Origin of the sequence: Vibrio nomapromontoriensis, from assembly GCF_050337205.1 — a bacterium.
In the GTDB taxonomy this organism is placed as follows: domain Bacteria; phylum Pseudomonadota; class Gammaproteobacteria; order Enterobacterales; family Vibrionaceae; genus Vibrio; species Vibrio nomapromontoriensis.
Genome location: NZ_JAKJSS010000017.1, coordinates 57,672 through 115,342, shown reverse-complemented (window position 1 = coordinate 115,342; position 57,671 = coordinate 57,672). Strand labels below are relative to the sequence as shown.

Below are 57,671 nucleotides of genomic sequence, written 5' to 3'. Positions count from 1 at the left end.
GAATATGCGCATTGCCCAAAGGGTTCGTCAGCCACTGTCGATACTGATCGGCATGCTGATAGCGCTCGATATCATCGACTCGCCGCGACCAATACAACACCAAAGGCTCTACCCAGTGCATTTTGCAAAGCGCCGCCGATAACTCAAAAGGTTGCAAAATTTGCTCAAGAGGATACTTGTTATACCCCGTTTGACTGAAAGCCTCTTCCTTGCCTCCTGCAGTGATCACACTGCGCCAATATTTACCTTCTAACGCACACTCATCGCCAAACGCAAAGCCTTTACCCAAGACACGATCTATCCACTCTTTGAGTAATGAGGGGCATGAATACATATAAAGCGGATGCTGGAAGACAATGACATCGTGCTCAAGCAACAGCTGATGTTCGACATTCACATCAATAAAAAAATCAGGATAAAGCGCATAGAGATCACGCAGCGTCACATTATCAAGCGATTGGATTTTGTTAAGCATGACTTGATTGGCAATCGAATTTTGCGGCTCTGGGTGGGCATAAATGACCAGAACTTTCGGAGAGGGAACTGAGCTTATTTGTGAAGACGTCATTCCGTGAATTCGTTCCTTGTACTACCTAGCAGTAAGATAATTGTTATAAGTTTGATCCATCATAACGCAAAACGGATAATGATCGACATTTATCCACTTTGCCCCTAGTATTCCAAAGTTCAAACTCACCGTTAGTTATAGCCTTATGATCACCTTTTCCGACATTCAATTGCTTCGAGGTGGAAAGCCTCTCCTCGATCAAGCCTCTGCCACCATTCATCCAGGAGACAAAGTCGGTCTCGTTGGGAAAAATGGCTGTGGCAAATCTACTCTATTTGCATTACTAAAAGATGAATTGTCTATTGATGCGGGCACGTTCCATCAGCCTTCCCATTGGGAATTGGCTTGGGTCGCACAAGAAACACCTGCCCTAGACCGTAGCGCAATTGAATATGTGATTGATGGCGATAGAGAGTTCCGAGGATTAGAACAAGATCTGCTAAAAGCCGAGCAAGCCGACAACGGTAACCTTGTCGCTGAATTACACGGAAAAATTGAAGTCATTGGTGGTTACAGCATTCGTGCCCGAGCGGCAGAGTTGCTGGACGGCTTAGGCTTTACTCAAGAGCAAATGAGCTGGAATCTGACGCAGTTTTCCGGTGGTTGGCGCATGCGTCTTAACCTGGCACAAGCGCTACTATGCCGCTCAGATCTATTGCTACTTGATGAGCCCACCAACCACTTGGATCTCGATGCCGTCATGTGGCTAGAGCGCTGGCTGCAAAACTATCCGGGCACCTTGATCCTGATCTCGCACGATCGCGACTTTCTTGATCCGATCGTCAGCCGAATTATTCATGTCGAAAATCAAGCGCTGAATGAATACACCGGCAACTACTCTTCGTTTGAAGAGCAACGTGCGCAAAAGCTCATCTTGCAACAAGCGATGTTTGAAAAGCAGAAAAAGCAGATGTCGCACATGCAAAGCTACATCGATCGCTTCCGCTACAAAGCCTCTAAAGCTCGTCAGGCGCAAAGCCGCATTAAAGCGCTTGAGCGAATGGAAAAAGTCCTACCCGCTCAGCTGGATAACCCATTTAGCTTTGAGTTTAGAGAGCCAGCCGCACTACCGAATCCTATTATGATGATGGACGACGTCTCTGCTGGCTATGACAACAACCTAATTTTGGAAAAGATTAGACTTAATTTAGTACCGGGTAGCCGTATTGGTTTGCTTGGTCGCAATGGCGCAGGTAAGTCCACACTGATCAAGCTGCTATCTGGAGAGCTCGCCGCGAAAGGCGGTGATTTTACTTACTCTCAAGGTGTAAAAATTGGCTACTTCGCCCAACACCAGCTTGAAACGCTTCATCCAGAAGAAACCCCATTGCAGCATATGATGCAAATTGCGCCCAACCAAACCGAGCAACAGCTTCGCGACTATCTAGGCAGCTTTGGCTTCCAAGGTGAAAAAGCGCTCGATAAAGTGGCGCCGTTCTCTGGCGGAGAAAAAGCTCGCTTAGTGTTAGCCTTAGTCGTCTGGCAAAAACCGAATTTATTGCTGCTTGATGAACCGACTAACCACCTAGATTTAGACATGCGTCAAGCCTTGACGTTTGCACTGCAAACCTTTGAAGGGGCCATGGTTATTGTCAGTCACGATCGCTATTTATTGCGTGCGACCACCGATGATCTTTATTTAGTCCATGATCGCCAAGTCGCACCATTTAATGGCGACTTAACGGACTACTATAAATGGCTAACCGAGCAACAAAAGCTTGAGCGCAAAGAAACCCAAGACAACGAGCCAAACAAAACCTCCGTACACAGTGCAGCATCAAAAAAAGAGCAAAAACGCAAAGAGGCCGAGTTTCGTAAACAAACCGCGCCGGTTCGTAAACAGCTTGAAAAGCTTGAAAAGAAAATGGACCAACTGAGCGCGCTGCTAAGTGAGGCGGAAACGCAATTATCCGAATCATCACTGTATGATGCCGAAAACAAAGCTAAACTAACTAAAGTACTCGCACAACAGTCAACAAGTAAATCCGAACTTGAAGATGTTGAAATGGAGTGGATGGGGCTTCAAGAAGAACTAGAAGCAATGGAACAGGAGTTCTGTGGATAATGGATAAAGCACACCTCGAACATCTATCTCTCGAACACTTATGGCAGTTTAGTCTGCAATACTATGGTGTGAGGGAGATAAAAGAGGCGTGTCTGACTATCCAAAATCACTACCATGGCAACGTGAACCTGCTGTTGATGCTCAAATGGCTTGATGAACAACAGCGCCACTTTGCTGCCGAAGATTGGCATCTCATTCAAAGCTGTTTGGGTCGCACTGAACAGCTTCTTCATCATTTCCGTCGCTTGCGTCGACAACTTAAAAATAATGTTAGTGACAATCTCTATCGCGAAGCACTCGCCTTTGAGCTGAGTGTAGAGAAACAGCAACAATCTGACCTTGTCGATTGTATCAACTCACTCACCCTCACCATCAATCAACACCAACCCTTGGTCAGTAAATATTGCCAACAGCTCGGTGCTGAACATCTCAGCTCTATATTTGCGACGCCATGCTCGGTGTACTTTTCTAGCAAATAATTTTGCCTACCCTACAAGCCTGTTAGCACGTACGCCCTCGTAACGAATCGCATCCTTACCAAATAACGCCTTACCAAATAACGCCTTACCAAATAAATAGTACACATGATGCCGTCAGCATGGCCATACTCGAGTTAAAACGCTTCCACGCGATTGGTGTCGACAACCAGCGACGAATCACAGTGCCAAATCCAATCCACACCGATGACGTCTGAAGTTGAATCAATAAAAAAATCACTGAAATAGCCAGCAATGAAAACCAATAGTGCTCACCCGCTAACGAAAATGAGCTCACCGCTGTGACCGACATTAACCACGCTTTGGGGTTTAAATACTGAAATAGCACGGCTTCAAGGCATGTCATCGGTTTCGCTTGATCATCTTGACCAGTTTTATTGATCCCCGCGGATAAAATCCGCCACGCCAAATACAACAAATAACCACTCCCTAACCACTTCAATAACGTTTGGACCACAGGGTAGTTCGTAAATACCACTCCTAACCCCGCGCCATTGAGCAATATCAAGCTAATGAGTCCTAGGCCAATCCCCAAGCAGTGCGGCAAGGTTTTTACATAACCAAAATTCGCCCCAGAAGCGGTCAACATCACGTTGTTTGGCCCCGGAGTTCCTGTCATGACTGCTGCAAATAAAGCAACAGAAACAATAAATGACCACTCCATCACACTCTCCTTAATCCAAAATTAAATTGTACCGATACAATCTTACAAATAAGTGTTGATAAAATGTAAAATAGCCGACAAAATAACCATAACAATGGATTAAACTCGACGCAAAAGGTTTATTGTCACCATGACAATCGAAAATATTACCGTACTCAAGCAAGATCCTGTGCCGATCTATAAACAGATCGCCGATCAAATCAGTGAAAAGATTGAAAGTGGCAGCCTAGAAAGTAATGAAAAGCTCCCGACCCATCGTTGGTTAGCTGATCAACTAGCGGTTACAGTAGGGACCATCACCCGAGCCTATGCTGAAGTCGAGCGCCGAGGTTTAGTCGAAGCAAGAGTCGGGGCGGGTACCTATGTCACGGATAACAACAAACCAACTTGGTTATTTGAAGAGATCGCCGACGATGCAAGCGAATGTAACTTCAGTTACAACATCCCACCACGCCTCGATCGCAGTGATATGTTGAAACAGGCCATGCAGCGTATTAGTCAATCCCCCCAGCACCTGAATCAACTCATGCTCTATCAACCACCAGCTGGGTTTGATAGCCATCGCACCATCGTAAGCCAGTGGCTCAAAGAAAAAGGCATCCACTTAGATGTTAATAGGCTGCTGTTTAGCTCTGGTGCCCAACACGCCATCCAAATGGTGCTAGACACCTTTACACGCCCCGGCGATACCGTGCTGGTCGAGCAATACACCTACCCCGGTGTGATCAGCCTTGCTCGGCAGAATCAACTGACACTCAAGGGCGTGGAGATGGATGATGAGGGAATCACTCCCGAATCATTAGAAGTATGCTGCAATCGCTACTCACCGCGTTTTCTCTATCTAACACCGACATTACAAAATCCGACGACTGCCATTATGTCACCGCAGAGACGACAAGCTATCGTCACCATTTGCCAAGCGTATAACGTTTATATTATTGAAGATGACATCAATGGATTATTGCTAGATTCTGCGCCAGAACCTCTGGTGAACTTGGCACCCGACCATGTCATTTATATTGGTGCGTTCTCAAAATACTTGGCACCAGGTCTTCGCGTTGGTTACCTTTGCGCCCCAGAAAAGCTGTACCCACCACTGGTTATGACATTGCAAAACCACAGTTGGATGATCAGTCCTTTGCTGATTGCTTTGACATGCGAAATGTTGATATCCGGGGACGCAGAGCGCAACATTGCCATGATTCGCAACGAAATGCGCCAACGAATGACAGCGGCAACGCAAGTACTTGGTGCCTTTAACATGCGCTATGAACAAGGTGGTTTTCACGTTTGGTTGACTCTGCCTGAACAGTGGCGACTGAGTGAGTTTGTACAAAAAGCGGCGGAATCAGGCGTGATTGTTAAATCAGGGGAATTATTCGCACCACCCGGTGGCACAGTCGCACCAGCAATACGCCTTTCGTTAAGCTCCCCACAAACGATCGAACAACTCAAAGTCGGCGTAGAAAAACTTAACACGCTATTATTATCCAATCCAATCAATGAATTTACGCTATGAACACACCAAGACTGCTGCCGTTTATCGCTGCCAAAGGGCTTGGCAACGCACATATTCAGACCTTAATTCCGCGCTTTATTCGTCGAGGTACACTATTCACCCCAACTTGGGAAACACTCGATACGCCAGATGGTGACTTTGTCGAGTTAGCTTGGAGTGAAGACCCACACCACGAAAGCGCCAAAAACAAACCTATTTTCATCCTGTTTCATGGCTTAGAAGGCAGCTTTGATAGCCCTTATGCGAATGGCTTAATGCATGCATTTGCCAATCAAGGCTGGTTAGCGGTCATGATGCACTTCCGCGGCTGTGGTCCAACACCAAACCGACTGGCTCGTGCATATCACTCGGGAGAAATTGGCGATGCTCGACACTTCATTAAGCTTTTGGATCATCGTTACCCAAATGCCAATAAGGTTGCCGTAGGCATTTCACTCGGCGGCAATATGCTCAGCAATTACCTTGCCTATTATAAGCATGACACCAAACTGACCAGTGCAACTATCGTTTCTGCTCCCCTTGACCTTGCGGCCTGCTCTAAACGTATCGAGCAAGGATTTTCAAAGGTTTACCGTAAGTATCTCGTGTCCTCATTAAAAAGGAACGCATTAAAGAAAATACACCTTTTGAGCGAGGCTCTTGATCTCACCGCTGAGCATGTCCAAGGGATGACGAAGCTTTATGAGTTCGATAATTTAATCACCGCCCCATTGCATGGATTTAAAAACGCCGACGATTACTACCAGCAATGCTCAGCATTACCACGGCTAAATGATATCGTGATTCCGACTCAATTCATCCACGCGAAAGACGACCCTTTCATGAACGATGACGTCATTCCTAGCTATGAACTACCAACACACCTCAGCTACCACTTACTCGAACGAGGCGGTCATGTTGGTTTCTTGTCTGGCAGTTGGTCAAAGCCTACTTTTTGGCTTGAAGACGTGCTGCCTAAGTACTATCAACACCTGCGAGTCGCGCCGACATCTTGATTTAACTTAAGAACTCACGAACTCTGATATACTCTCGCCATCATGAAAGAGAGAGGTATTTATGATCATTCCATGGCAACAAATCGCGCCTGAAACATTGGATAATCTGATCCAAGAATTTGTGTTGCGAGAGGGAACAGATTACGGTGAAAGCGAATTCAGTCTAGCCGACAAACTTGCACACGTCAGAGGCCAACTCGAGTCAGGCGAAGCCGTCATTGTTTTCTCTGAACTGCATGAAACGGTCGACATCAAATTGCGTCACTCGCTGTAAATGTCCCGCCTTTGGACACGCGTCGCGTAATGAAGTGCTATAGTAAGCCTCTCATTATTTGAAAATGCCACGTCGACGATAGCGATGTCCATTGGCGCTAACATCGCGGCACCATGGTTTAAGCTCGAAAGTTTAAGATCTAAGATTTAAGCTTTAAGACTCGGCATCAGTTTCACGATAACTCTCTCCCACACACAGGAAGAGACAATAACTAGAAAATTACACAGGAAGTGTTATGTCAGCCAAACACCCGATTATCGCGGTGACAGGCTCCTCAGGAGCCGGTACCACAACAACGTCAGAAGCGTTCCGCAAGATGTTCAATATGATGAGCATCAAACCTGCTTTCATTGAAGGTGATAGCTTTCACCGCTTTACGCGTCCAGAAATGGACGTAGAGATCCGTAAAGCGAAAGAACAAGGAAAGCACATCAGTTATTTTGGCCCCCAAGCGAATGACTTTCCTGCACTCGAAACCTTCTTTAAAAACTACGGGCAAAACGGAGTGGGTCAATTTAGACGTTACCTGCATACGTTTGATGAAGCGGTCCCTTACAATCAAATGCCCGGGACTTTTACGCCTTGGCAGGATTTACCAGAAAACTCCGATGTTTTATTTTATGAAGGTTTGCATGGCGGCGTCGTTGATGGTGCAATCAATGCCGCTCAGCATGTTGATCTACTGATTGGCATGGTACCTATCGTCAACCTTGAGTGGATTCAAAAGTTCGTACGCGATACGCGTGACAGAGGTCACTCTCGCGAAGCGGTGACCGACTCAATCGTACGTTCAATGGATGACTACCTAAGCTACATTACCCCGCAGTTTTCGCGCACTCATATCAACTTTCAGCGCGTACCGACTGTCGACACCTCAAACCCACTCAATGCCAAAGGAATCCCAAGCCTTGATGAAAGTTTTGTGGTCATTCGCTTACGAGGGATAAAAAATGTCGACTATCCTTACCTGCTTGCCATGATAGATGGATCGTTTATGTCACGTCACAACACCATTGTCGTGCCTGGTGGAAAAATGAGCTTTGCGATGGAATTAATCGTCCGACCTATACTACAGCAGTTAATAGAAACAGGGAAAATAGGTTAGTTTTTTGCGCCTAAACTTAGATGATTTTTTATACCGTGATCATGTGCACAGTTTTGTATAGAAAAATGGTCTGATGACACGATTAAAATCAAGAAAGTCCGCGCAAAAAAGGATACTATTTCTTTGAAACAGAAGATCGCTTGCGCCATCTTCAAAGTGCTTTTATGCTAGTAAGTCCTAACACAATGGACTTGCTATTATATATGGAAAGCAGCAAGCATACCCTGCAGAGGAAGTAAGAAATATGGTTCTAGGTAAACCTCAAACCGACCCAACGCTAGAGTGGTTCCTTTCACATTGTCATATTCACAAGTACCCTTCAAAAAGCACGTTGATTCATGCGGGCGAGAAGGCAGAAACACTTTACTACATCGTAAAAGGTTCTGTTGCTGTACTTATTAAAGATGAAGAAGGCAAAGAGATGATCTTGTCTTACCTTAACCAAGGTGACTTCATCGGTGAACTAGGCCTATTTGAAGAAGACCAAGAACGTACAGCGTGGGTGCGAGCTAAATCACCTTGTGAAGTGGCTGAGATTTCATTTAAGAAATTCCGTCAACTTATCCAAGTTAACCCTGATATTCTCATGCGCTTATCTTCTCAGATGGCAAGTCGCCTACAAGTGACAAGCCAGAAAGTGGGTGACCTTGCGTTCCTTGACGTAACGGGTCGTATTGCTCAGACGCTACTTAACCTAGCGAAACAACCTGATGCAATGACTCACCCTGACGGCATGCAAATCAAGATTACTCGTCAAGAAATCGGCCAAATCGTTGGTTGTTCTCGTGAGACAGTAGGACGTATTCTTAAGATGCTGGAAGAGCAGAACCTTATTTCTGCTCACGGTAAGACTATTGTGGTCTACGGCACTCGTTAATCGACGCCTTTAGATACTCAAAAAGCCACCGCAAGGTGGCTTTTTTATTAGACGTTAACTCTGATAACCTATTGATGCGTGCTCTCAAAAATCTTATCGGCTGACGCTGCGACAAAGCCTTGATAATACTTGTTGTCGTTCATTTTGTAGCGCTTAGCAAATTCATAAAAACCACCAGGTATCTGCTGTTCCCCATCTGAAAATGATACGCCCACTTTGTCTGCCATCGTCGAAGATTGCTCAAGAAGGACCTCTGGCGATCCTTTCACTTCACCACCAGACTCATTGATATCAAAACCTGCTTGGCGCAAATAGTTATTGACCTCACTCACTTCTCCAAAACGATTAAGCTGATTCACACTAACAGTAAAGTGGTTGGCACCAAAACCATGTGCAGCAAGCCAAGAAGCATACTCACTCTCTTTGGCTAACGTTTGATAATCGTCATAACTGAGCGCCCACATACGTCCACCAAACAGAAAGTCTTCAGCGGCCAACTGCAAGTTATCTACTTGGCTAACGAGTTTTGCCACAATGGCTTGCAGCTCTGCTGAGCACTGTTCAACGCGAAGCTCACTAATAAACACTTTCGGCAATGACTCATCACTATGTTGTAGGTGAATCGCAGACAGTTTTTTCGCTGCAAAGTCATACTCACCCGCTTGTTGATAACCAAGCTTAAGAAACGGTTTTGCCAATATTTCAATGCCCACGGGCGAGAGATTAAAGGTACGCAACGCGATATGATCATTGATCAGTGCCTCCCCCTCTTTCAACAACGCCTGTACTTTTGCTGCTGAAGGACATAATCGCTGAGTGTAGTCTTGCCACAACTGCTCAAATAATTGTTCTGCCGTCATCTTTTGCTCCTTAAAGATCGAGACCTGGGCTTAATGTCGCAGGCAGCACTGTTTGCTCCCCTTCCATCGACGCCATCGGGTAAGCGCAGTAATCTGCCGCATAATAAGCGCTTGGTCGCAAGTTACCTGACGCACCCGGACCACCAAATGGTGCATCACCACTTGCTCCGGTTAGCTGACGGTTGCGATTCACAATACCTGCGCGAATATGGTCAACAAAATACAGCCACTCATCATCATTGGTTGAAATCAGGCCCGCCGATAAACCAAATCGAGTGTCATTAGCAAGCTCAACAGCTTGTGGTAGCGTTTCGTAACGCACAAGCTGCAATAATGGGCCGAAGTATTCTTCATCCGGTAACGTCGCTATTGCCGTGGCATCGATCAAACCTGGCGTCACAAACGCGGCCTGTAATTGTTTCGATTCCACTAAGCTCTTGCCACCTAGCGATTGCAGCGCCGCTTGTGCCTGAATAATATGCTGAGCAGCCTGCATGGAAATCTGCGGCCCCATGAAAGGCGCAGGCGTGGCGAATGGCTCATCAATCCGAATCTTGGCTATCGCGGCCACTAATGCGTCAACAAGTTGGTCACCTTTATCGCCAAACGGCACATACAAACGACGTGCACAGGTACAACGCTGTCCGGCACTAATATAAGCAGATTGGATAATAGTGTAGACCGTCGCATCAAGCTCACCATAAGCGTCACTCACAACCAACGGGTTGTTGCCGCCCATTTCCAAGGCCAACATTTTGTCAGGCTGACCGGCAAATTGACGATGTAATACGTGCCCAGTATTCGCGCTACCAGTAAACAACACCCCATCAATGCCTTTAGCGTCAGCCAAAGCAATGCCGGTTTCTTTACCGCCTTGCACAAGGTTAATCACACCATCTGGTAACCCAGCTTCTTGCCAGAGTTGCATGGCAAGTTCACCCACTAACGGGGTTTGTTCTGAAGGCTTAAACACCACGGTATTGCCAGCCAATAATGCCGGAACAATATGTCCATTAGGCAAATGACCCGGAAAGTTATAAGGGCCAAAGACCGCCATTACTCCTAAAGGACGATGGCGCAGTACAATTTGATTACCCGCAGCCTCGCGCTGCGAACCACCCGTTCTGTCATGGTACGCTCGGATTGAGATGGCAATTTTACCTGCCATTGCCCCAGCTTCCGTTCGGGTTTCCCATAATGGTTTGCCCGTCTCCTTGGCAATCGCAATTGCAATATCTTCACTACGAGCCTTGAGTTTTTCCGCAAACGCCAGCACCACCGCTTCACGCTCTTCAAACGAGCGTTTTTTCCAGCTCACAAAAGCGAGTCTCGCTGCGTCGACAGCAGATTCAACTTGCTCTGGTGTGGCAGACTGCCCCTGCCAAATCACCTCATTGTTGTACGGCGACAGCGAGTGAAATTGCTCACCCAGTCCTGCGATCCATTGTCCTGCGATCCATTGCGTCATCGAAAATTCCTTAACCTAGTAAATAGTGAAGAGCCTGCATCTCCATATTGTGTCGTGATAAGTACGACAGAGATGCAGCAACGCGCGTTATTGCGCCAACATACGAACCATATCGCCTTCAGAAAGGTTCAAGGCGTCAGCGACATCAGGTGCCAGCAATACATGCTGACTTTCAGCGTCATAGGCCGCTTTTGCCGCTGTCGCTCTAAAGTGTTCAAATGACGTATTGGCAATAAGGTAATCTTGCGAACTAGCATGCTCGGCAATAGTGACCTTGGCGCGGAATGAGTTACGAATCGCCTGAATGTTCTGTAGGTCACACTCCACCGTCGGACCTGCATCAAAAATATCGACATAGTTACGACACGTGAAGCCTTCTCTTTCCAATAACTTTAAAGCGGGTCTGGTATTGTCATGCACTTGACCAATCACCGCTTGCGCCTCTTTGCTTAACAAGTTGACGTAAATCGGTAGTTTTGGCATTAAGTCCGCAATAAAGCCTTTCTTACCGATACCCGTTAAATAATCCGCCATAGTAAAATCAATGGAGAAAAAGTGCTCTTGCAGCCATTGCCAAAATGGCGAGTTACCTTCGGCATCAGACACGCCGCGCATCTCGGCAAAAATGGTTTTTGAGAAACGATGCGGGTGTTCAGCCATCATTAAAAAACGAGATTTCGACATCAAGCGGCCGTTAAGCCCCGCTCGATAATCAGGTCGTAAGAATAATGTGCAGATCTCACTACAACCGGTGTAGTTATTGCCAAACGTCAGCAATTTCACCACGTTATTCACGCCTAGCTTCGGAGAGGAGTGCACCACTGTGCTGATATGATAGGAGTAAAATGGCACATCCCAACCTATCGCCCCTTCGATACCCGTAGTACCAGCCACCTCGCCAGTGTCACGGTCATAGCCCACCATCAGGTAGCCTTCGTCCGTCGGCCCTGAGACGTCCGGCTTACTAAAGCTGTATTCTGAGTGAGTAATGCGATTGGTAAGAAGCTCTTCATTAACAGGAAGAGAGGTAAAGCCGTGACCAGACTCAACTGCACAAGTGTGCAGGGCATCATAATCCGACATCGTAATAGGACGAACAACAAGCATCAATAATCCCTCCGACGCAAACTCTCTTGGTACATCCACACCCAAGAGAGCCATTTAAATACGAGTTAAATTAGAGTACCCGTTAAACGAGAGTACTGATTGCCTTATCTAACTTCGCTAAACCTGCTTCAACTTCTTGCTTGGTGATGACAAGTGATGGGGTAAAACGAACCACGTTCATTCCCGCAACGAGTACCATTAGGCCCTGCGCACCTGCGGCCACTAATACATCACGTGCGCGCCCTTGCCACTGTTCATTCAGTGCTGCGCCGAGCAATAGCCCCTTGCCACGAATTTCGCTAAAGATATCGTATTTCGCATTAATGGCTTCTAATCCTTCACGGAACCATGCCTCACGCTCAGCGACACCCGCTAGAACGTCAGGAGAAGACACCACATCCACTACGGCTTCAGCAACAGCGCACGCTAGTGGGTTACCGCCATAGGTTGAACCGTGCGTACCCACTTTCATATGCGCTGCTAACGCTTTTGTCGTTAACATCGCACCAATAGGGAAACCGCCGCCTAGCGACTTCGCCGTGCTAAGAATATCTGGCGTAATACCTAGACCTTGATACGCGTAAAATTGTCCAGTACGACCGTTGCCAGTTTGTACTTCATCAAAAATCAGCAGCGCGTTGTATTTATCACAGAGCTCACGAACCGCCTGTACGAATTCAGGTTGTGGCGAAATAATCCCCCCCTCACCTTGCAGTGGCTCCATCATAATGGCGCAGGTCTTATCCGACATTTGTGCTTCTAGAGCGGCAATATCATTATAAGGAACATGCTTTACATCGCCGGGCTTAGGACCAAACCCATCGGAATACGCCGCTTGTCCACCTACGGTAACGGTAAAGAACGTTCGACCGTGAAACCCTTGATTAAACGCAATGATCTCTGATTTTTCCGGACCATGTACATCCACAGCCCAGCGACGAGCCAGTTTTAATGCTGCTTCATTGGCTTCCGCGCCAGAGTTAGCGAAAAACACGCGTTCAGCAAAACTGACGTCGGTTAATTTTTTTGCTAGGCGCAGTGCCGGTTCATTCGTCATCACATTACTTAGATGCCAAATTTTATTCGCCTGCTCAGTCACAGCATTGACCATCGCAGGGTGACAATGCCCCAAACAACTCACCGCGATACCACCAGCAAAATCAATATACTCATTACCTTGCTGATCCCATACGCGTGCACCCTCACCCTTAACCGGGATCATTTCCATTGGGTTATAACAAGGCACCATTACCTCATCAAACCATTCACGGGATACTGTTTTTTCCATTGTCATAACACGTTCCTTTTAATTACTGCGCATGAGAAAAGGGGGCATCATATTCACGTTAGGTCTATTACAAATATAGAACGAACCTTCACGCTTTCTAGTGAAGATAAAACTTCTCACCACTCCTCATAGATGCAGCATTGTATTTACAATTATTTAACTAACACAATAGCAGAAAATGCTTTTCCACCATCAATCTACTTAATCAAGGTATAAGCCAATGAGTATTTATGCGTTATTTTTGAATTTAAATGAAGTGTTTTTTCATGATTTATCAAATAAATGAACAGGGAGGGCACTGTCAGCCATCCACATCAGAATTAGCGAATAGTTTTGCATCTTCATAAGTAAAACTAATGACGGATAAGAAAAGATGAAAGGGTGATCTTGATCAGAAACTAAGCGTGTAAGAAATTACTCAATAGCTCATGACCTTGTTCCGTTTTGATGGATTCAGGGTGAAATTGTACGGCATGAATGTTCAGCGTTCGATGTTGGTAGCCCATAATTTCATCAAATTCACCATTAGGTAGCTCAGTCCACGCGGTAACATCGAAGCAATCTGGGAGCGTATCTCGCTTCACGATCAGTGAATGGTAGCGGGTGACAGTCAGCGGATTATTGAGTCCGGCAAACACACTGCGGTTGTTGTGCTTAATTGGCGAGGTTTTACCGTGCATCACCTGACGAGCACGAATAACGTCGCCGCCAAAGACTTGAGCAATCGCTTGGTGCCCCAAACATACCCCAAGAAGTGGTAATTTTCCGGCAAAATATCGGATAGCATCCAGTGAAATTCCGGCTTCATTCGGCGTACAAGGGCCCGGAGAAATAACAAGGTGAGACGGGTTAAGTGCTTCAATACCGGCAATATCAATATCGTCATTGCGCACGACCTTAACGTCTACGCCCAACTCACAGAAGTACTGAAAGAGGTTATAGGTAAAGGAGTCGTAGTTATCAATGATGAGTAGCATAGCGCTCGCTGTAAAATTGAATTTGCCAAAAATAAGGCGGTATTTTGCAACAAGATGACAGAAAGGCAAGTAAAAAGAGGAAGAAAGGCAGCAGCAAAGCCTATAACGACTTTACTGCTGGTCGGTGTTGATGTTATTTACGTCGGTGTTGATATTGTTTATGTCGATATTAATGCTGTTTGCGTCGGCGCCATCCCATCACACCCATGATAGAAAGCCCTATCAAGCCTATGGAGCCGCCATTCATATTCAAGTCAATCACCGCCGGATCATGATCAGATGAACGATAATGATCGAGATACTTAGGTAAGTCCCCTTTGTACTCGTCGTTGTAATCAAATAGTGTCGATTCTGCTGCATTTATGTGCCATTCCGTCGCATCAACCACGCGCTTGCTAAGACTTGGGCTAATTAAGATATGATCCAGAGCACCGACCTCGTCATTGTATGAATAACTCCAACCTTGAGGGTGCATCTCTGAAAGCACATTAATGTAACCATAGTTGTGAGTGATCACCGCCCCTTCATCGCCAAACTGCTGCGCTTCACCAATAAAGGTATTGCGCGCCGCACGAATCGATTTGCCGTACGTCTCTTGGCTATAATCAGTCAAAATTAACAGTGGGTCTTCTTTGCCGTAAGCATTAAAGTCCCCCAACACAATTTTATGCCCTTCAATAGCCATTAACGCCTCACCGAGCGCCACAGAGGCTGCCACTCTAAACTGCTCACAAGCGCCTTGCTGATCCAAGTCCTGTCCCCCTTGACCACCAGCAGATTCAGGCGCTGCATCTTCCCAGCATTTTGACCCTTTCGATTTAAAGTGATTCACCGCGACCGTCAGAGTTTCCTTGCCACCTTTAACTTTAAACGTCGGTGCTAGTGTGTCGCGTTGATAGTTCTTGCCGTCTTCAATAACCTTACCGTTATCATCAAGCACTTCAGGTGCAACCTGACGAGGCATTTCAAACACATTTACCTGCTTAAGCTTCACCGCCTTCGGACGATAAATCACCCCTGTGGTAATCGCATCCGTCCCGACAGCATCAAGGGCATCAATCTGGCCATCTTGATTGCTATCCACCGACACATAAGCATAGTGCTGCTTTTTATACTCAAGCTGCGCGTTTAACTCCTTCACTAATTGCGCGATAGCCCCGTTGTCGCCAAAGCCATTATTTTCGATTTCCATCAAACCAATCACGTCAGCATCAAGTTGAATTAACGCGTTAATGATCTTTTGCTGCTGCGCAGTAAACTCTTCGACTGTGTTAGCACCACGATTGCCGCCAAATCGGTTTTCATCGCCACCAAAAGGAGAAGTGAAATAGTTAAGGACATTAAAGGTTGCCACGCGTAAATCGGCTTTATTCCATGGCGATTCATACAGTTCTGGCGTCATCGTTCTTGGGGTATTACGCACAAAGTTATCACTAGCGATGGTATTGGTCACAAATAGGCGATAGTCACCGTAGCTATAACCAATCACACCTTCGATGCCAAACAAGGTGTCATTAATACGCACGTAGTCTTCTGTACTACCATCTTGATCAATATCACTGCGACCAAATTCTGGGTAGTAAGGGATTTCACCATTCGCAGCTGGACTCACCGACTCAACATAAAGACGGCGCGTTGCATTGTCTTCACTTTGTGCCTTCGCTTCACTAGAGCCCGCCGCATATTGCTGGTTGGGGTGTAAATTCACTCGCTCATGAGCCAAAACCATATTATTGCGACGCGCGGAATAATCATAACCAAACGTGCGGCTTACGCGCATATCCAATGCTTGAGGTAAACTCACCAACATCCCTTCATAACGCTCAAGCGTTTGCTCAAAGTTTTCGTCGGAATCTATCACTTCAACTGCCGTTGCCGTTGGTGCCGCTTGTTGCCCCAGCTTATGCCAATCTCGCTCATTTAATTTCAACTGTGTTTGGCTATAGTATTCTTGGATATTGCCTCTCACGCATACCACATCGCCCGCGGAGAGCTCCGGATTCGCCTGAGTATAAACAAACAGACCATTAGAGGTCAGGGGATTGTGGTCATCCTCAAGGGCTTGCAGATAGAAGCCCTGATTCACGCCAGTAGTAACGGCAGACACAACACCTTGTACAAAATATTGCTCAGTCGTTATGTACGGGTAACCGCTAATGTAAGGCGAATGACTGCCTTCTCCTTGAATGCTTTGTATTGGAGTAAACGTCGGCTCGATACCATTGTCGAGACATTGAAATGCTTGCGGTGGCAATAGCGTATCTAACTGTCCCAAGCCACTAAAATCGTCACTGGCAAGTGTTGCCCATTGCTTAGGTTGATAAGATACTGAAGGTTGCTGATAAGGCTGATAACGAACCAAAGTTTTATTTTGACCAAACAGCTCTCCCATCACGCCAATCATATCAACTACTTGCTCTTGATTATCGAGCAGTGCGATAGGATCATCACCGTTAAAATTTAACACTTGGTTCGCCGTTGTCACGGTAGCGATATCCGTTACAGCCGCGCTAGCCTTGGCATTAGCAAACACCAGTACAGATTGAGCGGGAATCGTATAGCCCGACAAATCCAACGTATTCCACGTCCCGTTACCATTGGGAGATTTGGCGAGCTGATACCCAGAAAGTGACACCTCTTGGTCACTGCTATTAGCTATTTCGATTGCTTTGTTATATCCACTTCCTTCCACATATTGCGAAAGAAAAATATCCGCGCTCGCGCCTCCACTCAAAATGGAAGAAATCACTAACGCTAACCACTGCTTTTTATTTGTGCTTGTCATTATTCACCTCGAATTAACTGGCAATGCTGTCCTTGCCTTTTTGCACATTGTTGAATATGAGAATGTGTATTTTCGAGACGAGTGTTGTCATTTTTATTGCAAATGGGTAATTAACATACAGATAACTGAGATGGGCATCTCATTCGAAATCGAAAGTATTGAGGGTGTGCCAAACTATAAACAGAAATAGTTACCAAGAAATAAAAAAACGCCTGTGCACAAAGCACAGGCGTTTTTATTCATTTATCCGGTTGCTGTTGTCGGCTATGGACGAGTCACGAAGCCAACCGCTTTGTAAGCTTTCGCCAACGTCACCGCCGCGCGCTCTGAAGCTTTCTCCGCACCTTGACGCATTACGTCATCCATATAAGCGCGATCCGCACGAACACGCTTATATTCGTTCTGGATTGGCTCTAGCATCGCTACCAAAGCTTCACCTACGTCTTTCTTAAATGGACCATACATTTCTACGCCAGCATATTGCGCTTCGATGTCGGCAAAAGACTTACCCGTCGCGGCTGAATACAAGCCCATTAGGTTAGAGATACCGGCTTTACTTTCCCAGTCATGAGCAATGCGAGGTGGTGTTTCTGCATCGGTTTGTGCCTTGTTGATTTTCTTCAAAATCGACTTAGGCTCTTCGAGCAAGGTAATCACGTTCTTGCGGTTATCATCCGACTTAGACATTTTCTTCGTCGCATCTTGCAAGCTCATCACACGTGCATTCACCGTTGGGATGTACGGTTCTGGAACCGTAAACAGTGGGGCTTCTGGTGTGTAAATATTATTGAAGCGTGTTGCGATATCTCTCGCTAACTCAAGGTGTTGCTTCTGGTCACTTCCTACTGGCACTTGGTGCGCGCCGTAAAGAAGAATATCAGCTGCCATCAATACAGGATAATCATAAAGGCCAACGTTAACATCATTAGCGTAGCGTTGTGACTTGTCCTTAAACTGAGTCATACGATTCAGTTCACCCATTTGGGTATAACAGTTAAGAAGCCAACCAAGCTGAGCATGTTCCGGTACGTGAGACTGGACAAATAGCGTGCTCTTCTTAGGGTCAACACCAACCGCAAGACAAATTGCCAATGCATCTAACGTCGCTTCATGCAGCGCTTTAGGGTCCTGACGAACCGTAATCGCATGAAGGTCTACCACGCAGTACTGACAATCATAATCGTCTTGCATCTGTTGCCATTGACGTAGAGCACCCAAGTAGTTACCGATACTTAGTTCACCAGATGGTTGAACACCACTCAATACAATGGGTTTGCTCATAACTATGATTCCTTCGACTTCTTAATGAGATAATTAGGATAATGAAAAACCGCGCAATTTCTTACGCGGTTTTAGCAGTGTACCCATTAGCCAATTTTTTGCTATAGCCATGAAGACTTTTTTATTGTTCGGGAAGAGAATTAGCCCCAAGCACCGCCTTCGACGCTAATTTACCGCACTTGGCACGCCATTCTTGACCGCATTTAGGACATCTGCGACATCATCAGCAACAAAGTCTGGTTTAGCATTGGCAATGGGCTCACCGTGGTTATAGCCATAGGTCAAACCAAATGCCAAGCAACCTGCATTGCGCGCAGCCAAAATGTCATTTTGTGAATCGCCAACCATCAACACTTCACTTGGTGACACTTGCTCTTGCTCCATTAACCAATTCAGTGCCACTGGATCCGGTTTTTTGTTAGGAAACGCATCGCCACCTAATACATGCTTGAAGTACTTTTCAAGCTGATGCTGCTCTAGCAACTCAGGAACAAATTTAGACGGTTTATTGGTCAGCAAAGCCACGGTATACCCGCTCGCTACCAGAGTATCCAATGTACTATGAACATTGGCATATAAATGACTCAGCTTATGGCCACTTGCTTGATAGAAATCATCAAACAATACGCGTGCTTTCTCGCGCACCTCAGCCGATAATTCTGGGTTAACGTTAACACTCTGACTCAATGAGCGAGCAATAAGCACATCCGCGCCGTTGCCAACATAATCACGAACTTGCTCTTCGGTGACGCTTGGATAGCCCAACGCCTGCACTGCTTGATCAGCGGCAAGGGCAAGATCAGGCACACTATCGAGTAGCGTACCATCGAGATCAAAAACGACTAATTTGATAGACTGCATTCATTAATTCTCTTACTTCTTTACTTTCGCAAGTTCTGCGCGCATTTCATCAATGACCTCTTTGTAATCAGGGCGATTGAAAATCGCGGAACCTGCCACAAACATATCCGCACCCGCTTCTGCGATTTCACGAATGTTATCTACTTTAACACCACCATCAATTTCAAGACGGATATCACGACCAGACGCATCAATTAGGCGACGAACCGCGCGCAGTTTATCAAGTGTTGAAGGAATAAAAGATTGACCACCGAAGCCAGGGTTCACTGACATCAACAAAATCATATCGACTTTATCAAGAATGTAATCAAGACAAGTTAATGGAGTGGCAGGGTTAAGGACTACGCCCGCTTTACAGCCATGTTCTTTGATAAGCTGCAGCGTACGATCAACATGCTCTGTCGCTTCAACGTGGAACGTAATCATCGACGCGCCCGCTTTAGCGAACTCTGGCACTAGACTATCAACAGGTTTCACCATCAAATGCACATCGATAGGCGCGGTAATACCGTAGTCGCGCAGCGCTTTACAGATAGGCGCACCAAAACTGAGGTTAGGTACGTAGTGGTTATCCATCACATCAAAGTGGACAACATCAGCGCCAGCGGCAAGGACTTTCTCTACGTCTTCACCAAGACGAGCAAAATCAGCGGATAAAATAGATGGCGCAATTAGAAAATCTGTCATACCTGACCTCAATAGAATGGATTAGCGAGCAATAATTGCGCGCAATTCTACCGAAGCCAGTGGCTAAATCCTAGCGCTTATCCAAATCAGACATCACTTTTGCTGCATTGTCGGCTTTAGACTCAACTGTACTTTTCGCTTCTGGTTGGACTTTGGCTTCAAATAACGCCAGCAGTTCATCCACTTTGTTACGTCCAGAGCCATTGCGACTGATGGTGCGTTTCACTTTCACCACATTCAACTGTGCACCATGATAAAGGCGGCGCGTGAGCGTAGTATCGTGATTAGAAATCAACACCGGGATGTGTCGGTCAAATGCCGTATGTTCAGCAATATCCGCGAGAGCCGCTTGGTCATCCAATGAAAAACCGTTCCCCGCATACGAGGTAAAGTTGGCGGTATTCGACAGCGGTGCATAAGGTGGATCGCAATACACCACGCTGCCTTTACGGGCACGGCGAAAGGTTTCAGGATAGCCTTCACAGACAAACGTAGCCTTCTTGGCTTTTTCCGCAAAGAAAATCAGTTCCTTTTCAGGGAAGTAAGGCTTTTTATAAGAACCAAACGGGACATTGAATCCCCCCTTTTTGTTATAACGACATAAGCCATTAAAACCGAAGCGGTTCATGTACAAAAAGGCAACCGAACGAAACAGCACATCATCACTTTGATTGAAATCAGCGCGAACCCCAAGATACACCTCTTTTTGGTTGTGCTCAGGCGTGAAGAAGCGTTTCGCCTCTTCAATGTACTTTTCTGGCTCTGTTTTAAGCAAATTGTAGAGATTAATTAAATCTGGATTAATGTCGGCAAGTAGATATTGATCGTAGTCCGTATTCAAAAAAACCGAACCGGCGCCAACAAAAGGCTCCACCAACTTTCTTGCGTCTGGCAAATGCTTTTGAATATCTTCGACTAAGCCATATTTTCCACCAGCCCACTTTAGAAAGGCGCGTTGCTTTTTCATTGCTTGCTCTATTTACTGCCACCCAAAATTTAAGGGAGGGGAATATATCATAATTCAATCTGTTATGTTGACCTTTCTCGCATCAACACTCGCTTTGGTTCACTACGGTTTTTAGTCTTGCCAGCGATCAATTTCACGATGAACTTGGCTTAACGATTTCGCCCAGGCGCCTAATGAACGCAACTCTTTAGGTAACGCTTCCGCCGCATCACGAGCCGCCTGAATACTGGCGTATTGATCGTAAGTCACGATATACCACTTTTCATCATTACGGATCGTCGGGTAAACACGTACTGGTTTATCAAAAGTATGCTTATTCAGGAACTGTTGTACATCATCAAGATGCGTCATCGCAGAAATCTGTAGCGTATACGTATTGGCCGCCATCGCTTTGAGCTCATCGCGGGCAAACGAAAAAGTAATGGGTGTTTGCAATACTGGAGAACTCTCTACATCCACCACGGTATTTTGTGGTAACACCACCGCTTGAATTTCTGCGGCATTTGCCACGGCTACTGCGGTATTATCCTCCAACAAAGCATCAACGACGTCAGAAGTAATCACCACTCGCTCTCCCGTTTCAGACACACCAACACTGGCTGTCTCGGAAGTCACTTGTGGAGGTAACGCCATAGAGTCATCCGTTGTCGCTTCTACGGCTGGCATTTCTTGATTGGCATTGGCAATTTGCTCTGCTGATGACGCATCTACTTTGGGCTCAGTCGCGGAGTTCTCTGTCTCTTCCACGGTAACCGTCGGTTGTGCATCATCCGCCGTATCTGGCGACGTCAATAAGCTGCGATAGCCCATAAAAATTATAATCATCAATACCACAACCAACGCGGCAATCTTAGTCGGCGAGCCAACCAGCGAACGAATTATCACTTTCTTTTCCATTGTTTGCTCCCCGAGCGCCAATATATTCCCTGGAATGGGCTTCGTCTTAGTAAACGCAGTTTTGATTCTTTTTTCAACACTTTCATCAAGGTAGCGTAGTACTAATGTCTCAAAAAACTGTGTCGCTTCCGAATTAGAGAGTTCATCCACTTCGAGTTCAATAGGTTTAATATCCAAACCATGGCTAAGACGGGCCACGCGGTTATGTGTGGCATGGCTGGTACTAAAAACCACAACACTCACATTTTGCTGAGTCACACTATGGGTGGCGAGCACCAATAACCAAAGTTCAGCCAATAAAGCCTGAGACAAATGCTGCGCTTCGTCGACAACGATGACAATATCGCACGCCTCACCGTCTAAAATACGCTCAATGCTGTCCTGCAGTGTATCTGTTTCGCTGTAAAGCGTATGAGGAAAAAGTTGGCGGAGAATATTACCGCGAATCACCTGATCATCTTGATGAGGAAAGCAGGTCACCAATGACTGATTCTTACCGTGCGCCCATGATTCCAAGTAACGATGAGCCAACCAAGTTTTTCCTATGCCGACTTCACCAATAATCGAGACAAAATTAGACGAAAACTGAGTTAACAGCTGCAGTCTTTCCAGTAAATGGGTTTGAGAGTCCAACTCCATCACCCGCATTTCATAAGATAAACTCATTGGCGATCACTCTTAGCCTACAAAGCCAATAGCGGCAGACACCGCTGGCCTTAAAACAAATAACCTAAAAAACAGATGGCTTTAAACCGCTTTAAAATTCACGGCTCTCAATATCAAAGTTACTCACCTTTGTATCAGAGGCGAAAAACTTGATGAGTTTAAGATCTAAAAAAGGCCCCAAATAGGAGCCTTTTGTCGACAAATACCGCGCGCTAATCTAATGAATAAGATTAGATGCGACAGAGATCAATCGCTTTTTCAATCAACTCATTGGGTACATCAGAGACCACTTGCGCATCACCTATCGTCGTTGGTAACACCAAACGCAATTGACCGGACAATACTTTTTTATCTCGCATCATATGACTCATGAAATCATCAAATGTCATAGAATCTGGCGTATGAACGGGCAAGTTCGCTCGCTTGAGTATGGCAATAATACGCGCAACTTGCTCTGCAGAAATATCTCCCAGCAAATGAGCGGTATGAGCAGCCATTACTGTGCCCGATGATACTGCTTCTCCGTGTAGCCATTTACCATACCCCAGTTCAGTTTCAATGGCATGACCAAATGTATGACCTAGGTTCAATAACGCTCGAATACCCGACTCTTTTTCGTCTTGCGCCACGACTTCCGCCTTAATGGCGCAACAACGTGCAATCGCGTAGGTCAACGCTGTTTGATCCAGTTGGTACAGACTATCTAAATTCGCTTCAAGCCAATCAAAAAAGTCCGCATCATAGATAATCCCATACTTAATCACTTCCGCCATTCCCGCCGCAAACTCTCTCTCGGGTAGCGTTTTTAAGCAATCAATATCAATAATCACCGACTGAGGCTGATAAAAAGCCCCAATCATGTTTTTACCTAAACTATGATTAACAGCGGTTTTCCCACCCACAGATGAGTCTACTTGAGAAAGCAATGTGGTAGGAATTTGAATAAAATCAACACCGCGCTGATAGCACGCCGCAGAAAATCCAACAAGATCGCCAATCACACCACCGCCTAACGCGACAACCACAACATCTCGGCCATAATTGCCAGACAGTAGGTGCGTCATGATGGTATTAAAGGTATCGAGGGTTTTATACTGTTCACCATCTGGAAGCTCTAACAAAGAGGTTTTACAACCTTTGTTATCCAGTTGAGACAGAATGGATTGGCTATAAAGAGGGGAAACCGTGGTATTGGTAATCAGTACCACCGATTTTCCATCTGGAATTTGAGAAAATTGCGCCGAGTCATTAAATAACCCGGCACCAATTGAAATAGGGTAGCTACGCTCACCAAGATTAACCGTAATCCGTTCCATGGTTTGCTCTCCGTTGAAAGAAGGTTGTAATTAACCTTCTTCTAGCATTTTTACGATTTGGTTGGCTACCACTTTTGCACTTTGATCATCAGTGCGAACAGTGTAGTCGGCCACATCTTTATACAAGTTGTTGCGTTCATCCGCTAGCGATTCCAATACTTCGCGCGGATCATCCGTTTGCAGTAATGGGCGCTTTTTATCGCGGTTTGTGCGAGCAAGCTGTTTCTCAATTGTGGTTTCTAGATATACAACGATTCCGCGTGCAGAGAGACGGTTACGGTTTTCTTTACTCTTAACCGAACCACCACCAGTTGCAAGGACAATGCCTTGCTCCTCTGTCAGATCATTAATCACTGACTCTTCGCGTTTGCGGAAGCCTTCTTCGCCCTCGACGTCAAACACCCAAGAGATGTCTGCACCAGTGCGTTCTTCAATAACGGTATCAGAATCAACAAACTCCATATGAAGTTGTTGAGCTAGGTGTCTACCGATAGTGCTTTTGCCGGCGCCCATAGGGCCAACAAGGAAAATATTACGTTTTTCAGCCATGTTTAGCAGTAATTTACAACGTTAATTCAATGACATCGCCACAAGAAAATACCGAAAAAAAAGCATCGGGAAAAGGGCTTGTGACACCGATTCCTCACAGACAAGACGTGATAAGACCCGAAATTATCAAGGTAAGGTGACCCGAATGCAACTTTATTTTTCACTATTTTCAATAAGCCCTATATTTACAACAACTTAGTTAACTATTATTTCCGGTGTCACAAAGATTAGTAATTCACTTTTCCCTACTTTTTCATAGGTTCGCCTAAATAACGCCCCCAAACCGGGAATATCCCCTAACAACGGCACTTTATCCACGCTATTGGTAATACTATGTTGAAAGATCCCCCCTAATACGACCGTTTCTCCATTGTTCACCAGAACTTGTGTTCCTATTCTTTGCGTATCAATCGCAACGGCTTCCCCTTCCTCTGTTTTTACCACTTGGCTAGGTCTGTCTTGAGTCACATGAAGATCCAACACTAAACGATTATCTGGGGTAATTTGTGGCGTCACGGTGAGCGATAATACCGCTTTCTTAAACTCAACGGATGTCGCCCCGCTTGAGGCTGCTTTTAGATAAGGTATTTCTGTCCCCTGTTCAATGTAAGCCGACTTCTTATTCGTGGTGATCAGCCTTGGGCTAGAAATAATTTCTGCTTTGGATTCTTGCTGCAGCGCAGATAACTCCAGATCAAGTAAGACGTTCGAACCCAGACTCGCTACTTGAAACGCCAGTCGCGCTGCACTGTCGGATGTCGCCCCTAAGTTAACATTAAGGAAGTCGTCAACAAACGCATCGCCATCTTCTTGATCATACAGTCCTATCGTGCCTAGATTATTTTCAATCGAACCACCAATCGTGGTATCGCCACTCACCTTGGTGACCCCCCAGCGAATGCCAAGTTCATCCATGTTGCCCTCATTGATGGTGACAATCCGAGCCTCAATTTGAACTTGCTTTACTGGTACATCTAAGGAAGCGATTATTTCACGGATCACCGCGATATTGTCTGGCAGTTCGCGGATCAGCAATGAATTGGTTCGCTCATCAATCGCAATTGAGCCGCGCTCCGATAACATGCTCACCTCCCCTTCACCGCCCAGCATTGCTGCAACATCTGAAGCCTTAGCGTAGCTAATTTTAATAATTTCCGATCTAAGTTGCCCAATCTGTTCCGTGAGCAGACTTTTCTCTAACGCCATTTTTTCCTGCTGATCAAGCTCCGCCTTAGGCGCGACAAGCACCACGTTGCCATTTACCCGCTTATCTAGCCCTTTCACACGCAAAATAATGTCTAACACCTCGGTCCATGGCACATCATCCAACCTAAGAGTGAGGTTGCCTTGAACACTATCTGACACCACAAGATTGAAATCATTGTAGTCCGCGAGCAACTGCAACACGTTCCTAACCGGGATGTCTTGAAAATTAATAGACGTCAATTTTCCTTGATGGGCGAGCAGCCATTTTTTCTCATCGGTTTTCTCTTTGGACAACGGCAACAACGTCACTCTTAACTGCTTGTTATTTATTTCGTATGAGTAGTCCACATTGTTTTTGGTTTCCACCAACAGCTTAACATCTGGCGTATCATCAAACAGTTCTAACTGGTTCACTTCACTAGCAAAATCTTTGACATCGATAATAGACAATTGCTCAGGGCGTATCTTGGTCTGCTTCAAGACAATGCTTATCCCATTGGCCATCGTTTCCACATCAACCACACTGCCAACTTCAGCTAAATTAACAATCACTACCCCTTGCTTTAACTCATTGAGTTCAAACGAAACCCCTTTAATGGCGTTCATGGGTTCCGCGGCTAAGTTTTCCCCCGCCCACCACAGGGTCACCATCATCAATAGCCCTTTGAATACATTGCTCACATCCCTTGGCATTACCACTTCTCCATTAATTCAACGCGAGCTTAACTTGCCTTTGAAACCAACAGCCTAAACCGTCTGATAAGGTTTCATTGACAATAAGGCTATCTGGGGTCACTTGTTTTATTTGACCATTATTTTCACCAATATATTGCCCAGCACTCACCTTAACCAGTTGGCGATTAGGAAGTTGCAATAGACCCGTTAACCCTTTCCCTTTACTCATCACCCCTTTGAGTCTCAGCTCCGTTAAACGATATTGCTCTAAGTTACCTTTGCCCCTTGCTTTGGGTTGCCAACAAGCTTGATTATTGGCGGGTCTTTGAGCTTGAGCTAACTTAGGCAAATCAAAAGGCGTACCGTTCTTAGAGTACGTAAACGGTACGGCATTAAATGAATAACGAGGCTGAAGCTGCGCCACTTCAATGACAATCTCCGCCTCCGTTTTTGCAACAAAATCCGTTAAAGAGTCATCATTGGCCTGACACCCTACTAAACCAACAGAAAGTAGCATCCAACGACTAGCCTCCATGCCCTTGCTCCTGATTTTGTTCGCCCTGTTTAAACTGATAGGTGTAAGCCCTCACACGAAAGTGCAGCGTACTACTCTCTTGACTCACCCTTTGCCACTCCGCATTTTCAAGCAATATAATTCGCGGTAACTGGGCAATAGCCTGCACGTAATCGCCAATATTGTTGTAACTGCCAGTCAATTCGATATCGAGGGGCAGCTTCAATAAAAAATCCTGAGCAACGCGCTTCCCCCAATCAATTCGAGTAAAGGTTAAATCATTATTCAACCCTTCTTCATTCATCGCTGCCAATAAGCTGGCTAACTCTTTTTGTTCTGGCAATTGCTGCAGTAAGAAATCATAGTGACTATTAAGCTCATTGAGTTGCGCTTGCATCAGCGGCAGTAACGCGGCTTTTTTAGCTACCCGACTTAGTGTTTGTTTCAGCACTTGCTCTTGTTGCTTATGATGTTCCAGTTCATCTAAAGCTGGCTTTACGACAAAAAACGCGCCTGCAACGAGTAGTAATAACAGTAGTAACAAAGCGACTAGCATTTGTGGGACCCAAGGCCAATCCGGCATTTCATCAAGATCTAAGTCCGCAAGGCTCATTTTAGGCGCTCCCCATCTATCCTAGGATCCGCCGAGGTGCTATCCATTAGTGAATTCGAGTTGAATTGAAAAGAGATATTGAAAGATTGGTAGCTTTGTCCAAAACGTTGGTTGCCATGGACAATCGAATGCATGTCGACATTTTGTAGTAGAGCAGAGGTCTCAAATCGCTCCAGCATTTGAGCGAGCTTAGCCGTACTACTGCTAATACCGCTTAACTTAAAATTCGTCCCTTCCATGCGAACTTTGTCCACATAAACACCACTGGGAACTAAAGTCGGTAACGCATTCATCACTAATGTGGTTTTATTGCGCTGTATTTGCAGCATTTCCACGTAACCAAGGCGCTGCTCCAATGCAGCATGGAATTGAGTCACTTTCACCAATGACGCTATGTCTTTTTGATAGCCCGTCACCTTTTGCTGAAGATAACGCTGCCTCGCCTGCTGCTCCTCTATTTGCATCGACACGAACCACATAGCCGTTTGCACAGTCGCAGCAGCAATGACCACCGCTGCAATGAGTACAACAACAAAACGTTGGCGATGTTGATGGCGCCTTTTTTCGCGCCAAGGTAGTAGGTTAACCATCTCCACCTAATGCGCCTCCATCCACTGACTAGCGTTATAGGCCACACCTAATGCCACCGCAAACGAGCTGCTTAACAGTGTCGCTTCCTTGCTGCTCACCGCCACAGCGTTGTGCAAGGGTAAAGCTCTAGCTGGCATGCCCAACTTACGTTTAATAAAGTCCATAAGTTGTGGCGAGTTAGCGTGCCCACCACACACCAATAAACCTTCCAAAGCCAGGCCACCCTGCACAGAACGATACAACTGTATTTGTGACATCACTTTGCTGGCTACCTGATCAAATGCCTGCTCTGCTTCGCTTTTTTGATTCACTCCCCTCGCTTGCTGGTCATGCTGATGGGTGCCGTCATAAAGCCATTGCTTTGCCATATCTAACGGCATATTTTTCGGTGGACATAGTGCGGCTTGCTGGCTCCCTAAATCCAATATCCCCCAGCTATCAAATACACCTTGATTGTGACTCAACATGGTCTGTAGCCCACGAAGTGCGTTGATATTAGTGTCCATATACTGCGGTTCATAACCCAGCTTCTTAATGGTCTGACTCCAATTATCAACAATAGACTGCTTAACCACATGCACTCGATATGCTTCGGCTTGTCCTTCAGATATTGGTGATGCCTTATAAAAATCGAGAGCCAACTCTTCTAGCGGATAAGGGGTTTGGTGGCTCATGGCTTGAAACACAGCAAACTCTTGTTCACGCCCTTTCAATCCCCTTTCCACTGAAATGATTTTGCTGATTGCTGCGCTATCTGGAATGACGATCGCCGCTTTTTTCCGAAAGATAGGTGGCAGTTTCTTAAAGTTTTTTAGATTCTTTACAGTTTCTTGATGCTTTAATGTATGAGAATCGGAGAAAATAGCGTCAGAGCCTGTTAATTCAAGGTGGTTAATGACGGTCAACGTGGCGCCATCAACCATCAGCACAACGGCTTTGGCGCTGTAACGTCCAATATCAATGCCCGTAATCCATTTCTTAGTCATAAGAAATAACCTCAACAAATACAATAACCATGTGAAAAGGTTGAGATTGACGCCCAAATAAGCGTTAATTAACCCTATAGGTAGTTTTTTGGACTAGAGTACAAGTAACTGCCTACCCATAACCTTAATCAATCAGGGAATCTCCGGTGAAGTTCATAAAGAGACTGTTGGTATTTGCATTTATTTGCATACTCTTTGGAGTGAGTACAATTTTTGGGTTTTACTACTACGTAAAACCAGAACTGCCTGACGTCGCAACACTGAAAGACGTTCAGCTCCAAACCCCAATGCAGGTATATAGCCAAGACGGGAAGTTGATCGCACAATTTGGCGAAAAACGACGCATCCCTCTTTCCTATGACGAAATCCCGCAGGATTTAATCCATGCATTAATCGCAACGGAAGACAGTCGTTACTACGACCACTTTGGCTTTGATCCTATTGGTATCACTCGAGCCGCAGTGGCCGTTATTGCTTCTGGTAGCGCGTCACAGGGCGCGAGTACTATTACTCAACAGCTAGCCCGTAACTTCTTCTTGTCTAATGAGAAGAAAATCATGCGGAAAGTGAAAGAAATCTTCATTGCCGTGCATATTGAGCAGCTACTAAGCAAGCAAGAGATCATGGAGCTATACGTTAACAAGATATTTCTTGGCTACCGCTCCTACGGGTTTGGCGCTGCAGCTCAAGCGTATTTTGGCCGTGATCTTGATCAGTTGACGCTAAGTGAAATTGCTGTGCTCGCCGGACTGCCCAAGGCGCCGTCAACCATGAACCCAATCTACTCGATCGAGCGCGCCACTCATCGTCGAAATGTAGTACTTGCTCGAATGCTAAGTGAAAAGTACATCACTCAAGCACAGTTCAATGAAGCCCGAGAAGAGCCGATTATTTCGCAGTACCATGGTGCTGAAATCGAACTAAGAGCGCCGTACGTCGCTGAAATCGCTCGAGCATGGATGGTCAATCGTTACAGTGAGGATGCCTACGAATCCGGTATGCGCATCACTATGACGGTAGATTCTAAATTGCAAAAAGCCGCGCACACTGCTGCCATCAACAACCTTTTAGCCTACGATGAACGACACGGCTATCGCGGTGCAGAAAAAGTAGTTTGGAAAGCGAACCAGCCAGCGATGTCAACTGAAGACATGACAAAGTACCTACGCAAACAACCAATTTATGGTGAACTGCGTCCTGCCATTGTCACTGCAGTTAACGCCAAATCTATTAAGGTTTGGGTGAAGGGTTACCAAGAGCAAACCATAGATTGGGATAACATCAAATGGGCTCGTAAGTTCAGAACCGATGACCGCCAAGGTGCCGCACCGAAATCAGCAGGTGACGTAACCGCAGTCGGCGAACAAATCTGGGTACGCGCAAGCCACATTGATACTCTTGAAGACGTCACGGATGTTGAACCAACAGAAAACGCAGAAGTGGCTCCAGAAAAAGCCATCGTATGGCGTTTAAGTCAGGTGCCCAATGCCAACACTGCATTTGTCGCAATCAATCCAGAAAATGGCGCGGTCCTTTCGCTAGTGGGCGGTTTCAACTTTGTTCACAGCAAGTTTAACCGTGCGACACAGTCTGTCCGTCAGGTCGGCTCTAGTATCAAACCATTTATCTACGCTGCGGCGCTTGATAAAGGCATGACACTGGCAAGCTTGGTGAATGACGCACCGATTAACAAATGGGACAAGAGCGCAGGCACAGCTTGGCGTCCAAAAAATTCACCTCCAACTTATACTGGCCCTACTCGACTTCGCATCGGCCTAGCTCAGTCTAAAAACGTTATGGCTGTCCGTGTACTGCGTGAGGTCGGACTGGATGATACACGTGAGTACTTAACGCGTTTCGGGTTTGATAAAACCAAGGTGCCACGTTCAGAGACGATCGCACTGGGCGCGGGAAGCTTAACGCCCATTCAAATGGCACAAGGTTTCTCGGTCTTTGCTAATGGGGGGTACTATGTTGAACCTTACTACATCAGCCGAGTAGAAGACCCATTTGGTAAGGTTGAGTATGAAGCGCATCCGAATGTCATTTGCCAAACTGGCTGTTCACAAGTGCCAACACCCGAGACATTCACATCAAATAGCGATGACATTGCTCCGAGTATTGAAGAAGCGACGAATGCAACAGCGCTTGAGCCAATCGACATGGCCAGCTTCAATGAGGAAGATGTTGATACAAACGAGCCTAATTACGCGCCACAGGTTCTCTCTGAGCAAACGGCATTCCTCACTCGTGAAATGATGTATAGCAACATTTGGGGCGGTGGAAACTGGCGTGATGGTACTGGTTGGAACGGCACGGGTTGGCGAGCTCAAGTGTTAAAACGTCGCGATATTGGTGGAAAAACAGGGACGACAAACGACTCAAAAGATGCGTGGTACAACGGTTATGGACCAGGCATTGTGGCGACTGCTTGGGTTGGTTTTGATGATCACCAAAGAAAGCTCGGCCGAACCACAACCAACAGTAATTTAGGCAAAGAGCAAATCACAGGTGCGGAAGCAGGAGCAAAAACGGCGCAACCGGCATGGGTCGATTTCATGCGTATTGCACTGGATGACAAACCACAAGCTTCCAAAGCTATCCCTAATGGGATATCTCGAGTGCGTATCGACCGTGACTCAGGATTGCTATCAAACAAAACCGATTCATCGTCTATGTTTGAGTACTTTGAGATTGGCACTGAACCAAAAGAATACGTTCAAGAAAGTCTCACGGATACTTTGTATTCCAGTGATTCCTCGGAAGGGGAAAGCCTGTTTTAGCGATGATGTATTTCATCAAACACCACCAAAACTAATCTTTGGCAAGTAATCATTAAAGCCCTCTTTCAGAGGGCTTTTTTTGTACTATGCCGTATTAGTGCACCATCCAGAATTAGTGCACTATGCCGAATGAGCGCACCAAGCAAAGTTAGTCTGACGTGCTGAATCAGACCAGCTATAAATAACTGGCGATCGCCGCCGCTATTTTTTCGAATCGAACTCGTAGCGGTGAGCCCGGACGATAGGCTAACACCAAACTTCTTGAAGGCGTTGGGTTGACCGCTCTGACATAGCACACCCCATCCTTCTCACGCTCTTTAGGCAATGAAAGGTCAGGAAGCAAGGTAATGCCAGCTCCAGCTGCCACCATGTTTCTAAGCGTTTCTAAGCTGGTCGCTTTAAACCGTTCATCATCCTTTGCTCCCGCCGCAAAGCAAAAACCAAGAGCATGATCTCGCAGGCAATGTCCATCTCCTAACGCCAATACGGTACGCCCTTCAAGCTCATGCATATCAACTTCAAGCTGATCGGCCCATTCATGGCCGCAAGGTACCGCGACGCTCAGTGGCTCGTTATACACTTCAATTTCTTTAAAGTGCGCCGTTTCAGCAACTGATGCTAAAACGAGGCAGTCAAGCTTACCTTCTTCTAACTGTCTAACCAGTTGATGAGTCTGCGCCTCATGAAGAAAAAGCTCGAGATCCGGATAGGCCTCTTTGAGTTTTGGCACAATTTTCGGCAATAAATAGGGCCCAACTGTAGGAATAAATCCAATATGCATCGGTCCCGTCATTTCACCGCTTTGGCCAGCAGCCATCTCTTTAAAGGTTTTGACTTCCTTCAATATACGCTTAGCTTGCTCGACTAGCTGCAAACCAGAATCGGTGAACAACACACGCCGACTACTGCGCTCTAACAATGACGTACCAATTTCATCTTCCAGTTTGCGTATCTGCCCACTTAATGTAGGCTGACTAACAAAGCACGCCTCTGCGGCTTTTCGAAAATGCTTATGCTCAGCTAGCGCGACTAAGTACTCAAAGTCTCGAATATTCATTGCGATCCCAGATAGAAAATAACTATCGATACCATAACAACAAACGATTGGAACTATCAACGTGTTTTTTTGATAATGATCCCAACGAAACAGAGCAGTACAAGCTAAGCTCACTACGAATTATTAATCAGTTTCAATTTGCGAATTTTTAAGGACATCATTATGTTTGCATCAAAAGAAGGTCAAGCGGTTCCACAAGTTACCTTTCCAACTCGCCAGGGCGATGCATGGGTTAACGTGACAAGCGATGAACTGTTTAAAGACAAAACCGTGATTGTATTCAGCCTACCGGGCGCATTCACGCCGACATGTTCATCAAGCCACCTGCCTCGCTACAACGAACTATTTTCAGTGTTTAAAGAACATGGCGTAGATGAAATCGTCTGTGTCTCTGTCAATGACACCTTCGTGATGAATGCATGGAAAGCAGACCAAGAAGCGGAAAACATCACCTTTATCCCAGACGGCAACGGCGACTTTACCGACGGCATGGGTATGTTAGTTGAGAAAAATGACATTGGATTTGGCAAACGCTCATGGCGCTATAGCATGCTGGTTAAAAACGGCGTAGTAGAAAAAATGTTCATCGAACCAAATGAGCCAGGCGACCCGTTCAAAGTGTCAGATGCGGATACAATGCTTAAGTACATCGCACCAGATCACAAGACACAACAGTCCATTACTGTTTTCTCTAAACCAGGTTGCCCATTTTGCATGAAAGCGAAACAAAACTTGATTGATAACAACCTGCAATACGAAGAAATTGTATTGGGTAAAGATGCAACAACGGTTACCTTACGCGCCGTAAGTGGTCGCACTACCGTACCGCAAGTGTTTATTGGTGGTAAGCACATTGGTGGAAGCGAAGAGCTAGAAGCCTATTTAGGCTAGTGACTTTGCTTATCGAGTGGATAGCGCCTCATTTCTAGAACGCTAAAAAGAAAAAAGCCCCAAAGTCAAATCTGACTTGGGGCCTTCTTAGATTCTTCTAAGAAAAAGCAGTGGTACTTTAATAGACCGGGCTTTTTCTCATTTGTTCCCTTAAAAATGATCTTTTTTTAAAACTTTTTCGATCTTTTTATTAAATACATACCTTTCAATAACTTATGCGACATTCATTTTTGCGATAATTTGCTCTGCTAGGTTCACTTCTAGCGCTACTTCATCACACGCATGTTGTCTTGGGCATTGATCGCAGTCCTTTAGCACTTTCTCAGGCAATAACGTCTTCGATGTTGGTATGAAGTCATGCTTCATAAAGAACTCAGGGGTACGCGTCAGTACAAAGACTTTCTTAATTGCCATCTTACGGGCTTTCTCAACTAAGTGCTGAACAATCGCGGTACCTTGACCTTGACCTTGCCAGCCAGCTTCAACCCCTAGAGAACGAACTTCGGCTAACCCTGAGTCATACACATACAAGGAAGCACAACCTGTGACCTCACCATGGTGCTCTGCGACAGCAAAGGAGCCAATATCACGCACTAACTCGTTACGATTCCTCGGTAAATTCTCACCTTGGTTTGCCCAATATGCCACCATGCTTTCTAGTGCATCAATGTCGGTTAGACGAGCTGAGCGAACTTTCACCGCCGAGTTATCTCGAGAGCTTAGACGTTTCTCCGCTTGGTCCACGGCGTAAGCGACTTGTTGAGGTGCGACCCCACCCAAAGCGTTACGCTTCTCAAGGCAGCTTTCAATGGTAAGAATATCGTAAACATCTTGCTCAATGACTGGCGAGAACTCTTGCAGTTCAGCGATGGAGAGCTCTTCTAGTGCGCAGCCTTTAGCAATCGCACTGACAACCGCCACACCGACAATATGGTGTGCTTCACGGAAAGGAATACCTTTTGCTACCAAGTAGTCAGCAAGCTCTGTCGAGTTGGCGTAACCTTGCTTCGCCGCTTCTAGCGTACGGTCACCATTCACTTTGATGCCATCGAAACAAAGCGCCGCCATTTCCATGCAATCATTCCATGTATCGAGCGCATCAAACAGGCCTTCTTTGTCCTCTTGCATATCCTTGTTGTATGCCAGTGGTAATGCCTTTACCGTCATCATCATCGCCGCAAGCGAACCGTAAACACGCCCGGTTTTACCACGAATCAGTTCCAGTGCATCGGGGTTTTTCTTTTGTGGCATTAACGATGAACCAGAGGTTACCGTATCTGCCAATTCGATGAAGTTGGATTCACCTGAATTATAAAAAATCATATCTTCTGCGAGACGAGAAAGATGCAACATCGAAATAGAGGCGATCGACATTAACTCCATCACATGGTCACGATCGGAAACAGAATCTAGACTATTGCGCGTCGCACGACGAAAACCTAAGTTATGTGCTAGCTCTTCACGATCCATTGGATAAGCAGTACCCGCTAGTGCACCCGAACCCAGCGGGCAAGTGTCCAAACGCTTAATGGCATCTTCCAAACGAGAGTAATCACGTTCAAGCATTTCCACATAAGCCATACACCAATGAGCAAATGTCACCGGCTGAGCACGCTGAAGGTGAGTATAGCCAGGCAGTACTGTTTCTTGGTGTGCTCTCGCCACATCCACCATTTGGGTTTGTAGTCTATCCAAACCGATTAAAAGCTGTTGCCCTTGCTGGCGACACCACAATTTAAGGTCAGTCGCCACTTGATCGTTACGTGAACGGCCTGTGTGCAGCTTTTTGCCTAAATCGCCGACTTTGCTGATCAGTTGCTGTTCAACCCAGCTATGAATATCTTCCGCATCGGAGCGTAAAATCTGCTCAGGGTCTTCCATCACTTCAAGTTTCAGCTCGTTCAACGCCAATTCCAGCTTTTGCTGCTCATCAACGGTTAATACATCCACTGAAACCAGTGCCTTAGACCAAGCAATTGAGCCGACAATGTCTTGCTCAGCTAATCGATAATCAAAGCGTAATGAGTCATTAAAGTCTTTGAATCTCGTATCTGCTGCTTGGGTAAATCTTCCGCCCCATAATGCCATTGTCACTCTCCTAACTGCTCGGTATTCACTGCTTGTCTAACGATGGAATCTAATCAAAGTCAGTTTGTTTTTTTGATAGGTTCAACTTACGGCAAATCAAAAAGAAAATAAAGTAAAAATTCACTTATTTCACATAATTATTCACCGCAATTCCATATTCTTGTTTTCTTTATCCTTATAAAACAAGAAACCCACTTGCACTGCAAGTGGGTTTACCTTAATCCAAATCGCCTATGTTGGCATTATTTGTTTTTCTACACTTTATTATTTATTTTTCTTCACTTCATTCAATGCGCGGATACGGCTTGAAAGTGAGTAAAGACGGATGAAGCCTTCGGCATGGCTTTGGTCATACACTTCATCTTCTCCAAAGGTCGCAAATTCTTCACAGTATAAGCTGTTGTCTGAACGCTTCTGAGTCACCGTCGCTTGACCTTTGTAAAGCTTGATAACCACTTCGCCATTTACGTCTTGCGCAAGCTCTTCCGTTGCGGCAAGAATTGATTTGCAAAGCGGTGTAAACCAACGACCATCGTAAACAAGGTGAGAAGCTTTCACACCCAACTCTTCACGGAATTCGAACGCCGCTTTATCAAGAACCAATTGCTCCACAGCACGCAACGCTTCCATCATGATGGTGCCACCTGGAGTTTCGTAACAGCCACGAGACTTCATGCCTACTAAACGGTTCTCAACGATATCAATACGACCAACGCCATGTTTAGCACCCTTTTCATTAAGGTAAACCAACGCATTGTATGGCGTCATCGTTTCACCATCGACCGCAACCACTTCACCTTTAGCAACTTGTAGTGTCACGGTTTCAGATTCATTTGGTGCTTGCTCAGGGTCAACGGTCCACGCCCAGCAATCTTCATTTGGCGCATTCCAAGTATCTTCTAAAACGCCGCCTTCTGTTGAAATATGCCATGCGTTAGCATCACGAGAATAGATCTTAGTTAATGAAGCACTACACGGGATGTTACGCTCTGCTAGGTAATCTAGACATTCTTCACGGCTAACTAGATCCCACTCACGCCATGGCGCAATAACATGTAGATCAGGGGCAAGCGCAGCAAACGCACCTTCAAAACGTACTTGGTCATTTCCTTTACCCGTACAACCATGACACAACGCATCTGCGCCAACTTTACGTGCCACTTCCACTTGCGCTTTGGCAATAATAGGACGAGCCATTGACGTACCTAGTAGATACTTACCTTCATAGTACGCCCCTGTTTTTAGGGTTGGGTAAATGTACTCAGCAACCATCTCTTCTTTTAGGTCAGCGATATAACATTCAGACGCGCCTGATGCCTTGGCTTTTTCTTCGATGCCATTAAGCTCTTCTTCACCTTGGCCCACGTCGGCGACAAACGCCACAACTTCACAGTCGTAATTCTCTTTTAGCCACGGAATGATCACAGAAGTATCAAGACCGCCAGAATAGGCTACAACAACTTTCTTTACGCTTTTCTTGCTCATGGTTCTTTCTCCTAATGTCCGAGCCTGAATTGGCGGTCAGTATCTCGGGTTTTAAATATAGTTTTTTCTTTATTCATGTTACTGCGCGGCGAATGGCCACTCAGTCTTAATTCGGGACGAATTGTGTACCGATGCTTTTACCAGCAAACAAATCATTCAATTTTTCTGGGTAACGCCAAGTTGCGACTTCGATAGGACGACCTAATTCACTGGCTGCCTGCAACGCTGCCTGAACTTTCACAATCATGCCGTCAGTAATCACATGCCCAGAGATTAGGGCGTCGGCTTGCTCTTGAGTCAGGCTTGGTAATAAATGCCCCTTGCCATCCAACACGCCGCTCACATCGGAAAGTAGCACGAGCTCTGCATCCAGTGCGCCCGCAACCGCAACCGCTGCTTGGTCGGCATTCACATTCATTAGTTGACCGTGGTTGTCTAAGCCGATCGAACTAATAATAGGTAGCGCACCTGTTTTTAAGATGGCTTGCAGTACCGCAGGGTTTCCTGGTTTGGCATTGCCAACGGCACCAAGTTCAGGATCGAGTTCGACCACTTCACATAGGCCGCCATCTGCAAGACTTAAACCCACTGCATTTAAACCCGCTTTAATCGCATCACCTTGCAGTAGTTTGTTCGCCGTCCCCGCAAGGGCGCCAGCAATCAGCGGGATTTGATCATAAGGAGTCACACGCAACCCTTGTTTCTTCTCTGTTGGCAGATTAAGTTTCTGCATCAGTTCATCAACAAGGTAGCCGCCGCCATGTACAATCACGATGTCGCGTTGAGCTTGTTTTTTATAGTTTGAAATCGCTACAAACAGTTGATTCAACGTCTTGGTACAAGAAAGTGCCGCACCGCCTAATTTAATCACCAATGGTAATGGCGTAGATTGTTGTTCCATCATGCTCATGCTTCTCTCCTCGCCCTATACCAGCGATGTCAGCTGGGAAAATTGGTTTTTAATATTTAGACACTGCATCGCTTGGCTTGACGCGCCTTTTAGTAGATTATCGATCGCCGATACGACAATAATATGTTGACCTTGTACCTTCCAACCGATATCACAAAACGGCGTGTTCTCTACGTCTTGAATTCTTGGAATCGTGTCACCTTTAATGCGTACACAAGGTTGCTCGGCATACGCTTCCTCAAAGGCGTGTTGTACTTGTTCCGCCGTGGCGCCATCCGCTAGCTTCATGGTAATCGTGGCCAAAATGCCACGCTTAAAGTTGCCTAAGTGCGGGTTAAAAATCACCTCGCAACCCAAATGCGTCGCCATTTCAGGCTGATGTCTATGGGTAAACAATCCATAAGGCTGCAAGCTCACTTCACAAAAACTATTACCTGTTGTCGCTTTACGACCGGCCCCTGTCACACCACTTGTGGCATTAATGACAGGCCAAACTTGCGTATCAATCAATTTTGATTCAACAAGTGGTTTAATCGCTAGCTGCGACGCTGTTGGGTAACAGCCTGGCACCGCCACCAGCTGTGCGGTTTGAATATCTTCTGCATTCCACTCTGCAAGACCGTAAGCCGCTTTATCAAGCCACTGAGCATGCTGATGCTCAAAACCATAGTACGTGGTATAGAAATCATCGCCTTTCACACGGTACGCACCAGATAAATCGAACACTTGGCAACCTTGCTCAAGAAATATTGGAGATAAGTCGTGACTCACTTCATGGGCGGTTGCTAAAAACACCACATCACATTCACTGGCGACTTTGTCGACATCGACAAGCGGTTGGATACCCTCATCCACAATGCCTGCTAATTTGCCGTGTACCTGTGAAACCAATTTACCTGCATCGACACTATTGGCGGACACGTATAAACCTGATAGCGTAAGCTCCGGGTGTTTGGTGACCATCAGAGCCAGTTCTGCTCCTGTGTAACCGGTGGCGCCAATAATGGTGGTTTTTAGCATCTATCTACATCCATTTCAGTTAGACTTGAACATATCAATCATTGACTATAAATCTAAAAAAACAGTCAATAAATGATTTTTTATTCATTAATTTTGATTTAATATGTGTTTTACCGTCTTATAGTTAATCTGTCAACAGTAGAAGTGAAGATAATATGCAATTGCCAACGTTCTTAGAGGTCTACAAGGGCCTAATCAGCACCCCTTCTATCAGTTCGACTGATCCAAGCTGGGATCACGGCAACGAAAAAGTCATTGAGAAACTGGCCACCTGGATGAAAGATCTTGGCTTTCAAGTTGAAGTGGAAGAAGTTGAACCGAACAAATTCAATATGATTGCCAAAAAGGGCCAAGGTGAAGGTGGACTGCTGTTAGCGGGTCACAGCGATACCGTGCCGTTTGACGAAGGGCGCTGGAGCTTCAACCCCCACGATCTTACCGAAAAAGACAATCGCTTCTATGGCCTAGGTACGGCGGATATGAAAGGCTTCTTTGCCTTTATCTATGAAGCGGTAAAAAAGATCGACTGGAGCAAACAAACCAAGCCCCTCTATGTCCTCGCCACTTGCGACGAAGAAACCACCATGCTTGGTGCGCGCCACTTTACTGATACCGCCCCTTTCAAACCAGACTATTGCATCATTGGTGAACCCACTAACCTTGTACCTATCCGTGGACACAAAGGGCACGTTGCTAACGCCATTAGAGTGACAGGCAAGTCCGGCCACTCGTCTGATCCCGCACTGGGCGTCAACGCCATCGAAATCATGCACGAAGTCATGTACGCGATGATGACGCTACGTGATAAATTGGTGAAAGAGTATCACCACCCTGGATTCGCTATCCCTAGCCCCACACTAAATCTCGGCCACATCCACGGTGGTGATAGCGCGAATAGAATCTGTGGCTGCTGCGAATTGCATTACGATGTCCGCCCACTACCGGGAATCAGCCTAGATGGCCTAGATAATATGTTAAGAAGTGCACTAAAAGAGGTAGAAGCAAAGTGGCCAGGACGCTTAACCATTACCGCACTGCATGAGCCTATTCCAGGCTATGAATGCGACCATCAACATCCTTTTGTTGGCGGTATGGAGCATCTATGCAACACCCCATCTGACACGGTCAATTACTGCACCGAAGCACCATTTTTGCAAGCGCTGTGCCCAACGCTAGTACTAGGCCCTGGCTCAATTGATCAGGCACACCAACCCGATGAATTTCTTAGCCTAGACTTTGTCGACCCAACCATCAATATTCTTGCTAAAGCCATCAATAAATATTGCTTTGAGTAAGGCAATTTGACTCAAATCACTCACACAATGTAATAAATTTTCAACATTGCCGATTGGCTGGGTGTTGCTGTACAATTATTCAGCAACACTTCAGCATCGCAACAATCAACAAAATCATTACCCTAAATCAATAACGAATTCGATGAAAAAAGGCATGCTACATTAAGCAGTTAAAGGTTTGCATGCGCTTTTCATTCCAATGCGATTATTGCAAACATGGATTACTTTATTTGACTACGCCTAGCATTTTTCGCTAGATTGTTAAGCTGAAACGGAATAATGGATGTAGTTAAATTACAAGGCAGGATGACTATGAACGAAAAATACGCCCCATTGAAAAGCAATGTTAGGATGCTTGGGCACTTGTTGGGGAATACCATCAAGGAAGCACACGGAGAGGCGATTTTAGAGAAAGTTGAAAAAATTCGTCAACTTTCCAAATCCGTTGTACGTGCAGGCAATGAGGCCGATCGTGAGATTTTAATCGATGAGATTAAAAGCCTGCCTAATGAGCAATTAACGCCAGTCGCTCGTGCATTTAACCAATTCCTCAACCTCACCAACATCGCCGATCAATATCATACGATCTCACGAAGCTGTGAGGCTGATGTCTGTGAACCCGACCCAATCTATACGTTGTTTTCGAAATTAAGCCAAGAAAACATCAGCAAGCTCGATACTGCACAAGCGGTTCGCGATCTTAATATCGAATTGGTACTGACCGCGCACCCAACAGAAATCACCCGTCGTACCATGATCAATAAACTGGTGAAAATCAACGAGTGTCTCTCTAAGCTTGAACTCAGTGAAATATCAGATAAAGAACGCAGCAAAATCGAGCGCCGCCTAGAGCAACTTATCGCGCAAAGCTGGCACTCTGATGTTATTCGCCAGCAACGCCCAACCCCGCTTGATGAAGCTAAGTGGGGCTTTGCCGTTGTCGAAAACTCCCTATGGGAGGCCATTCCTGAATTCCTACGTGAAATGGATGATCGCCTGAAGAACTATTTAGGTGAAGGATTACCCATTGATGCTCGCCCAGTGCATATTTCTTCATGGATGGGTGGCGACCGCGACGGAAACCCGTTTGTAACGCACAAGATTACTCGTGAAGTCATGCTACTCTCTCGCTGGAAAGCAGCAGAACTTTACCTACAAGACTTCCAAGAGCTCATCACTGAGCTGTCTATGGTGAAATGTAACGACCACGTTAGAGATCTTGCAGGTGAGCAACACGAACCTTACCGAGCGATTCTAAAACCAGTCCGTAAGTTGCTGGTGAATACGCTGGAAGTACTGGAAGCGCAAATCAATCACCAAGATGTGCCAAACAAGCCGATTCTTGAAGACAGTGCACAGCTGTGGGAACCCCTATTAGCGTGTTACCAATCACTGCGCGAAAGCGGCATGGCCATTATTGCTGATGGGTCACTTCTTGATACTATCCGCCGCGTGAAAGCCTTTGGCGTTCACCTGGTTCGCTTGGACATTCGTCAAGAAAGCACACGCCACTCAGACGTGATCTCTGAGTTGACTCGTCATTTGGGTCTTGGTGACTACGACCAATGGAGCGAGCAAGATAAAGTTTCTTTCCTTATCAACGAACTCAGCTCTAAACGTCCACTACTACCTCGTGACTGGGAGCCGTCAGAATCTGTACAAGAAGTGTTAGATACTTGTCGTGTGATTGCCTCTCAATCACGTGATGCTTTTGGTGCCTACGTCATCTCAATGGCGCGCACCGCATCTGACGTTCTGGCGGTTCACCTGATTCTGCAAGAGTGTGGCTGTAAATTCCGTATGGATGTATGCCCACTGTTTGAAACGCTTGAAGATTTAAACAACTCAGAAGCGGTGATGAAGCAGCTGTTTGAGATTGATTGGTACCGTGGTTATATCCAAAATCACCAAATGGTGATGATTGGCTACTCTGACTCGGCGAAAGACGCAGGCGTGATGGCCGCAGGTTGGGCGCAATACAGTGCAATGGAATCTCTGGTTGAAGTCAGCGAACAAGCAGGCATTGAAATCACCCTCTTCCACGGTCGTGGCGGTTCGATTGGTCGTGGTGGTGCGCCTGCACATGCCGCACTATTATCCCAACCACCAAAGAGTCTAAAACGCGGTCTACGAGTCACTGAGCAAGGCGAAATGATCCGCTTTAAACTCGGACTCCCTGAAATTGCCATTAACAGTTTCAACCTGTATGCCAGTGCGATCCTAGAAGCAAACTTGCTACCGCCGCCGAAGCCAAAACAAGATTGGCGCGATCTCATGGAAGTGTTGTCGCAAGTCTCTTGTGATGCCTATCGTCGTGTTGTTCGTGATGAACCAGACTTTGTTCCTTACTTCCGCCAAGCAACGCCGGAACTAGAACTGGGTAAACTTCCACTAGGCTCTCGCCCTGCAAAGCGTAACCCTAACGGCGGTGTAGAAAGCTTACGCGCTATCCCATGGATTTTCTCTTGGAGCCAAAACCGTCTTGTGCTTCCTGCCTGGTTAGGCGCGGGTGAAGCGATTCAGTACTCTATCGATAAAGGTCATCAAGCCCTGTTAGAAGAAATGTGCCGCGAGTGGCCATTCTTCTCTACTCGCTTAGGCATGCTAGAGATGGTGTACACCAAGTGCAACATGGAAATCTCACGCTACTATGACCAACGTTTGGCTGACCCAGAGTTACTACCATTAGGCGACAAACTACGCGCACAACTGCAGCAAGATATTAAAGCGGTATTGAACGTAGAAAATAACGATCACCTCATGCAAAGTGACCCTTGGGGGCAAGAGTCTATTCGTCTACGTAACACCTATGTTGAGCCCCTCAACATGCTGCAAGCCGAACTTCTCTATCGCACACGTCAGAGCGAAGAGACAGAAACTGAGCTAGAAGAAGCGCTTATGGTGACCATTGCTGGCATCGCAGCTGGCATGCGAAACACCGGATAGGCAGTATAATATTTCAAAACAAAGACAAAAGGTCGCATTTTGCGGCCTTTTATTTTACCAAAGCGCCTTACTGAGTCTTTTGTTAGTTCTTTTCTAGTGATACCAGCCTCTATTCCACTTAATGCTTATAAAGTTCTATATAATTAAATCCTGTTGTCCGATAAAAATAATAAAAGTAACTATCGGCGACATGGGTTGTGTGTTCATACAACCTCCTAGGTGACAAAGGCTTATAAAGGCGACTGTGTTAACCACACAGACCATGCTTCTTACACAAGACCATTCTAACTTTTCAACTGATGAACGTTAGCTTTGGCCGCGTCACAACTTAGATGACGGTAACAAGCGCCATAATTACTATTAAGTTATTGATCTGGATTTTTATCATGTCACTACCACACGTTATCCTTACTGTATTAAGCACTCGCGACGCGACTGGCTACGACATCACTAAGGAATTTTCTGCAAGCATCGGATATTTTTGGAAAGCGAGCCACCAACAGGTGTACCGTGAATTAAACAAAATGGCAGACAAAGGTCTTGTGACTTGCAAATTAGAGCCACAAGACGGCAAGCCTGATCGCAAGGTGTACTCCATTACCGAATCTGGACGTGGAACCCTCAGTGATTGGTTTGAACAACCAACTGTTCACCCTACAGTCCGTGACGAGTTCTCAGCGAAACTCGCAGCCTGTGCGGTTCAACCTTCAGCCGCATTTCGTCTACAACTAGAAGAGCTGATTGAAGACTCTAAAAAGCTGGTTGCACACTACCGTGAAATTGAAGCGGCGTACTACGCAACGCCAAGCACGCTAGATACTCATGCTCGTTTAGAGCGCCTAACACTGCGTCGTAACCTATTTTCACGTCAAGCTTGGTTAGACTGGGCAGAAGAGACACTGGCTGAGCTTGAAGCTATCGCTTAATGCAATGCTTTGAAGCTAGTACTTGGTTATAGGTCAACGCCTTTAAGCCTAGGCTACTAAAAACAAAAAAAGCGCTGGATTTGCATCCCGCGCTTTTTTATTGTTTTTCTGCCTACTTTTGCCAATGACTCTACGATTAATTGGCAATGCTTACGTGCACTATGCCCCTTGTGGACGCACACCTAATGTATGGCAAAGTGCATACGTCATCTCTGAGCGGTTAAGCGTGTAGAAGTGGAAATCTTTTACTCCTTCACGACTCAACGTTCTAACCATATCGATCGCTTGGCTTGCTCCCACTAACTGGCGCGTTGTTGGGTCATCATCTAGACCTTCAAACTGCTTCTGCATCCAGCCAGGCACTTTTACTTTATTCATTGCCGCAAAACGAGACGCTTGCTTAAAGTTAGACACCGGCAAGATACCTGGAACGATTTCAGCATCAATGCCAGCGGCCACACAGCGGTCACGAAATCGAAGGTAGCTCTCAACATCAAAGAAAAACTGAGTAATCGCACGGTTAGCACCCGCATCAATTTTACGCTTTAGGTTCAGCAAATCAGATTGAGCACTTTTGGCTTCTGGGTGTACTTCCGGAAAGGCTGCCACCGAAATATCAAAATCATGACGCGACTTAAGTAGCTCAACTAGATCAGAAGCATACATATCCGGCTGACCGCCGCCTTCTGGGATGTCACCACGCAAAGCGACAATGCTCTGAATACCATTCGCCCAGTAGTCATCAGCAATATCAATCAGCTCGCTGCGAGAAGCATCAATACACGTTAAGTGAGGAGCAGCGATTAAACCCGTTTCATTTTTTATCTCTTTAATGATGGAGTGCGTACGATCTCGCTCACCTGAGTTAGCGCCATAAGTTACAGAAACAAACTTAGGCTTAAGCGCTTTCAAACGATGGACAGACTTCCAAAGCGTCTCTTCCATATTCGGTGTGCTTGGCGGAAAGAATTCAAAAGAAACATTAATATTGTCCGAAAGCTCAGCAATATTTTGGTTTAAGGCATCAATGTGCCCAGCATGCGTGTATCCCATGGTTCTCTCCCTAAATTGCCAAAGTTGGTTATCCCAGCCAACCTTAGACTAAAACCTGTCTGTCATTAAAAGTGATAAATCTAAATTTGTAATTTTTTGACGTTTAGACGTCTATATGTCTGTAGAATGAAATGAATGGCATTTAAAGTCAATAGCATCACAATGAATTTTTTTCATGTTGAACGTTAGGGAAATTGAAGATGCGTGACGTTAGAAACAAAATCCCCCCTGTATACGAAAATAAAAGGGGGGATTGAACAGAGGTAACAATTAATTTAGAAGTAGCACAATTAATTTAGAAACAGCAACAATCAATTTAGGAGAAGCAACTCCCTATTGAGAAGCAGCAACACCGGATTTAGAAGAAACTCGATATTAAATTTAAGTCCGACTGAATCGCTCCCGCCGTCACTTCTCGTCCTGCGCCAGGACCTCGAATCACTAATGGGTTATCTTTATACCACTTGCTTTCAATCGCAAAAATGTTGTCACACGGCAAAAGGTTAGCAAGCGCATGCTCTTTAGATAGCGCCTCAATGCCGACACGAGCCTTACCAAAGCGATCTAAGCGCGCCACATAGCGTAGCACCTTATCTTCTCTCTGTGCTTTGTCTAGACGCTCTTGAAGCAATTCGCTCAGTAACCCAGACTGCTCAAAGAAACCATCCAGTGTCAGCTCTTGTAGTGCCTCTGGAACTAAAGACTCAACCACAACACTATCGGGTTCAATATCCAAGCCCGACTCACGAGCCAAAATAACCAGTTTTCGCATCACATCAGAGCCATCTAAATCCGAGCGAGGATCGGGTTCAGTTAACCCCTGCTGCCACGCTAAGTCGACTAACTCAGCAAATGGCACGCTGCCATCAAATTGCTGGAACAACCAAGATAAGGTGCCAGAGAAAATTCCCGACAGCGCCACAATATCATCACCACTTTCGCGCAAATCACGCACGGTATGGTTAATAGGTAAACCCGCACCTACGGTGGCGTTATATAGCCAATGACGGCTAGTTTTCGCGAAAGCATCTTGCACGCGATGATAATCAGCACTTGGTGCTGAGCCCGCAACTTTGTTTGCAGAAATCAGATGAACGCCATGTTCTGCAATGGATACGTATTTTTGTGCCAGTACTGGACTCGCCGTCACATCCAGTACGACGGCTTCATCATAACCATGCAGTGCGGCAATTTGCTTGAGCCAGCGATCGCCTTCATGGGCTATCGCTTCATCTTTATAACGCTCGAGCACGGTAAGTTCATCCAGACCGTTTTCATCAAACCAATAGCTTTGACTGTCGACCACCGCCACGAGATCAAAGCTCATGCCGCGACGTTTTTCGAGTTCAGGTTTTTGCTGCTTGAAAAGCTCTAACCATGAAGAACCGATATTACCTTTACCACATAAGGCAACGGCAACACGCTTCTGAGCTTGAAAGAGTTGAGTATGAACCGATTTCACCATCGGCATCACATCGGATCGACGCAGTACAGCCGCTAAACTCAGGCCTGAATCCGCTTCACAGAAAAATTCCACCGGAGCGTGTTTCAACTGTTGGTAAAAGCCAAAGCAATGATTGGCATTTTTCGTCACACCAGCGCCAACCGCCGCAAGCATGGCAAAGCCTTCTTTCAGCTTAATTTCCGCTTCAATCGCCAAATCTTGCAATTCATTGAGCGTCCCTGAGGCAATCTCTGGGGTGTACGCTAGACGCAAACGCGATTGGTCGGCCTGCGCTTCAAAGGCTAACGGTTCGAGTTGCGCTCGCTTTAAGCCATTTAATACTTCCGCTTTGGCACGTTCGAAATCATGACCGTTACCAAATGACAACTCTATGAGTAGCACTTCTTCTAATGAAGTAATAATTTTGGCACCGCGACCTGATGCCAAAACACGCTCAATTCGCGTGGATCCAGATTCAGGTAAATAACTGCAACGTAAGTTCAGATCCATGGTGCTTTGCGCCACAGGTTGAAGGGTACGGCTGTGCAATACTGGCGCCGCTAGACGCGCCAATTCGCTCGCTTCATCTAGTCGTAATAACGGCAACAAACACGCATCAGACACCACTCGAGGGTCAGCACTGTAGACACCAGCCACGTCACTCCAAATAGTCACGCTCGCCACTTCCGCTAACGCACCAATCACGGTCGCCGAATAATCCGAGCCATTGCGACCCAGTAACACCGTTTCGCCATCACTGTTTTGTGCCATAAAGCCAGTAATCACCACTCGGTGATGCGCATGCTGAGCTAAAACACTTTTGATCAGTGGATAGGATTGAGCGCGATCCACCTCAGGCTGAGCGCCAAATTCAGCACGCAAAAATGCGCGGGCATCTTGCGCTACGGCAGGTAAATCATGTTGTCGCAACAATGCAGCTAGCAATCGAGAGGACCACACTTCGCCATGACCTAACACGGCGGCTTTCTGAGCTTCGGTTAATGGCGCAACTTGTTCACCTAGTGCACTAAATTCATCCGCTAGCTGGGCGCGTAATGCCTCGGCATCTTCACCTTCAATCAACGCCTCAACCAACTCCAATTGAAATTGTCGTAACGCTTGGAGATGTTCATGAGCCACGCGACCGTCTTTGTTTAACGCGTCTAAAAAGTCGATTAAACGGTTAGTGGTTTTTCCTGCGGCCGACACCACAATAAGGTCATCAGAGTGAGAATAATCTTTTAGAATCGATACCACACGGCGATAGCACTCAGGATCAGCAAGACTGCTGCCACCAAATTTATGTAATTGCTTCGTTGTTGGTACGTTAGTATTACTCATTGCCGTCGTTACCCTTCAAACGTTCTTGCTTTATCAAAAGCCTGTTGTAAGTCTTCAATTAAATCTTGCGCATCTTCTAAGCCTACAGACAAACGTAACAATTGTTGTGACACGCCCGCCTCTGCAAGCGCTTCTTCACCCATTGCGCGGTGGGTCATAGAAGCAGGGTGACAAATCAAACTTTCCACGCCGCCCAATGACTCGGCAAGAGAAAATAGCTCAAGTTGACCAACAAAGTACTTGAGTTGCTCAAAGCTACCGGCAAATTCAAAGCTCAACATAGAGCCAAAGCCCGATTGCTGCTTTTTAGCAATCTCGTGACCTGGGTGCTCGGGTAGGCTTGGATGATAAATAACTTTCACCAAGGCTTCATTTTGCAAATAATCGAGAATCACTTGTGAGCTCTCTTCATGAACACGCATACGCGCGCCTAAAGTACGAATGCCACGTAGCGTCATGTAACTATCAAACGGTGTACCCGTGGCACCGATGCAGTTGCCCCACCACGCCAACTCTTCGGCATGCTCTTCGGTTTTGGTGATCACCACACCGCCAATCACATCTGAGTGGCCATTGATATACTTGGTGGTTGAATGAATAACAAAGTCTGCGCCCAACTCTAAAGGCTTTTGGTATACCGGTGTCAAAAAGGTGTTATCAACGGCCACCAGCGCGCCAACTTGTTTGGCTTTTTCACATACTCGAGCAATATCCACCACGCGAACTAGCGGGTTAGAGGGGGTTTCAAGTAAAATAAGCGTCGGCTTTTTAGCGATCGCCGCATCTAATGCCGCCTCATCACCTTGATCGACAAATTGAACCTTGAAATCGCCTTTTTGAGCGCGAGTATTAAATAAACGATAAGAGCCGCCATAACAGTCATGTGGCGCGATAATAAGATCGTCAGGCCCAAGAAATGCCGATGCCCACAAATTCAATGCGGATGTCCCACAATTGGTCACCACCGCCCCTTTGCCTGATTCCAACTCAAATAATGCTTGCTCTAGCAAACCACGGTTGGGGTTACCAGAACGGGTATAATCGTACTTAGGCACGTCGCCGAAAGCAGGAAAGCCATAATTGGTAGAAAGGTAGATAGGGGGTACGACAGCGTGGTGTTGAGTATCTGACTCGATACCCGTTCGTACCGCGATGGTCGCTGGCTTCCGATTGCTCATAGAAACATCCTTTATTAACGCGCGCAAAGTGAAGACTAAATAGGGTTTTCATCATGCTTGAACCGACAGGGAAAAGCATCAATCTTTGAAAAAATTAACAGTCCGTTAAACTAAGCCCCACTTTACTGCCCATTTTGTGAGACGTCAACACTTCTAGACGTCTATATGTCTTTGCTTATGGCAGTAAATGCCGCTAAAATTGCACCTTTCTTATTAAACAAATTTACGATCAATAAACGAAGGTGTGCAATGGCAGATTGGAATGGCGAATACATTAGCCCTTACGCGGAGCACGGCAAGAAAAGTGAGCAGGTTAAGAAGATCACGGTATCCATTCCGTTAAAAGTGCTAAAGATATTGACGGATGAAAGAACTCGCCGCCAAATCAATAACCTACGCCATGCTACCAATAGCGAATTATTGTGTGAAGCGTTTTTGCATGCCTATACCGGTCAGCCACTACCGACCGATGAAGACTTGAGAAAAGACCGCCCAGATGATATCCCTACGGAAGTAAAAGCGATGATGACGGCGATGGGAATTGAGTTCGAAGCGTTTGATGAAGAATAAAATCTAGAAACTGGGTCCTGGGTCCTGGGTCCTGGGTCCTGGGAAAAATAAAAAAACGTTGACCGACAGGGCAACGTTTTTTTTGAAGCATATTCCAGGAACTAGGTACCTTTTTTCCCAAAAGCCCTAATATCCCCAAAACCCTACTATCTCCAAAGTCTCAACGACCTACTCAGTCATATAATTTTCAGGCATTTCAATTCTTGCCACGCCGGACTCTACTGCCGCGACCGCGACTGCTCTTGCTACTCGTGGTAACAAACGTGGATCCATTGGTTTTGGAATGATGTAATCTTTGCTAAATGACAACGCCGAGACACCAGCCGCATCCAATACTTCTTGAGGTACAGGCTCTTTGGCGATTTGACGAATAGCCTCAACAGCAGCAAGTTTCATCGCATCATTAATTTCGCTGGCTCGTACATCTAGTGCGCCACGGAAAATGAACGGGAAACACAATACGTTATTGACTTGGTTCGGGTAGTCCGAGCGCCCGGTACCCATAATGAGATCATCACGAACTTCATGGGCAAGTTCTGGTTTAATTTCAGGATCTGGGTTTGAACATGCAAAGACCACTGGCTTTTCTGCCATGAGTGTCAATGCTTCTGGAGGAAGTAGATCAGGCCCCGATACACCAAGGAAAAGATCAGCACCTTCAATCACATCTTCAAGAGTACGCTTATCCGTGTTATTCGCGAACATCTGCTTATATTCGTTTAAACCTTCACGGCGCGTGTGAATCACACCTTTACGATCCAGCATGTAGATCTTTTCACGCATCGCACCACATTTGATCAACAGCTCCATACACGCCGTCGCGGCAGCGCCTGCACCCAAACATACGATCGTAGCGTCACTTAGCTCTTTGCCTTGCAGCTCAATCGCATTCAGCATACCAGCCGCAGTTACAATCGCCGTTCCATGTTGATCGTCATGGAAAACAGGCACGTCACAACGCTCAATCAAGCGACGTTCAATTTCAAAACAATCTGGCGCTTTAATGTCTTCTAGGTTGATACCACCAAAGGTGTCTGAAATATTCGCTACCGTATCCACAAACTCATCTATTGTGCGATGCTTCACTTCAATATCAATAGAATCTAACCCAGCAAAACGCTTAAAGAGTAACGCCTTACCTTCCATCACCGGTTTCGAAGCAAGCGGGCCCAAGTTACCTAACCCTAAAATCGCGGTACCATTTGAAATCACGGCGACCATATTGCCCTTCGCCGTGTATTTATACACATTTTCCGCGTTTTGCGCGATTTCTCGTACCGGCTCAGCCACACCAGGGCTGTAGGCGAGAGCAAGATCCTTGGCAGAATCTGCGGGAGTCGTTAGAGCGATTTCAATTTTCCCAGGGGTTGGGTAGGCATGATAATCCAGAGCTTGTTGGCGGAATTCATCGATTTGGTGGTCATCGGACATGGTATGTGATCCTGCTTTTTCGAGTATGAAAGACTGAGTGTGATGGTTTCTTGTTTTAGTATAACCCGCTTAATAAGCGTATTTCGCTCGCCTAAAAGGGGGACAAGCGCGCGCATGTTATGTTCAGTGCGTCGCAACTTTAACCAATCATACTACGCTAGTTATCAGCAGTTTTGAACGGATACATCGGTATTTATACTAGTGGTCAGTCAAGCTATAACAACACGCTATACATTAAAGGGGGATAACGAGGGGATGGGACAAGCTAAGGGAAAAAAGAAGCAACAAAGATAAATAACAGAAACAAAAAAGGACGCCGAAGCGCCCTTTTTATATCTACGTAAGTAAAATAATTACTTGCTAGATAGTGCGCCGAAACGCTTGTTGAAGCGATCAACACGACCACCAGTATCAACGATACGTTGCTTACCAGTGTAGAATGGGTGACATTTGTCACATACGTCTAGGTGAATTGAATCTTTCGCTAGCGTAGAGTTGAACTCAAATGTATTGCCGCAAGAACAAGTTGCTGTTACAGCTTTGTATTCTGGGTGGATACCAACTTTCATGGGAAACCTCAAATTTAGGCCGTGTCGCTATCCGAATCTTTGCCGGACACCACACGTAGTGAAAAAAATACCTGTGTTACCGCTTTTTACACTCAAAGGTGCAAATAAGCCATACCATCAAGGCGCAGTATAGTAATGAATAGTCGAGATTGAATCAACTAAAATTGCCACTTTTTTCGCCACCTTTAGGTGGCTTCATTCAGTTTATTCAATTAACTGTTTATCGAACCCAACATAGCTAGGTAGAATAGTCCTCTATTTTATCAATACCGATTTTACTATGCGCCCAAACGTTGCTCGTGTCGCACTGCCCGTGCCACTAGATAAACAGTTCGACTACATTGTTCCTACTCACCTCTTTCCAGTGGTGGGAGGGCGCGTATCTGTGCCGTTTGGACGTCAAACACTCGTCGGTATTGTGACTCAGTTCAGTCATCAGTCGGACTTTCCCATTGACCAACTCAAGCCGATAAAAGCCGCGCTTGATAGCCGTCCGATTTGGTCACAATCTTTATACGAACTTATTACTTGGTGCAGCCTTTATTACCAGCACCCATTAGGCGATACGTTACACAACGCTCTACCGGCGGCGCTGAGAAAAGGCAAACCCGCTGAATTTGCCACCACCGTTGAGTGGCAGTTGACAGAAGCGGGCAAAAATCAATTAATGCATGGTTTTGGCCGAGCCGTTAAACAAGCCAAAGCGATGCATTTTCTAGAAAGTGGCCCCTGTTCGCATCAAGCGCTATTAGATAATGACATCGGCAGCACAGTGCTAAAAACACTAGATGAGAAAGGTTGGGTTCGCTCTCATGAAAAACAGGCGCCAACGCTCAAGTGGCCAAGCGACTTAACCAATACTCCGCCCGATCTTCGACTCAATGAAGAACAAGCCATCGCGATTGCCTCGGTAAACAGCCAAACCGAATTTGGCTGCTACTTACTAGAAGGCGTGACAGGCTCTGGGAAAACGGAAGTCTATCTAAATATGATCAAGCCCGTGCTTGAACGCGGGCAACAAGCTCTCGTACTGGTACCAGAAATTGGCTTAACGCCACAAACGATAAACCGCTTTCGTAAGCGTTTTAATGTGCCCGTAGAAGTCATCCATTCAGGGCTTAATGATACCGAACGCTTAAATGCTTGGCTCAGCGCCAGAGATAAAGTCGCGGGTATTGTTATCGGCACACGCTCGGCATTACTCACGCCCTTTGCGGATCTTGGTATCATTATTGTTGATGAAGAACATGACACCTCTTATAAGCAGCAGGACAGCCTACGCTACCATGCCCGCGATGTGGCGGTTATGCGTGCCAACAAAGCACAGATCCCGATTGTTCTTGGCTCTGCAACCCCGTCATTAGAAACGCTGCAAAATGCGTTAAGTGGTAAATACCACCACTTAGTATTGAGTCAACGTGCAGGGCTTGCGGTTCCCACCACTAATAAAGTAATCGATGTAAAAGGTCAGTATTTAGAAAGCGGGCTTTCCGCACCGTTGATTGCGCAATTGCGTCGCCATTTAAACGCTGGCAATCAAGTAATGCTGTTTCTCAATAGACGAGGCTTTAGCCCGGCTTTAATGTGCCATGAGTGTGGCTGGATCGCCGAATGCAAACGCTGTGATGCCTATTACACCTATCATCAGGCCAGCAATGAAATTCGTTGTCACCATTGCGGCTCCCAACACCCCGTTATCCACCAATGCCAAGGCTGCGGCTCGCATCAACTGGTTACAGTCGGTGTAGGCACTGAACAATTGGAATCTCAACTCGGCGAGCTGTTTCCTGAATACAAAACCATTCGAATTGATAGAGACAGTACGCGCCGAAAAGGCAGCCTTGAAGCAGCGCTAGATGCGATAAAGAAAAACGAATACCAAATCCTTATTGGTACGCAAATGCTGGCCAAAGGACACCACTTCCCCAACGTCACGCTCGTTGCGTTACTTGATGTAGACGGATCACTTTATAGCAGCGACTTTCGCGCGTCAGAGCGCTTAGCACAGCTATTTATTCAAGTGGCTGGACGAGCTGGGCGCGCCAGCAAACCAGGAGAAGTCTTACTGCAGACCCACCACCCCGATCACCCTTTACTGCAGTCATTACTCAACAAGGACTACCGACACTTTGCCGATACCGTTCTGCAAGAAAGAAAACAGGCACACCTGCCACCATTTAGCTTCCTTACGTTAATCCGTTGTGAAGCCAATAACCCCGCAGATGTGGAGACGTTTCTACGTCAGGTTCGCTACTCCCTTGAAGCGCATCCACTGTTTGATAATAGCTGCCTGGTACTGGGTCCAACCCCAGCCCCTATCGCCAAACGAGCGGGTAAGTCACGGTGGCAACTGATTTTGCAGGTACCGTCACGTAGCGTGATGCAAAACATCATTTCCAGTGCGAAGCCGGTGATCTCTCAATTACCATTAGCGAAAAAAGTGCGCTGGTCGATGGATATCGAGCCGCAAGACCTTAGCTAGACCATCGCAAACGTTTACTTTTAAAAATATCACCAGCTTTAGATGTGATACACTTCACAACTATGATGCAATTTCTGTTAAATGGACCGTAACTTTTTGTTTGGAAATGAATAATTTCCATTAATGCGTCATGATAATCAAGACCTGTTTATTCGCTTTGTTTATCCTAGCCATCCTAGTTAATTGACGACAATTCGTTGATTAAAAACTCAGTAAAATGGCATAACAAGAAAGATAACTTGAATAGCAAAGTGATGGCGAAAACCGCCAAAAAGTGCACTGAAAAGCAATCAGTGAAATAGGTATTTCATTAAATTAGCAAAACATGAGGAAAGTATTGTATGGCGACAATGAAGGATGTTGCCCAGCTTGCAGGGGTTTCTACCGCCACCGTTTCACGTGCACTAATGAACCCTGAAAAGGTCTCATCAAGTACGAGAAAGCGAGTGGAAGAGGCGGTATTAGAAGCTGGATATTCACCAAACTCCCTAGCTCGAAACCTGCGTCGTAACGAATCGAAAACCATCGTCACTATTGTACCTGATATATGCGACCCGTATTTTTCAGAGATCATCCGTGGTATTGAAGATGCAGCAATCGAGCATGGCTATTTAGTGCTATTGGGCGACAGTGGACAATCGCAAAAACGCGAAAACTCCTTTGTTAATTTGGTGTTCACCAAGCAAGCTGATGGCATGCTATTGCTCGGAACGGATCTTCCATTTGACATTAGTAAGCCAGAGCAAAAAAACCTCCCTCCCATTGTGATGGCGTGCGAATTTGCGCCTGAACTGGAGTTGCCAACGGTTCACATTGACAACCTGACGTCCGCTTTTGAGGCGGTGAACTACTTATCGCAACTGGGCCACAAGCGTATTGCGCAAATATCTGGACCCGACACCGCATTTTTGTGTCGTTTCCGACAACAAGGTTACCAACAGGCTCTGCGTCGCGCAGGCGTGCCAATGAACCCTTCTTACACCGTAAAAGGGGACTTTACCTTTGAAGCGGGCGCCAAGTCTGTTCGCACGTTATTAGCACTACCCGAGCCACCCACCGCTATTTTCTGTCACAACGACATTATGGCCATTGGCGCAATGCAAGAAGCCAAAAAGCTTGGCTTGCGCGTCCCGCAAGACTTATCCTTTGTCGGCTTTGATGATATTCAGTTCGCTCAATACTGCGATCCACCACTGACGACCATTTCACAGCCTAGATATGAAATTGGCCGTCAAGCCATGTATACCATGCTAGAAGTACTGCAAGGTGTAGACGTTAGAGCAGGCTCTCGCCTACTGGATACCGAACTTGTGATACGCGACAGTGCGGCTCCTCCAAGAATCATCTAACCAACCATTTGCTGACTTGCAAGTTGACCTCGTGGTATTTACCATGAGGTCAGTTATTTACTTCCACATTAGAAGTGTCATCAGTGGCAAACCGAGATTACGTTAGACGAGGCAAAGGTGCGAATACTGGCCGTCGTCCTGCAAAAAAGAAACCATCCGGCAAAAAACCATGGCGTAGCGGACTGCTTGCTATTGTTTTGACGTGCGGATTTGGCTACGGCTTATACCTGCTAAACCAAGATCCCGAGCCGGAAAAACCAACACCACCCGCGAAAACGGTCAGCAAGCCTAAAGCAAAGCAGGCCAAGCCTATCCCGCCTCCGCCTGAAGAGAAGTGGGATTACGTTGATACCCTGCCAAAGCGTGAAGTGGAAGTGAAAGCAAAAGAGCAAGTCGTCTCAGCTATCCCTTACATCATGCAGTGCGGCGCGTACAAAACTATGGCGCAAGCTGACGCTCGTAAATTGGATATCGCCTTCCAAGGTCTCTCTAGTAAGATCAGAAAGAAAGAGAACAGCAGTTGGTACCGCGTTGTTCTTGGGCCATACAAGCTCAAACGCGATGCCGAGCGAGATAAGCACAAATTACAACGCGCTAAGATAGAGCCGTGCGCGATTTGGAAAGAAACGCAGTAGGTATTGGGGAAGAGCGGTGCCTAGGTTCTAGGTTCTAGGTTCTAGGTTCTAAAAGGTTGTACTCTGAAGACTATTCTAGCCAACTAGTTGGCGCGGGCTTTAAACACGCGCTATCTAGGAACTAGGCACCGCTCTTCCCTCGCTCTTTTCCCTTTCCCCCACCTCTTCCCTTGAAATTCATTTCGCTCGTCCGCATATCCATTTCATACTGGAAATAAAATCTAAAATTTATGAGGCATACACCGTGACTACTATTGTATCTGTACGTCGAAATAACAAAGTTGTGATTGCTGGTGATGGACAAGTGTCCCTTGGCAATACTGTAATGAAAGGCAATGCCCGTAAAGTTCGCCGCCTCTACAACGACAAAGTTCTTGCTGGCTTTGCTGGCAGCACTGCGGATGCCTTCACGCTATTTGAGCGCTTTGAAAGCAAGCTGCAAATGCACCAAGGTCATCTCACTAAGGCCGCAGTAGAACTCGCCAAAGATTGGCGTAGCGATCGCGCCTTACGTAAATTAGAAGCGTTATTGGCAGTAGCCGATGAAACCGCCTCACTTATCATCACCGGTAACGGCGATGTAGTTCAACCAGAAAATGACCTTATTGCTATCGGCTCTGGTGGTAACTTTGCTCAAGCCTCAGCGATGGCTTTGCTTGAAAACACCGATCTTGATGCTCGCGAAATCGCAGAGAAGTCGCTCAAAATAGCGGGTGACATTTGCGTATTCACTAACCACAACCACACTATTGAAGAACTAGAAAGCGGCGAAAAGTAACGCCATAAAAACAAAGATAGTGTCCAATATTTGTAAGGAATAATGATGTCTGAAATGACCCCTCGTGAAATTGTTCACGAACTTAACCGCCATATTATTGGTCAAGATAACGCAAAGCGCTCAGTAGCGATTGCACTACGTAACCGCTGGCGTCGTATGCAGCTTGAAGAAAGTCTGCGTGTTGAAGTATCTCCAAAAAACATTCTGATGATCGGTCCTACCGGTGTCGGTAAAACCGAAATTGCTCGCCGTCTTGCAAAATTAGCCAACGCGCCTTTTATCAAAGTAGAAGCCACGAAATTTACCGAAGTGGGTTACGTGGGTAAGGAAGTCGAAACCATCATCCGCGACTTAACCGATGTGGCCATTAAGATGACTCATCAGCAGGCAATGGAAAAAGTGACATTCCGCGCTGAAGAACAAGCTGAAGAGCGCATTCTTGACGCCCTACTACCACCAGCACGCGATGCTTGGGGACAGAACGAACAACAAGACAACACAGCTTCCAATACTCGCCAAACGTTCCGTAAAAAACTGCGCGAAGGTAAGCTCGACGACAAAGAAATTGAAATTGATGTCGCA

The 57,671-nt window shown here is 46.1% G+C and carries 48 protein-coding genes (2 of these 48 cut by a window edge); 18 read left to right on the top strand and 30 right to left on the bottom strand.

Features of this window, described 5'->3' with window-relative positions:
• Nucleotides 1-568 carry the 5' portion of a glutathione-regulated potassium-efflux system ancillary protein KefG gene (gene kefG, locus L4D05_RS20425; protein ID WP_428795135.1) on the bottom strand. It extends 44 nt beyond the left edge of the window, so only the first 568 of its 612 coding nucleotides appear in the window; its start codon is at nucleotides 566-568; its stop codon lies off the left edge, out of view.
• A 145-nt stretch (nucleotides 569-713) separates the two neighbouring features.
• Between kefG and L4D05_RS20420 the strand changes: the two genes are divergently transcribed.
• Both L4D05_RS20420 and L4D05_RS20415 read left to right on the top strand, forming a co-directional pair.
• Nucleotides 714-2,633 (top strand): ABC transporter ATP-binding protein, encoded by a 1,920-nt coding sequence (locus L4D05_RS20420; protein ID WP_428795134.1) that lies wholly within the window; start codon nucleotides 714-716, stop codon nucleotides 2,631-2,633.
• Nucleotides 2,633-3,112, top strand: coding sequence for a TIGR02444 family protein (locus L4D05_RS20415; RefSeq protein ID WP_428795133.1), 480 nt, complete (start codon nucleotides 2,633-2,635; stop codon nucleotides 3,110-3,112). The genes L4D05_RS20420 and L4D05_RS20415 overlap by 1 nt, the downstream gene beginning before the upstream one ends.
• Before the next feature lie 85 nt (nucleotides 3,113-3,197).
• Here L4D05_RS20415 and L4D05_RS20410 read toward each other — a convergent pair whose 3' ends face one another.
• Complete coding sequence (locus L4D05_RS20410; protein ID WP_428754033.1) at nucleotides 3,198-3,794, bottom strand: LysE family translocator; 597 nt, start codon at nucleotides 3,792-3,794, stop codon at nucleotides 3,198-3,200.
• A gap of 130 nt (nucleotides 3,795-3,924) precedes the next feature.
• Here L4D05_RS20410 and L4D05_RS20405 point away from each other — a divergent pair, with 130 nt between their 5' ends.
• The 5 genes from L4D05_RS20405 to crp all read left to right on the top strand — a co-directional run bounded on the left by L4D05_RS20405 (nucleotide 3,925) and on the right by crp (nucleotide 8,564).
• Entirely contained in the window at nucleotides 3,925-5,313 is a 1,389-nt protein-coding gene (locus L4D05_RS20405; RefSeq protein WP_428795132.1) for an aminotransferase-like domain-containing protein, read from the top strand.
• Nucleotides 5,310-6,308 (top strand): hydrolase, encoded by a 999-nt coding sequence (locus L4D05_RS20400; RefSeq protein ID WP_428795131.1) that lies wholly within the window; start codon nucleotides 5,310-5,312, stop codon nucleotides 6,306-6,308. The genes L4D05_RS20405 and L4D05_RS20400 overlap by 4 nt, the downstream gene beginning before the upstream one ends.
• A 61-nt stretch (nucleotides 6,309-6,369) precedes the next feature.
• Complete coding sequence (locus L4D05_RS20395) at nucleotides 6,370-6,582, top strand: YheU family protein (RefSeq protein ID WP_250617910.1); 213 nt, start codon at nucleotides 6,370-6,372, stop codon at nucleotides 6,580-6,582.
• Nucleotides 6,583-6,817: 235 nt separating this feature from the next.
• Nucleotides 6,818-7,687 carry a phosphoribulokinase gene (locus L4D05_RS20390; RefSeq protein ID WP_265676873.1) on the top strand — a complete coding sequence of 290 codons (870 nt, stop codon included), beginning with the start codon at nucleotides 6,818-6,820 and terminating at the stop codon, nucleotides 7,685-7,687.
• 244 nt (nucleotides 7,688-7,931) lie between these two features.
• Nucleotides 7,932-8,564, top strand: coding sequence for a cAMP-activated global transcriptional regulator CRP (gene crp / locus L4D05_RS20385; RefSeq protein WP_009602948.1), 633 nt, complete (start codon nucleotides 7,932-7,934; stop codon nucleotides 8,562-8,564).
• Between the two features lie 68 nt (nucleotides 8,565-8,632).
• Here crp and L4D05_RS20380 read toward each other — a convergent pair whose 3' ends face one another.
• The 18 genes from L4D05_RS20380 to pilM all read right to left on the bottom strand — a co-directional run bounded on the left by L4D05_RS20380 (nucleotide 8,633) and on the right by pilM (nucleotide 28,858).
• Nucleotides 8,633-9,424 (bottom strand): DUF1338 domain-containing protein, encoded by a 792-nt coding sequence (locus L4D05_RS20380; RefSeq protein WP_428754027.1) that lies wholly within the window; start codon nucleotides 9,422-9,424, stop codon nucleotides 8,633-8,635.
• Nucleotides 9,425-9,434: 10 nt separating this feature from the next.
• Entirely contained in the window at nucleotides 9,435-10,892 is a 1,458-nt protein-coding gene (gene astD, locus L4D05_RS20375) for a succinylglutamate-semialdehyde dehydrogenase (protein ID WP_428795130.1), read from the bottom strand.
• Between the two features lie 87 nt (nucleotides 10,893-10,979).
• The gene (astA, locus tag L4D05_RS20370; protein ID WP_428754024.1) at nucleotides 10,980-11,999 is read right to left on the bottom strand and encodes an arginine N-succinyltransferase; all 1,020 of its coding nucleotides are present in this window, start codon (nucleotides 11,997-11,999) and stop codon (nucleotides 10,980-10,982) included.
• A gap of 82 nt (nucleotides 12,000-12,081) precedes the next feature.
• On the bottom strand, nucleotides 12,082-13,293 hold the full coding sequence (locus tag L4D05_RS20365; RefSeq protein WP_428795129.1) for an aspartate aminotransferase family protein: 1,212 nt from the start codon (nucleotides 13,291-13,293) through the stop codon (nucleotides 12,082-12,084).
• A gap of 392 nt (nucleotides 13,294-13,685) precedes the next feature.
• The gene (locus L4D05_RS20360; protein ID WP_428754022.1) at nucleotides 13,686-14,264 is read right to left on the bottom strand and encodes an aminodeoxychorismate/anthranilate synthase component II; all 579 of its coding nucleotides are present in this window, start codon (nucleotides 14,262-14,264) and stop codon (nucleotides 13,686-13,688) included.
• Between the two features lie 169 nt (nucleotides 14,265-14,433).
• Nucleotides 14,434-17,049: an ExeM/NucH family extracellular endonuclease gene (locus L4D05_RS20355; protein ID WP_428795128.1), complete on the bottom strand. Its 2,616-nt coding sequence runs from the start codon at nucleotides 17,047-17,049 to the stop codon at nucleotides 14,434-14,436.
• A 264-nt stretch (nucleotides 17,050-17,313) separates the two neighbouring features.
• On the bottom strand, nucleotides 17,314-18,330 hold the full coding sequence (gene trpS, locus L4D05_RS20350) for a tryptophan--tRNA ligase (RefSeq protein WP_428795127.1): 1,017 nt from the start codon (nucleotides 18,328-18,330) through the stop codon (nucleotides 17,314-17,316).
• Between the two features lie 165 nt (nucleotides 18,331-18,495).
• The gene (locus tag L4D05_RS20345; protein WP_428795126.1) at nucleotides 18,496-19,191 is read right to left on the bottom strand and encodes a phosphoglycolate phosphatase; all 696 of its coding nucleotides are present in this window, start codon (nucleotides 19,189-19,191) and stop codon (nucleotides 18,496-18,498) included.
• A gap of 12 nt (nucleotides 19,192-19,203) precedes the next feature.
• On the bottom strand, nucleotides 19,204-19,878 hold the full coding sequence (gene rpe, locus L4D05_RS20340) for a ribulose-phosphate 3-epimerase (protein WP_428754016.1): 675 nt from the start codon (nucleotides 19,876-19,878) through the stop codon (nucleotides 19,204-19,206).
• 70 nt (nucleotides 19,879-19,948) lie between these two features.
• The gene (locus L4D05_RS20335; protein WP_428754014.1) at nucleotides 19,949-20,845 is read right to left on the bottom strand and encodes a Dam family site-specific DNA-(adenine-N6)-methyltransferase; all 897 of its coding nucleotides are present in this window, start codon (nucleotides 20,843-20,845) and stop codon (nucleotides 19,949-19,951) included.
• A gap of 111 nt (nucleotides 20,846-20,956) precedes the next feature.
• Nucleotides 20,957-22,408, bottom strand: a complete 1,452-nt coding sequence (locus L4D05_RS20330) for an AAA family ATPase (protein WP_428795125.1) — start codon at nucleotides 22,406-22,408, stop codon at nucleotides 20,957-20,959.
• A gap of 230 nt (nucleotides 22,409-22,638) precedes the next feature.
• The gene (gene aroB, locus L4D05_RS20325) at nucleotides 22,639-23,724 is read right to left on the bottom strand and encodes a 3-dehydroquinate synthase (protein ID WP_428795124.1); all 1,086 of its coding nucleotides are present in this window, start codon (nucleotides 23,722-23,724) and stop codon (nucleotides 22,639-22,641) included.
• Nucleotides 23,725-23,754: 30 nt separating this feature from the next.
• Nucleotides 23,755-24,273: a shikimate kinase AroK gene (aroK, locus tag L4D05_RS20320; RefSeq protein ID WP_428754010.1), complete on the bottom strand. Its 519-nt coding sequence runs from the start codon at nucleotides 24,271-24,273 to the stop codon at nucleotides 23,755-23,757.
• A gap of 195 nt (nucleotides 24,274-24,468) precedes the next feature.
• Nucleotides 24,469-26,172, bottom strand: coding sequence for a type IV pilus secretin PilQ (locus L4D05_RS20315; RefSeq protein WP_428795123.1), 1,704 nt, complete (start codon nucleotides 26,170-26,172; stop codon nucleotides 24,469-24,471).
• 13 nt (nucleotides 26,173-26,185) lie between these two features.
• A complete protein-coding gene (locus L4D05_RS20310; RefSeq protein WP_428795122.1) occupies nucleotides 26,186-26,689 on the bottom strand; it encodes a pilus assembly protein PilP in 504 nt (167 codons plus the stop codon).
• On the bottom strand, nucleotides 26,679-27,281 hold the full coding sequence (locus tag L4D05_RS20305; protein ID WP_428795121.1) for a type IV pilus inner membrane component PilO: 603 nt from the start codon (nucleotides 27,279-27,281) through the stop codon (nucleotides 26,679-26,681). The genes L4D05_RS20310 and L4D05_RS20305 overlap by 11 nt, the downstream gene beginning before the upstream one ends.
• Nucleotides 27,278-27,871 (bottom strand): PilN domain-containing protein, encoded by a 594-nt coding sequence (locus L4D05_RS20300; RefSeq protein ID WP_428795149.1) that lies wholly within the window; start codon nucleotides 27,869-27,871, stop codon nucleotides 27,278-27,280. Before L4D05_RS20300 ends, L4D05_RS20305 begins: the two co-directional genes overlap by 4 nt.
• A 6-nt stretch (nucleotides 27,872-27,877) precedes the next feature.
• Nucleotides 27,878-28,858: a pilus assembly protein PilM gene (gene pilM, locus L4D05_RS20295; RefSeq protein WP_428795120.1), complete on the bottom strand. Its 981-nt coding sequence runs from the start codon at nucleotides 28,856-28,858 to the stop codon at nucleotides 27,878-27,880.
• Nucleotides 28,859-29,004: 146 nt separating this feature from the next.
• On the opposite strand from pilM, the gene L4D05_RS20290 reads away from it, so the two are divergent.
• On the top strand, nucleotides 29,005-31,641 hold the full coding sequence (locus tag L4D05_RS20290) for a penicillin-binding protein 1A (protein WP_428795119.1): 2,637 nt from the start codon (nucleotides 29,005-29,007) through the stop codon (nucleotides 31,639-31,641).
• 175 nt (nucleotides 31,642-31,816) lie between these two features.
• Here the strand turns inward: L4D05_RS20290 and oxyR are convergent, their stop codons facing one another.
• Nucleotides 31,817-32,698 (bottom strand): DNA-binding transcriptional regulator OxyR, encoded by an 882-nt coding sequence (oxyR, locus tag L4D05_RS20285; RefSeq protein WP_265676741.1) that lies wholly within the window; start codon nucleotides 32,696-32,698, stop codon nucleotides 31,817-31,819.
• A 162-nt stretch (nucleotides 32,699-32,860) separates the two neighbouring features.
• On the opposite strand from oxyR, the gene L4D05_RS20280 reads away from it, so the two are divergent.
• Nucleotides 32,861-33,589: a glutathione peroxidase gene (locus L4D05_RS20280; protein WP_428795118.1), complete on the top strand. Its 729-nt coding sequence runs from the start codon at nucleotides 32,861-32,863 to the stop codon at nucleotides 33,587-33,589.
• Nucleotides 33,590-33,802: 213 nt separating this feature from the next.
• Here L4D05_RS20280 and argH read toward each other — a convergent pair whose 3' ends face one another.
• The 4 genes from argH to argC form a co-directional block, all read right to left on the bottom strand.
• Nucleotides 33,803-35,677, bottom strand: a complete 1,875-nt coding sequence (gene argH / locus L4D05_RS20275; protein ID WP_428795117.1) for an argininosuccinate lyase — start codon at nucleotides 35,675-35,677, stop codon at nucleotides 33,803-33,805.
• 264 nt (nucleotides 35,678-35,941) lie between these two features.
• Nucleotides 35,942-37,162: an argininosuccinate synthase gene (locus tag L4D05_RS20270; protein WP_428753994.1), complete on the bottom strand. Its 1,221-nt coding sequence runs from the start codon at nucleotides 37,160-37,162 to the stop codon at nucleotides 35,942-35,944.
• Between the two features lie 106 nt (nucleotides 37,163-37,268).
• The gene (gene argB, locus L4D05_RS20265; protein ID WP_428795148.1) at nucleotides 37,269-38,063 is read right to left on the bottom strand and encodes an acetylglutamate kinase; all 795 of its coding nucleotides are present in this window, start codon (nucleotides 38,061-38,063) and stop codon (nucleotides 37,269-37,271) included.
• 24 nt (nucleotides 38,064-38,087) lie between these two features.
• Nucleotides 38,088-39,092, bottom strand: a complete 1,005-nt coding sequence (gene argC, locus L4D05_RS20260; RefSeq protein WP_428795116.1) for an N-acetyl-gamma-glutamyl-phosphate reductase — start codon at nucleotides 39,090-39,092, stop codon at nucleotides 38,088-38,090.
• Between the two features lie 155 nt (nucleotides 39,093-39,247).
• Here argC and argE point away from each other — a divergent pair, with 155 nt between their 5' ends.
• The 3 genes from argE (at nucleotide 39,248) to L4D05_RS20245 (ending at nucleotide 44,259) form a co-directional block, all read left to right on the top strand.
• Nucleotides 39,248-40,387 (top strand): acetylornithine deacetylase, encoded by a 1,140-nt coding sequence (gene argE, locus L4D05_RS20255; RefSeq protein WP_428795115.1) that lies wholly within the window; start codon nucleotides 39,248-39,250, stop codon nucleotides 40,385-40,387.
• A gap of 312 nt (nucleotides 40,388-40,699) precedes the next feature.
• On the top strand, nucleotides 40,700-43,333 hold the full coding sequence (ppc, locus tag L4D05_RS20250) for a phosphoenolpyruvate carboxylase (RefSeq protein ID WP_428753989.1): 2,634 nt from the start codon (nucleotides 40,700-40,702) through the stop codon (nucleotides 43,331-43,333).
• A 386-nt stretch (nucleotides 43,334-43,719) separates the two neighbouring features.
• Nucleotides 43,720-44,259 carry a PadR family transcriptional regulator gene (locus tag L4D05_RS20245; RefSeq protein ID WP_265676732.1) on the top strand — a complete coding sequence of 180 codons (540 nt, stop codon included), beginning with the start codon at nucleotides 43,720-43,722 and terminating at the stop codon, nucleotides 44,257-44,259.
• A 159-nt stretch (nucleotides 44,260-44,418) separates the two neighbouring features.
• Here the strand turns inward: L4D05_RS20245 and metF are convergent, their stop codons facing one another.
• From metF to L4D05_RS20230, 3 genes are all read right to left on the bottom strand, one after another.
• On the bottom strand, nucleotides 44,419-45,312 hold the full coding sequence (gene metF / locus L4D05_RS20240) for a methylenetetrahydrofolate reductase (protein ID WP_265676731.1): 894 nt from the start codon (nucleotides 45,310-45,312) through the stop codon (nucleotides 44,419-44,421).
• Between the two features lie 358 nt (nucleotides 45,313-45,670).
• A complete protein-coding gene (locus L4D05_RS20235) occupies nucleotides 45,671-48,097 on the bottom strand; it encodes a bifunctional aspartate kinase/homoserine dehydrogenase II (RefSeq protein WP_428753988.1) in 2,427 nt (808 codons plus the stop codon).
• Between the two features lie 8 nt (nucleotides 48,098-48,105).
• Complete coding sequence (locus tag L4D05_RS20230) at nucleotides 48,106-49,275, bottom strand: O-succinylhomoserine (thiol)-lyase (RefSeq protein WP_428795114.1); 1,170 nt, start codon at nucleotides 49,273-49,275, stop codon at nucleotides 48,106-48,108.
• A gap of 249 nt (nucleotides 49,276-49,524) precedes the next feature.
• On the opposite strand from L4D05_RS20230, the gene metJ reads away from it, so the two are divergent.
• The gene (gene metJ / locus L4D05_RS20225; protein WP_250617880.1) at nucleotides 49,525-49,845 is read left to right on the top strand and encodes a met regulon transcriptional regulator MetJ; all 321 of its coding nucleotides are present in this window, start codon (nucleotides 49,525-49,527) and stop codon (nucleotides 49,843-49,845) included.
• Nucleotides 49,846-50,013: 168 nt separating this feature from the next.
• On the opposite strand, the gene L4D05_RS20220 is transcribed toward metJ, so the two are convergent.
• Both L4D05_RS20220 and rpmE read right to left on the bottom strand, forming a co-directional pair.
• Nucleotides 50,014-51,276, bottom strand: a complete 1,263-nt coding sequence (locus L4D05_RS20220; RefSeq protein ID WP_428795113.1) for a malic enzyme-like NAD(P)-binding protein — start codon at nucleotides 51,274-51,276, stop codon at nucleotides 50,014-50,016.
• 353 nt (nucleotides 51,277-51,629) lie between these two features.
• Nucleotides 51,630-51,845: a 50S ribosomal protein L31 gene (rpmE, locus tag L4D05_RS20215; RefSeq protein WP_265676727.1), complete on the bottom strand. Its 216-nt coding sequence runs from the start codon at nucleotides 51,843-51,845 to the stop codon at nucleotides 51,630-51,632.
• Between the two features lie 280 nt (nucleotides 51,846-52,125).
• On the opposite strand from rpmE, the gene priA reads away from it, so the two are divergent.
• The 5 genes from priA to hslU all read left to right on the top strand — a co-directional run.
• Complete coding sequence (gene priA / locus L4D05_RS20210; protein WP_428795112.1) at nucleotides 52,126-54,327, top strand: primosomal protein N'; 2,202 nt, start codon at nucleotides 52,126-52,128, stop codon at nucleotides 54,325-54,327.
• 341 nt (nucleotides 54,328-54,668) lie between these two features.
• Entirely contained in the window at nucleotides 54,669-55,676 is a 1,008-nt protein-coding gene (gene cytR, locus L4D05_RS20205; protein ID WP_428753981.1) for a DNA-binding transcriptional regulator CytR, read from the top strand.
• Between the two features lie 83 nt (nucleotides 55,677-55,759).
• Complete coding sequence (locus tag L4D05_RS20200; protein ID WP_428795111.1) at nucleotides 55,760-56,311, top strand: SPOR domain-containing protein; 552 nt, start codon at nucleotides 55,760-55,762, stop codon at nucleotides 56,309-56,311.
• 244 nt (nucleotides 56,312-56,555) lie between these two features.
• Entirely contained in the window at nucleotides 56,556-57,089 is a 534-nt protein-coding gene (gene hslV / locus L4D05_RS20195; RefSeq protein WP_428753977.1) for an ATP-dependent protease subunit HslV, read from the top strand.
• Between the two features lie 45 nt (nucleotides 57,090-57,134).
• Nucleotides 57,135-57,671, top strand: the start of a protein-coding gene (gene hslU / locus L4D05_RS20190) for an ATP-dependent protease ATPase subunit HslU (protein WP_428754067.1). 798 nt of this gene lie beyond the right edge of the window; 537 of the gene's 1,335 nt are visible here — the first part of the coding sequence; it begins with the start codon at nucleotides 57,135-57,137; its stop codon lies beyond the right edge, outside the window.

Coding starts and splice junctions, on each gene's coding strand:
- L4D05_RS20420 (WP_428795134.1), top strand. CDS start 714: ATGATCACCTTTTCCGACATTCAATTGCTTCGAGGTGGAAAGCCTCTC.
- L4D05_RS20415 (WP_428795133.1), top strand. CDS start 2,633: ATGGATAAAGCACACCTCGAACATCTATCTCTCGAACACTTATGGCAG.
- L4D05_RS20410 (WP_428754033.1), bottom strand. CDS start 3,794: ATGGAGTGGTCATTTATTGTTTCTGTTGCTTTATTTGCAGCAGTCATG.
- L4D05_RS20405 (WP_428795132.1), top strand. CDS start 3,925: ATGACAATCGAAAATATTACCGTACTCAAGCAAGATCCTGTGCCGATC.
- L4D05_RS20400 (WP_428795131.1), top strand. CDS start 5,310: ATGAACACACCAAGACTGCTGCCGTTTATCGCTGCCAAAGGGCTTGGC.
- L4D05_RS20395 (WP_250617910.1), top strand. CDS start 6,370: ATGATCATTCCATGGCAACAAATCGCGCCTGAAACATTGGATAATCTG.
- L4D05_RS20390 (WP_265676873.1), top strand. CDS start 6,818: ATGTCAGCCAAACACCCGATTATCGCGGTGACAGGCTCCTCAGGAGCC.
- crp (WP_009602948.1), top strand. CDS start 7,932: ATGGTTCTAGGTAAACCTCAAACCGACCCAACGCTAGAGTGGTTCCTT.
- L4D05_RS20380 (WP_428754027.1), bottom strand. CDS start 9,424: ATGACGGCAGAACAATTATTTGAGCAGTTGTGGCAAGACTACACTCAG.
- astD (WP_428795130.1), bottom strand. CDS start 10,892: ATGACGCAATGGATCGCAGGACAATGGATCGCAGGACTGGGTGAGCAA.
- astA (WP_428754024.1), bottom strand. CDS start 11,999: ATGCTTGTTGTTCGTCCTATTACGATGTCGGATTATGATGCCCTGCAC.
- L4D05_RS20365 (WP_428795129.1), bottom strand. CDS start 13,293: ATGACAATGGAAAAAACAGTATCCCGTGAATGGTTTGATGAGGTAATG.
- L4D05_RS20360 (WP_428754022.1), bottom strand. CDS start 14,264: ATGCTACTCATCATTGATAACTACGACTCCTTTACCTATAACCTCTTT.
- L4D05_RS20355 (WP_428795128.1), bottom strand. CDS start 17,049: ATGACAAGCACAAATAAAAAGCAGTGGTTAGCGTTAGTGATTTCTTCC.
- trpS (WP_428795127.1), bottom strand. CDS start 18,330: ATGAGCAAACCCATTGTATTGAGTGGTGTTCAACCATCTGGTGAACTA.
- L4D05_RS20345 (WP_428795126.1), bottom strand. CDS start 19,191: ATGCAGTCTATCAAATTAGTCGTTTTTGATCTCGATGGTACGCTACTC.
- rpe (WP_428754016.1), bottom strand. CDS start 19,878: ATGACAGATTTTCTAATTGCGCCATCTATTTTATCCGCTGATTTTGCT.
- L4D05_RS20335 (WP_428754014.1), bottom strand. CDS start 20,845: ATGAAAAAGCAACGCGCCTTTCTAAAGTGGGCTGGTGGAAAATATGGC.
- L4D05_RS20330 (WP_428795125.1), bottom strand. CDS start 22,408: ATGAGTTTATCTTATGAAATGCGGGTGATGGAGTTGGACTCTCAAACC.
- aroB (WP_428795124.1), bottom strand. CDS start 23,724: ATGGAACGGATTACGGTTAATCTTGGTGAGCGTAGCTACCCTATTTCA.
- aroK (WP_428754010.1), bottom strand. CDS start 24,273: ATGGCTGAAAAACGTAATATTTTCCTTGTTGGCCCTATGGGCGCCGGC.
- L4D05_RS20315 (WP_428795123.1), bottom strand. CDS start 26,172: ATGCCAAGGGATGTGAGCAATGTATTCAAAGGGCTATTGATGATGGTG.
- L4D05_RS20310 (WP_428795122.1), bottom strand. CDS start 26,689: ATGGAGGCTAGTCGTTGGATGCTACTTTCTGTTGGTTTAGTAGGGTGT.
- L4D05_RS20305 (WP_428795121.1), bottom strand. CDS start 27,281: ATGAGCCTTGCGGACTTAGATCTTGATGAAATGCCGGATTGGCCTTGG.
- L4D05_RS20300 (WP_428795149.1), bottom strand. CDS start 27,871: ATGGTTAACCTACTACCTTGGCGCGAAAAAAGGCGCCATCAACATCGC.
- pilM (WP_428795120.1), bottom strand. CDS start 28,858: ATGACTAAGAAATGGATTACGGGCATTGATATTGGACGTTACAGCGCC.
- oxyR (WP_265676741.1), bottom strand. CDS start 32,698: ATGAATATTCGAGACTTTGAGTACTTAGTCGCGCTAGCTGAGCATAAG.
- L4D05_RS20280 (WP_428795118.1), top strand. CDS start 32,861: ATGTTTGCATCAAAAGAAGGTCAAGCGGTTCCACAAGTTACCTTTCCA.
- argH (WP_428795117.1), bottom strand. CDS start 35,677: ATGGCATTATGGGGCGGAAGATTTACCCAAGCAGCAGATACGAGATTC.
- L4D05_RS20270 (WP_428753994.1), bottom strand. CDS start 37,162: ATGAGCAAGAAAAGCGTAAAGAAAGTTGTTGTAGCCTATTCTGGCGGT.
- argB (WP_428795148.1), bottom strand. CDS start 38,063: ATGGAACAACAATCTACGCCATTACCATTGGTGATTAAATTAGGCGGT.
- argC (WP_428795116.1), bottom strand. CDS start 39,092: ATGCTAAAAACCACCATTATTGGCGCCACCGGTTACACAGGAGCAGAA.
- argE (WP_428795115.1), top strand. CDS start 39,248: ATGCAATTGCCAACGTTCTTAGAGGTCTACAAGGGCCTAATCAGCACC.
- ppc (WP_428753989.1), top strand. CDS start 40,700: ATGAACGAAAAATACGCCCCATTGAAAAGCAATGTTAGGATGCTTGGG.
- L4D05_RS20245 (WP_265676732.1), top strand. CDS start 43,720: ATGTCACTACCACACGTTATCCTTACTGTATTAAGCACTCGCGACGCG.
- metF (WP_265676731.1), bottom strand. CDS start 45,312: ATGGGATACACGCATGCTGGGCACATTGATGCCTTAAACCAAAATATT.
- L4D05_RS20235 (WP_428753988.1), bottom strand. CDS start 48,097: ATGAGTAATACTAACGTACCAACAACGAAGCAATTACATAAATTTGGT.
- L4D05_RS20230 (WP_428795114.1), bottom strand. CDS start 49,275: ATGAGCAATCGGAAGCCAGCGACCATCGCGGTACGAACGGGTATCGAG.
- metJ (WP_250617880.1), top strand. CDS start 49,525: ATGGCAGATTGGAATGGCGAATACATTAGCCCTTACGCGGAGCACGGC.
- L4D05_RS20220 (WP_428795113.1), bottom strand. CDS start 51,276: ATGTCCGATGACCACCAAATCGATGAATTCCGCCAACAAGCTCTGGAT.
- rpmE (WP_265676727.1), bottom strand. CDS start 51,845: ATGAAAGTTGGTATCCACCCAGAATACAAAGCTGTAACAGCAACTTGT.
- priA (WP_428795112.1), top strand. CDS start 52,126: ATGCGCCCAAACGTTGCTCGTGTCGCACTGCCCGTGCCACTAGATAAA.
- cytR (WP_428753981.1), top strand. CDS start 54,669: ATGGCGACAATGAAGGATGTTGCCCAGCTTGCAGGGGTTTCTACCGCC.